At 54.9% G+C, this 43,354-nt stretch carries 45 protein-coding genes and 1 pseudogene; 11 read left to right on the top strand and 35 right to left on the bottom strand.

Annotated features, from left to right (window positions below; translation table 11 throughout):
- Positions 1 to 93: 93 nt before the first annotated feature.
- A pseudogene (locus GRPL_RS28360) lies at positions 94 to 207 on the top strand (hypothetical protein); the annotation flags it as partial.
- Between the two features lie 216 nt (positions 208 to 423).
- On the opposite strand, the gene GRPL_RS02990 reads toward GRPL_RS28360, so the two are convergent.
- Both GRPL_RS02990 and mtnC read right to left on the bottom strand, forming a co-directional pair.
- Positions 424 to 966 carry a 1,2-dihydroxy-3-keto-5-methylthiopentene dioxygenase gene (locus GRPL_RS02990; protein WP_032688906.1) on the bottom strand — a complete coding sequence of 181 codons (543 nt, stop codon included), beginning with the start codon at positions 964 to 966 and terminating at the stop codon, positions 424 to 426.
- Positions 963 to 1,652 carry an acireductone synthase gene (gene mtnC, locus GRPL_RS02995; protein ID WP_032688905.1) on the bottom strand — a complete coding sequence of 230 codons (690 nt, stop codon included), beginning with the start codon at positions 1,650 to 1,652 and terminating at the stop codon, positions 963 to 965. The genes GRPL_RS02990 and mtnC overlap by 4 nt, the downstream gene beginning before the upstream one ends.
- 168 nt (positions 1,653 to 1,820) lie before the next feature.
- On the opposite strand from mtnC, the gene GRPL_RS03000 reads away from it, so the two are divergent.
- Positions 1,821 to 2,966, top strand: a complete 1,146-nt coding sequence (locus tag GRPL_RS03000; RefSeq protein WP_162180122.1) for a pyridoxal phosphate-dependent aminotransferase — start codon at positions 1,821 to 1,823, stop codon at positions 2,964 to 2,966.
- On the opposite strand, the gene GRPL_RS03005 is transcribed toward GRPL_RS03000, so the two are convergent.
- The 4 genes from GRPL_RS03005 to dsbG form a co-directional block, all read right to left on the bottom strand.
- Positions 2,967 to 3,593, bottom strand: a complete 627-nt coding sequence (locus GRPL_RS03005) for an IbrB-like domain-containing protein (RefSeq protein ID WP_032688901.1) — start codon at positions 3,591 to 3,593, stop codon at positions 2,967 to 2,969.
- Positions 3,578 to 4,801, bottom strand: coding sequence for a phosphoadenosine phosphosulfate reductase (locus GRPL_RS03010; RefSeq protein WP_032700578.1), 1,224 nt, complete (start codon positions 4,799 to 4,801; stop codon positions 3,578 to 3,580). The genes GRPL_RS03005 and GRPL_RS03010 overlap by 16 nt, the downstream gene beginning before the upstream one ends.
- Before the next feature lie 124 nt (positions 4,802 to 4,925).
- On the bottom strand, positions 4,926 to 5,840 hold the full coding sequence (gene citR / locus GRPL_RS03015) for a DNA-binding transcriptional repressor CitR (RefSeq protein ID WP_032700580.1): 915 nt from the start codon (positions 5,838 to 5,840) through the stop codon (positions 4,926 to 4,928).
- 187 nt (positions 5,841 to 6,027) lie between these two features.
- Complete coding sequence (dsbG, locus tag GRPL_RS03020) at positions 6,028 to 6,774, bottom strand: thiol:disulfide interchange protein DsbG (protein WP_032688896.1); 747 nt, start codon at positions 6,772 to 6,774, stop codon at positions 6,028 to 6,030.
- Positions 6,775 to 7,181: 407 nt separating this feature from the next.
- On the opposite strand from dsbG, the gene ahpC reads away from it, so the two are divergent.
- A complete protein-coding gene (gene ahpC / locus GRPL_RS03025; RefSeq protein ID WP_004859485.1) occupies positions 7,182 to 7,745 on the top strand; it encodes an alkyl hydroperoxide reductase subunit C in 564 nt (187 codons plus the stop codon).
- Positions 7,746 to 7,986: 241 nt separating this feature from the next.
- A complete protein-coding gene (ahpF, locus tag GRPL_RS03030; protein ID WP_032688894.1) occupies positions 7,987 to 9,552 on the top strand; it encodes an alkyl hydroperoxide reductase subunit F in 1,566 nt (521 codons plus the stop codon).
- Positions 9,553 to 9,620: 68 nt separating this feature from the next.
- Here the strand turns inward: ahpF and uspG are convergent, their stop codons facing one another.
- Together uspG and rnk are read right to left on the bottom strand one after the other, a co-directional pair.
- Positions 9,621 to 10,049, bottom strand: coding sequence for a universal stress protein UspG (gene uspG / locus GRPL_RS03035; protein WP_004859493.1), 429 nt, complete (start codon positions 10,047 to 10,049; stop codon positions 9,621 to 9,623).
- Between the two features lie 197 nt (positions 10,050 to 10,246).
- Positions 10,247 to 10,657, bottom strand: coding sequence for a nucleoside diphosphate kinase regulator (gene rnk / locus GRPL_RS03040; protein ID WP_032688893.1), 411 nt, complete (start codon positions 10,655 to 10,657; stop codon positions 10,247 to 10,249).
- A 240-nt stretch (positions 10,658 to 10,897) separates the two neighbouring features.
- Between rnk and GRPL_RS03045 the strand changes: the two genes are divergently transcribed.
- Entirely contained in the window at positions 10,898 to 11,728 is an 831-nt protein-coding gene (locus GRPL_RS03045) for an alpha/beta fold hydrolase (RefSeq protein ID WP_032688892.1), read from the top strand.
- A gap of 28 nt (positions 11,729 to 11,756) precedes the next feature.
- Here GRPL_RS03045 and rna read toward each other — a convergent pair whose 3' ends face one another.
- Both rna and dcuC read right to left on the bottom strand, forming a co-directional pair.
- Positions 11,757 to 12,554 carry a ribonuclease I gene (gene rna / locus GRPL_RS03050; RefSeq protein WP_032700577.1) on the bottom strand — a complete coding sequence of 266 codons (798 nt, stop codon included), beginning with the start codon at positions 12,552 to 12,554 and terminating at the stop codon, positions 11,757 to 11,759.
- 85 nt (positions 12,555 to 12,639) lie between these two features.
- A complete protein-coding gene (dcuC, locus tag GRPL_RS03055) occupies positions 12,640 to 14,010 on the bottom strand; it encodes an anaerobic C4-dicarboxylate transporter DcuC (RefSeq protein WP_032688890.1) in 1,371 nt (456 codons plus the stop codon).
- Between the two features lie 291 nt (positions 14,011 to 14,301).
- Here dcuC and pagP point away from each other — a divergent pair, with 291 nt between their 5' ends.
- Positions 14,302 to 14,877 carry a lipid IV(A) palmitoyltransferase PagP gene (pagP, locus tag GRPL_RS03060; protein WP_032688888.1) on the top strand — a complete coding sequence of 192 codons (576 nt, stop codon included), beginning with the start codon at positions 14,302 to 14,304 and terminating at the stop codon, positions 14,875 to 14,877.
- 195 nt (positions 14,878 to 15,072) lie between these two features.
- Entirely contained in the window at positions 15,073 to 15,282 is a 210-nt protein-coding gene (cspE, locus tag GRPL_RS03065; RefSeq protein WP_004859511.1) for a transcription antiterminator/RNA stability regulator CspE, read from the top strand.
- 57 nt (positions 15,283 to 15,339) lie between these two features.
- On the opposite strand, the gene crcB is transcribed toward cspE, so the two are convergent.
- Positions 15,340 to 15,723 (bottom strand): fluoride efflux transporter CrcB, encoded by a 384-nt coding sequence (gene crcB / locus GRPL_RS03070; protein WP_004859513.1) that lies wholly within the window; start codon positions 15,721 to 15,723, stop codon positions 15,340 to 15,342.
- 90 nt (positions 15,724 to 15,813) lie between these two features.
- On the opposite strand from crcB, the gene GRPL_RS03075 reads away from it, so the two are divergent.
- Entirely contained in the window at positions 15,814 to 16,602 is a 789-nt protein-coding gene (locus tag GRPL_RS03075) for a deaminated glutathione amidase (RefSeq protein ID WP_032688887.1), read from the top strand.
- A gap of 127 nt (positions 16,603 to 16,729) precedes the next feature.
- On the top strand, positions 16,730 to 16,936 hold the full coding sequence (gene tatE / locus GRPL_RS03080; protein WP_004859519.1) for a twin-arginine translocase subunit TatE: 207 nt from the start codon (positions 16,730 to 16,732) through the stop codon (positions 16,934 to 16,936).
- Between the two features lie 227 nt (positions 16,937 to 17,163).
- Here the strand turns inward: tatE and lipA are convergent, their stop codons facing one another.
- The 15 genes from lipA to leuS all read right to left on the bottom strand — a co-directional run bounded on the left by lipA (position 17,164) and on the right by leuS (position 31,833).
- Positions 17,164 to 18,129, bottom strand: a complete 966-nt coding sequence (gene lipA, locus GRPL_RS03085) for a lipoyl synthase (protein ID WP_004859521.1) — start codon at positions 18,127 to 18,129, stop codon at positions 17,164 to 17,166.
- Between the two features lie 179 nt (positions 18,130 to 18,308).
- Entirely contained in the window at positions 18,309 to 18,497 is a 189-nt protein-coding gene (locus tag GRPL_RS03090) for a hypothetical protein (protein WP_174977722.1), read from the bottom strand.
- A gap of 99 nt (positions 18,498 to 18,596) precedes the next feature.
- On the bottom strand, positions 18,597 to 19,241 hold the full coding sequence (lipB, locus tag GRPL_RS03095) for a lipoyl(octanoyl) transferase LipB (RefSeq protein WP_032696401.1): 645 nt from the start codon (positions 19,239 to 19,241) through the stop codon (positions 18,597 to 18,599).
- Between the two features lie 98 nt (positions 19,242 to 19,339).
- Positions 19,340 to 19,603, bottom strand: a complete 264-nt coding sequence (ybeD, locus tag GRPL_RS03100; protein ID WP_004859527.1) for a DUF493 family protein YbeD — start codon at positions 19,601 to 19,603, stop codon at positions 19,340 to 19,342.
- 114 nt (positions 19,604 to 19,717) lie between these two features.
- Positions 19,718 to 20,917, bottom strand: coding sequence for a D-alanyl-D-alanine carboxypeptidase DacA (dacA, locus tag GRPL_RS03105; RefSeq protein WP_015584896.1), 1,200 nt, complete (start codon positions 20,915 to 20,917; stop codon positions 19,718 to 19,720).
- Between the two features lie 143 nt (positions 20,918 to 21,060).
- Positions 21,061 to 22,179, bottom strand: a complete 1,119-nt coding sequence (gene rlpA, locus GRPL_RS03110) for an endolytic peptidoglycan transglycosylase RlpA (protein ID WP_032700576.1) — start codon at positions 22,177 to 22,179, stop codon at positions 21,061 to 21,063.
- Positions 22,180 to 22,189: 10 nt separating this feature from the next.
- Positions 22,190 to 23,302, bottom strand: a complete 1,113-nt coding sequence (gene mrdB, locus GRPL_RS03115) for a peptidoglycan glycosyltransferase MrdB (RefSeq protein ID WP_004859537.1) — start codon at positions 23,300 to 23,302, stop codon at positions 22,190 to 22,192.
- The gene (gene mrdA, locus GRPL_RS03120) at positions 23,302 to 25,203 is read right to left on the bottom strand and encodes a peptidoglycan DD-transpeptidase MrdA (RefSeq protein ID WP_004859539.1); all 1,902 of its coding nucleotides are present in this window, start codon (positions 25,201 to 25,203) and stop codon (positions 23,302 to 23,304) included. The genes mrdB and mrdA overlap by 1 nt, the downstream gene beginning before the upstream one ends.
- 27 nt (positions 25,204 to 25,230) lie before the next feature.
- The gene (gene rlmH / locus GRPL_RS03125) at positions 25,231 to 25,698 is read right to left on the bottom strand and encodes a 23S rRNA (pseudouridine(1915)-N(3))-methyltransferase RlmH (protein ID WP_015584895.1); all 468 of its coding nucleotides are present in this window, start codon (positions 25,696 to 25,698) and stop codon (positions 25,231 to 25,233) included.
- 3 nt (positions 25,699 to 25,701) lie between these two features.
- Positions 25,702 to 26,019 carry a ribosome silencing factor gene (rsfS, locus tag GRPL_RS03130; protein ID WP_004859547.1) on the bottom strand — a complete coding sequence of 106 codons (318 nt, stop codon included), beginning with the start codon at positions 26,017 to 26,019 and terminating at the stop codon, positions 25,702 to 25,704.
- Between the two features lie 221 nt (positions 26,020 to 26,240).
- Positions 26,241 to 26,870: an adenosylcobalamin/alpha-ribazole phosphatase gene (locus tag GRPL_RS03135; RefSeq protein ID WP_032700575.1), complete on the bottom strand. Its 630-nt coding sequence runs from the start codon at positions 26,868 to 26,870 to the stop codon at positions 26,241 to 26,243.
- Between the two features lie 101 nt (positions 26,871 to 26,971).
- The gene (gene nadD, locus GRPL_RS03140; RefSeq protein WP_032688877.1) at positions 26,972 to 27,622 is read right to left on the bottom strand and encodes a nicotinate-nucleotide adenylyltransferase; all 651 of its coding nucleotides are present in this window, start codon (positions 27,620 to 27,622) and stop codon (positions 26,972 to 26,974) included.
- Positions 27,615 to 28,646, bottom strand: coding sequence for a DNA polymerase III subunit delta (gene holA, locus GRPL_RS03145; protein WP_032688875.1), 1,032 nt, complete (start codon positions 28,644 to 28,646; stop codon positions 27,615 to 27,617). Before holA ends, nadD begins: the two co-directional genes overlap by 8 nt.
- Positions 28,646 to 29,236: an LPS assembly lipoprotein LptE gene (gene lptE, locus GRPL_RS03150; RefSeq protein WP_032700574.1), complete on the bottom strand. Its 591-nt coding sequence runs from the start codon at positions 29,234 to 29,236 to the stop codon at positions 28,646 to 28,648. The genes holA and lptE overlap by 1 nt, the downstream gene beginning before the upstream one ends.
- Positions 29,237 to 29,250: 14 nt before the next feature.
- On the bottom strand, positions 29,251 to 31,833 hold the full coding sequence (gene leuS, locus GRPL_RS03155) for a leucine--tRNA ligase (protein WP_099001234.1): 2,583 nt from the start codon (positions 31,831 to 31,833) through the stop codon (positions 29,251 to 29,253).
- A 221-nt stretch (positions 31,834 to 32,054) separates the two neighbouring features.
- Between leuS and GRPL_RS03160 the strand changes: the two genes are divergently transcribed.
- Positions 32,055 to 32,540, top strand: coding sequence for a zinc ribbon-containing protein (locus tag GRPL_RS03160; RefSeq protein ID WP_172958370.1), 486 nt, complete (start codon positions 32,055 to 32,057; stop codon positions 32,538 to 32,540).
- 68 nt (positions 32,541 to 32,608) lie between these two features.
- Here the strand turns inward: GRPL_RS03160 and GRPL_RS03165 are convergent, their stop codons facing one another.
- The 9 genes from GRPL_RS03165 to miaB all read right to left on the bottom strand — a co-directional run bounded on the left by GRPL_RS03165 (position 32,609) and on the right by miaB (position 41,859).
- On the bottom strand, positions 32,609 to 33,334 hold the full coding sequence (locus GRPL_RS03165; protein WP_032688870.1) for an amino acid ABC transporter ATP-binding protein: 726 nt from the start codon (positions 33,332 to 33,334) through the stop codon (positions 32,609 to 32,611).
- Entirely contained in the window at positions 33,334 to 34,008 is a 675-nt protein-coding gene (gene gltK / locus GRPL_RS03170) for a glutamate/aspartate ABC transporter permease GltK (RefSeq protein WP_004859564.1), read from the bottom strand. The genes GRPL_RS03165 and gltK overlap by 1 nt, the downstream gene beginning before the upstream one ends.
- 2 nt (positions 34,009 to 34,010) lie before the next feature.
- A complete protein-coding gene (locus GRPL_RS03175; RefSeq protein ID WP_004859566.1) occupies positions 34,011 to 34,751 on the bottom strand; it encodes an amino acid ABC transporter permease in 741 nt (246 codons plus the stop codon).
- A gap of 163 nt (positions 34,752 to 34,914) precedes the next feature.
- Entirely contained in the window at positions 34,915 to 35,823 is a 909-nt protein-coding gene (locus tag GRPL_RS03180; protein ID WP_032688868.1) for an amino acid ABC transporter substrate-binding protein, read from the bottom strand.
- 406 nt (positions 35,824 to 36,229) lie between these two features.
- Complete coding sequence (gene lnt, locus GRPL_RS03185) at positions 36,230 to 37,768, bottom strand: apolipoprotein N-acyltransferase (protein ID WP_032688865.1); 1,539 nt, start codon at positions 37,766 to 37,768, stop codon at positions 36,230 to 36,232.
- Between the two features lie 22 nt (positions 37,769 to 37,790).
- Complete coding sequence (corC, locus tag GRPL_RS03190) at positions 37,791 to 38,669, bottom strand: CNNM family magnesium/cobalt transport protein CorC (RefSeq protein ID WP_004859572.1); 879 nt, start codon at positions 38,667 to 38,669, stop codon at positions 37,791 to 37,793.
- A gap of 101 nt (positions 38,670 to 38,770) precedes the next feature.
- On the bottom strand, positions 38,771 to 39,238 hold the full coding sequence (gene ybeY, locus GRPL_RS03195) for an rRNA maturation RNase YbeY (protein ID WP_032688862.1): 468 nt from the start codon (positions 39,236 to 39,238) through the stop codon (positions 38,771 to 38,773).
- Positions 39,235 to 40,281: a PhoH family protein gene (locus GRPL_RS03200; RefSeq protein WP_004859576.1), complete on the bottom strand. Its 1,047-nt coding sequence runs from the start codon at positions 40,279 to 40,281 to the stop codon at positions 39,235 to 39,237. Before GRPL_RS03200 ends, ybeY begins: the two co-directional genes overlap by 4 nt.
- Positions 40,282 to 40,434: 153 nt before the next feature.
- Positions 40,435 to 41,859 (bottom strand): tRNA (N6-isopentenyl adenosine(37)-C2)-methylthiotransferase MiaB, encoded by a 1,425-nt coding sequence (gene miaB / locus GRPL_RS03205; RefSeq protein WP_032696397.1) that lies wholly within the window; start codon positions 41,857 to 41,859, stop codon positions 40,435 to 40,437.
- Between the two features lie 208 nt (positions 41,860 to 42,067).
- On the opposite strand from miaB, the gene ubiF reads away from it, so the two are divergent.
- On the top strand, positions 42,068 to 43,243 hold the full coding sequence (ubiF, locus tag GRPL_RS03210) for a 3-demethoxyubiquinol 3-hydroxylase (protein ID WP_032700573.1): 1,176 nt from the start codon (positions 42,068 to 42,070) through the stop codon (positions 43,241 to 43,243).
- Positions 43,244 to 43,354 lie beyond the last annotated feature (111 nt).

Raw genomic sequence — 43,354 nt, 5'->3', positions numbered from 1 at the left:
ATTAGGGGTTAGGGAGTGGGTGTTGCCCGGCGGCGCTTCGCTTGCACGGGCCTACGGGAAGCTGCGGACGTTGTCGGTCAGGTCAGGCGTAACCGCCAGCTGGGACAGGGCTGTAGCGCCCAGACCTGCCGGGTGGAGATCGAACCATGGCGCGAACCGTTACCGCCGATTACTGCCTTCGATCCGCCGAGGTTTATTAGGAGTTAGAGAGTGGGTGTTGCCCGGCGGCGCTTCGCTTGCACGGGCCTACGGGAAGCTGTGGCTGTTGTCGGTCGGGTCAGGCGTAGCCGCCAGCTGGGACAGGGTCGGTTTATCGCCCGCCCAGGCTGCGGAGCAAACCCGGCTGCACGGGCCTACGGAAAGCTGGGGACGTTGTAGGCCGGGTCAGGCGTAGCCGCCACCCGGCATTATTGCATTGCGGCGTTATGCCAGCCGTGGGTAGGCGTCGGCGATATCGTCGCCGGTAAATTTCGCTACCCAGCCTTCCGGGTTGTCGAAAATGCGGATAGCGGTGAAGTTGGGTTCCGAGCCCATATCAAACCAGTGTGGCGTGTCAGCCGGTACCGAAATCAAATCGTTCTTCTCGCACAGTACCTGAAACACCTCGTTGCCGATATGCAGGCAGAACAGCCCGGCGCCTTCAACAAAAAAGCGGACCTCGTCTTCACCGTGGGTGTGTTCGTTGAGAAACTTCGCGCGTAGCGCCTCTTTTTGCGGATTATCGGCGCGCAGGCTGATCACGTCCCAGCTCTGGTAGCCTTTTTCAGCGACCAGTTTGTCAATGGCGTGCTGATAGGCCTCAATCACCGTTTCCGGCGTCGGGGAGACACCCAGATCGCGGTCGGCCTGCCAGCGTTCGAAGCGCACGCCTTTGGCGTTGAGCTGCTGCTGGATTTCATCGCCGTCGGTGCTTTGCCAGAGAGGGGTACCGGCGTCTTTTTCTGAATAAATCGTTAATGCGCTCATGCTGGGATCTGCTCCGGATGAATGTCGTCAAAACGCTGAACTTGCGGGTGATGGCTGGCAGGATCGCGGTCGCCGCGCACCAGCTGGATCGTACGAAAACCGGCGGCTTCTGCCGCATCCAGCTCCTGATGAATATCGGAGAGGAACAGAATCGTTGCCGGATGATGCCCCAGCTGTTCGGCAATATTGCGATAGGACTGCGTTTCTCGCTTGGCTCCCGTCAAGGTATCGAAATAGCCACTGAACAGATGAGTAATATCACCTTCGTCGCTGTAGCCAAATAACAATTTCTGCGCCGCGATGGAGCCAGAGGAATATATATATAAATCAATTCCCTGGGACTTCCATTTTTCCAGCGCGGGCAGAACGTCCGGATAGAGATGGCCGGTAAAGTCGCCATTAACATAGCCTTCGCGCCAGATAATACCCTGCAGCGCCTTGAGCGCCGTTGACTTGCGGTCTTCGTCCATAAAGGCCAGTAGGGTATCAATCAGTTCGGCGGTGCTGGCGGCGGGGTTACCGATTTCCGCTCGCAGATTATCAAGGATCGTCTTCACCGGATCGGCGTACTGTTGCGCGGTGACAAAGGCCGCTAGCCGCTCGCGGGCGTACGGAAACAGAACGTTGTGGACAAAAGAAATGTCGCTGGTGGTGCCTTCAATATCGGTCACGATAGCGCGGATCATGGTTTCTCCAGAGTGGGCGGTGCGCCGTGATGGGCTGCTTCAGGCGAGAACCGGCATAACATTATCATTTAGACGTCTAAGCGTCTTGATTGCCAAATATTAACATCGTGTTATAGTGGCTTCAACAACAGCATTACAATCGGTAATTATAAAATGAGTAATAAGCCACTGATTCCTGAAAGTAAACTTCCTTCTCTTGGCACCACCATATTTACACAAATGAGCGCGCTGGCGCAGGAACACCGGGCGATCAATCTGTCGCAGGGGTTCCCGGATTTTGACGGGCCGCGCTACCTGCAGGAGCGCCTGGCGTATCATGTCGCTCAGGGGGCTAACCAGTACGCGCCGATGACCGGTGTCCCGGCATTACGTGAAGCGATCGCCGATAAAACCGCCGAACTGTACGGCCATCGCCCGGATGCAAACAGCGATATTACCGTCACGGCGGGGGCGACCGAAGCGCTCTACGCGGCGATCACCGCGCTGGTACGCGCCGGCGACGAGGTCATCTGTTTTGACCCCAGCTACGACAGCTACGCGCCGGCCGTAGAGTTATCCGGCGGCGTATTGAGACGTATCGCTCTGCAGCCGCCGCATTTTCGCGTTGACTGGCAAGAATTTGCCGCAGCGCTTAGCGAGCGCACCCGGCTGGTGATTCTCAATACGCCACATAACCCGTCGGCGACGGTCTGGCAGCGCGAGGATTTTGCCGCGCTGTGGCAGGCGATTACCGATCGCGAAATTTATGTGATCAGCGATGAGGTCTATGAGCATATCTGCTTTGCGCCCCACGGGCATGCCAGCGTACTGGCACACCCTCAGCTGCGCGAGCGGGCGGTGGCAGTCTCTTCATTTGGCAAAACCTTCCACATGACCGGCTGGAAAGTGGGGTACTGCGTGGCGCCGGCGGCAATAAGCGCCGAGCTGCGCAAGGTTCATCAGTATCTGACCTTCGCGGTGAATACGCCCGCCCAGCTGGCTATCGCCGACATGCTGCGCCATGAGCCGGAGCACTATCGCCAGCTGCCGGAATTCTACCGCGAGCGGCGAGATCTGTTTGTCGATGCCCTGCGCAGTAGCCGTCTGGAGATTCTGCCCTGCGAGGGCACCTACTTCCTGCTGGCTGACTACAGCGCGATTTCCGATCTCGACGATGTGAGCTTCTGCCGTTGGCTGACGACCGAGGTGGGCGTCGCGGCGATCCCGCTGTCGGTGTTCTGCGCCGATCCGTTCCCGCACAAACTCATACGCCTGTGCTTTGCAAAACAGCCGGCAACTTTGCTGGCCGCAGCGGAACGTCTCTGCCAGCTGTAGCTATTTTACGGTCCACGCCTGAGAAAATTGCCGGTCGCCAAACAGTTCGGCAAGACCATTAATTTGTTTCAGGCGTAACACTTCGTCAGCATCCATACCCAGCTCTTGACTGATTTTAGCGTCAGACCAGCCAAGATTCGCCAGTTCATGGACGATACTCGACATGGCCGGGATCTGGTGGCGGCCCCGCGCGCGGTTATGGCGGATAGTGGCGGCCATCAGCGTATCGCGAGTGGCTGAATGGTTTTCCAGGCAGGTGACCGGGAGATAGCCGTTCAACTGCTGTTTTAACGGCGCTTTGTTGCTGGCCAGCTCGTGACGATGGAATCCGTCAACGATGGTGTAGCGCGCCTCATCTTGTCTGAGCACCACGATGGGTTGCGTAAAACCGTCCGTTTCCAGCGAAGTGAGCAGCAGACGTTTTTCCGGCGGGGCGAGGTTGTTGGGGTTGTAATCATTTGGCGCAACGCTTTCCTGTTTTACCCATAGCACACAGTCAACGGGATGCGATTTGAACGGACTGTAATCGTGCAAAAGCTGGCGAAAAGCGTTCAGCGCCTCAATGCGTTCTGCCTGCGAAAGCGTGTTCAGATAGCGCTCAAGATCCTGCATTATTTGTTGTTGCATAGGATTCCCCACTGCTGGCGTTTTTGACTCATTCGTTCGCGGTAGCGCCGGTAATGGCTGGATTTGGTTGGACTGAAAGAGAGCATGCGGCACCAGTAATCGTTATTCAGTAGCACCTTGCAGATACGTCGCCAGGACGGAATATCCTTCGCGCCGGTATCGGCCTTCTGGAGGTCAGGTATCTCCTCCATCCCCTGCTTTTGATACCAGCGCAGATAGACGGCAATTTTATTCCGGTAATGCTCGGCCGTTTTTTCCGGCATGCTGTCGAGTAAAAACAGGGCGTAGCTCTTCCAGCTATGATGTCCGGGCTTCTCCAGCTTGCGATGCCCGTAGAACTGGTTATCCTGGCCGGCGTAGATGCCGCCGCCGCACGCGCCGCTCACCCGCTGACACATGGCGGCCCAGCGTTCAGGTTCCAGTACGTGATAAAGCCAAAGCCCCTGGCGTTGTTCCGGACCGAAAGGTTCACAGATACGCATGTAGCGCAGCGGTACGCCGGCCTGATACATCAGATTATAGAGTGGGTTACAGGCGAGTCCGCTTTTGGCAAACCAGGTCCAGATATCAGCGGTTTTCCAGTCATAAATAGGGTAGGCGTACCACGCGTGGCCCCCCGGCGCTGCGGTGGTCCAGGGCTTGTCATCGGCAAAGCGCTGTTTGCGGCGCGACGAGATGGTGATGAATCGGTTAAGGGATTCATCCGCGCGGATGCCGACTAAGACCGCCGCGGGACGGTTAGCGGAAAACCAGTCGGCGAATTCGCGAACAAAGTTTTCGAAGCTCATCCCCGGGGTGTAAAAAGAAAAATAGCCGGGGTCGGTAATGGCATGTGGAGGAGGCTGGCGTACCCATGGGGTGCCTGGTTCCCAGCATTGCCATTCCGGAGCGAACTGGCTGAGTGAGTTCTGCGTGGTTAGCGGCAGAGCAACCCAAAAAAATCGTTCGATGACATCCTGATACGTTTCCCGCAGCGCTTCACAATGGGTAATGGTGCAGGAAAACTGCGCTTCCCAGTCGATAAACAGCACGCTAATTTTGCGGCCCGTACGTCGCGCGTGAAGCGCGGTCAGATGTAACATCAGGGTGGAATCCTTGCCCCCGGAAAAAGAGACACAGATACGTGGGAAATTATCCATCACCCATTCAATGCGTTTCTGCGCGGCCTGCAGAACGGAATCGGGTAACGGAAGTTTTATTAATGTCACGGTCTCTGTTCCTTAACTGCAGTTGACGATCTGATTGCATATCATGCTACGACAGAAAGCCATCATCGTCATTCTTTATGCTGTGCATTTGTGTGGTGTATTGGTTTTTATTAAACCATTCAAGTTATGAATTATTTATCTGAGGTTGCGGCTGGATTATCTTGTCGATCAGCGAGGAGAATATGGGCGTATTTATCTGCGTCTGGTGATAAATCATGTAGATCATAATAGATGGCGCCGGAACGGGCAGCGGTATTAATTTCAGATTGAAAAGCGGGTGGTTAAATAGAGCTTTAGGGACAAAGCCGATAAGGTCGGTCTGGTTAATCATATTGACAATCGCTATCAGAGAATCGCTGCGAAAGGCAATCATTCGCTCCGGCAAACTTTTTTTCATGTGCGCATGAAAGTTCTTTATGCCGACCTCACTGGAAAGATAGGCGGCGAAACTTTCCCGCATGATGGCCTGCCGATCGTTGAGTTCGTCGGCCCGCGGATGGTGTTGGCCACAGACCAGTACCATCTCAGCCTCCCGGAAGGGCTGACAGAGTGTCTCCGCGCTTTTACAGGGGGACAAACTGAGTATCAGGTCCGCCTTGCGCTGTGAGAGTAGACTCTCCACCGACCCGCTGGTGAGCTGCAGGTCATGGTGTTCCACCTGCATATTGCCGCTCTGGTAGAGGGCGTGGATGAATTGTGACGCATCGGGGGTAATAAATAACTGTGGGCTATAAATGACAAAACGTTTTTTAAAGTTGGCCGGGTTGGCCATAGAAATCGTTTTCTCAAGCTGGCTTAAGTTTTTTTCGAGGAGATAATGCAAGTTGACGCTCGTTTTGGTGGGCGTAATTCCTTTCCCCGAACGAATAAACAGAGGATCGTTAAGCTGAGTGCGCAGGCGTTGCAGTGACTGGCTGACGGCGGAGGGGGTAATAAACAATGTTTCCGCCGCCCGACTGATGCTCAGATGTTGATAGATGCATTCAAAAATAACCAGCAAGTTAAGATCGAATTTTTTCAGGCCGTAAAGATTCGCCATGGCTAATGTCCGGATTAAGTCGTGGTGATAAAAATGATTAATATTTTGTATTTTATTTTTTGTAATTATTGATTTGGTGAATTCATGCTGGCGTTTATTCTTCGCCATTACTGAATGTATATGACTGGAGAGGCGTAAGCCAGGTTCTTTTTGCTCAGGAACCTGGCCAGAAAGCAGAGCTGAGGGGTTACTTTTCTCCCATCATGACCTGCAGCTTGTCGGCTTCAGGCAGCCCGACCACCTGCTGCAGCATATTATCTTTGTTCATGTAGTAAATGGCCGGCGTTGCGTTCGCGCCGAGTTCATCCATTAGCTGCTGATTCTCGCTGACGATCTTCATTTTTTCCGGGGAGAGATGAGCCGGGAGCTTAATAGGCATTTTACCGGCGGATTGTTCGTAATCACGCCAGGTTTTCGCCGGATCCTGAGTGGCGAGAATTGCGGCGGCCGTTGCCGGGCTTTCGGGTTTGATGACGCCAACCAACAGCGTGCGAATCTGTACTTTGCCTGACTCTACCCACGGACGCGCCTGTTGCCAGAATTGCAGGCAGTACGGGCAGAAGGGATCGGCAAAGACATACAGAATGATCGGCGCCTCCTTTTTCCCTTCCTGTAGCCAGCTGGCGGCCTCCATTTTCTTCCACATCGCCTGGCCTGCCGGCGTATAGAGCTCTTTCTGGAACAGCTGTTCGCTCAGGTTATTGCCATTTTCATCGTACATATAGCCGGAAATGGCGTGCTTGCCGTCGGGGGTCAGATAGATAGCGACCCCCATATCCTGATACTTCCCCAGCCATCCCTTCACTCCACCCGGCGCTTCAAAGGGCTTAATAATGGTAATTCCCTGTTTTTCTATCGCTTTTACGGGAGCCGGGAGATCTTCAGCCTGGCAGAAAAAGGGTAAAAAACTCAGAAAAAACAGACGCTTTAACATGATTATTCCTTTTAAATCAATGTATAAGGTGAAAAGATGATGAAGCCTATCACAGCTATAGGTAAGACCTGCTCGCGGGCGGATTGCCCTTTAATACTGCGGATGGTGTAATCGGCCTTGCTGTTACATTAAGGTAATGTAGAGCGCAACACATAGCCAGCTTGTCTGGCACTGAACCTACCTGCGGGTATTTCAGGTAACGGGGCCGCCTGAACAGGGCGGCCTTTTTACTTTCAGCGCCACGGGATGCAAAAGTAACGAAACGCGGCGATTGTCGCGACGGGTTCACAAAGCTGTCTTGTTCCGGTTGTTAGATATCGCTTATTGATTTGATAATGCAAACGCATTGGTCGAATCAGGAAAAGTTCGTTAACTTAGACCTCAACGAAAACACGGAGGAAGTATAGATGTCCTTGATTAACACTAAAATCAAACCTTTTAAAAACCAGGCATTCAAAAACGGTGAATTCATCGAAGTTACCGAAAAAGACACCGAAGGCCGTTGGAGCGTATTCTTCTTCTATCCGGCAGACTTCACCTTCGTATGCCCGACTGAACTGGGCGACGTTGCAGACCATTACGAAGAACTGCAGAAACTGGGCGTAGACGTGTACTCCGTTTCTACCGATACCCACTTCACCCACAAAGCATGGCACAGCAGCTCTGACACTATCGCGAAAATCAAATATGCGATGATCGGCGACCCGACTGGCGCCCTGACCCGTAACTTCGACAACATGCGTGAAGACGAAGGTCTGGCAGACCGCGCAACCTTCGTTGTTGACCCGCAGGGTATCATCCAGGCTATCGAAGTTACCGCTGAAGGTATCGGCCGCGACGCATCTGACCTGCTGCGTAAAATCAAAGCTGCTCAGTACGTTGCTTCTCACCCAGGTGAAGTTTGCCCGGCGAAATGGAAAGAAGGTGAAGCGACTCTGGCTCCGTCTCTGGACCTGGTCGGTAAAATCTAAAAATTCCGGCGTCTTTCATGCCACAGGTGTGTTGGCAACGCTTAATTACCCCGGTCACTTACTTATGTAAGCTCCCGGGGCTTCATAAGCTTGCCGCCTTCCTGTAACACGAAATGCTTGCGAATTTATCCTCAAGCGGGTGCATCTGCGCCCGTTTTATTCCAACACCATGATGCAAGCCGCATTCAGGCCGCCCGCAAGGCAGCTTGCATGATGATGTTTTTTAAGCAGGAGATTAAAAATGCTCGACACCAACATGAAAACCCAGCTCAAGGCCTACCTTGAGAAACTGACCAAACCTGTTGAGCTGGTTGCCACGCTGGATGACAGCGCAAAATCGGCAGAAATCAAGGAACTGCTGGCTGAAATCGCCGAACTGTCGGAAAAAGTGACCTTCAGAGAAGATAACAGCTTGCCTGTCCGCAAGCCCTCGTTCCTGATTGCCAATCCTGGATCCCTCCAGGGGCCGCGCTTTGCCGGTTCTCCGCTGGGACATGAATTTACCTCTTTGGTGCTGGCGCTGCTGTGGACCGGCGGTCATCCCTCTAAAGAGACCCAGTCACTGCTCGAACAGATCCGCGATCTGGACGGTGATTTTGAGTTTGAAACCTATTACTCGCTCTCTTGTCATAACTGCCCGGATGTCGTGCAGGCGCTGAACCTGATGGCGGTACTGAATCCGCGTATCAAACATACGGCGATTGACGGCGGGACTTTCCAGAATGAGATTACCGACCGCAACGTGATGGGCGTTCCGGCTGTCTTTATGAATGGCCAGGAGTTCGGTCAGGGTCGTATGACGCTGGCGGAAATCGTCGCTAAAGTCGATACCGGCGCCGAAAAACGGGCGGCGGAAGAGCTGAATAAACGCGATGCTTACGATGTGCTGATCGTCGGTTCCGGCCCGTCAGGCGCCGCAGCGGCGGTCTATTCTGCGCGTAAAGGCATTCGTACCGGCCTGATGGGTGAACGTTTCGGTGGCCAGGTGCTGGATACCGTGGATATCGAAAACTACATCTCTGTACCGAAAACGGAAGGGCAGAAGCTGGCCGGGGCGTTAAAAGCGCACGTCAGCGACTATGCTGTGGATGTGATTGACTCTCAGAGCGCATCGAAACTGATTCCGGCTTCGGTAGAAGGCGGCCTGCACCAAATTGAAACGGCCTCCGGCGCGGTGCTGAAAGCACGCAGCGTGATCATCGCCACCGGGGCAAAATGGCGCAACATGAACGTGCCGGGTGAGGATCAGTACCGCACCAAAGGGGTGACCTATTGCCCACACTGCGACGGCCCGCTGTTTAAAGGTAAACGCGTGGCGGTTATCGGCGGCGGTAACTCCGGCGTTGAAGCGGCCATCGATCTGGCTGGTCTGGTAGAACATGTGACCCTGCTGGAGTTCGCGCCGGAAATGAAAGCCGACCAGGTCCTGCAGGATAAAGTCCGCAGCCTGAAAAATGTCGATATCATTCTCAATGCGCAGACCACTGAAGTGACGGGCGATGGTAGCAAAGTGACCGGCCTGCAGTATCGTGACCGGGTTAGCGGTGATGAACACCATATCGAGCTGGCGGGGATTTTCGTGCAGATTGGACTGCTGCCGAACACCAACTGGCTGGAAGGCACCATCGAGCGTAACCGGATGGGTGAAATTATCATCGACGCGAAATGTGAAACCAACGTCAAGGGCGTGTTTGCCGCCGGCGACTGCACAACCGTACCGTACAAACAGATCATTATCGCCGCGGGCGAGGGGGCGAAAGCTTCCCTGAGTTCGTTCGATTATCTGATTCGTACCAAAACCGCATAATAAAGTAAGACTACACCTGCATATAAAAGAGGCTACCCCAGGGTAGCCTCTTCTTTTATCGTTCGGTGTTACCGAACGACCATCACCGGAATATGGGCGTGGCGGATGACGCTTGAGGCATTAGAGCCAAGTAAGTGCGTGCTGATAGATGGGTTGCGCGAACCAATCACCACCACATCGGCTTTAATTTCGTTCGCCAGTTCATTCACCATGTCCCGCACGTTACCAAAGCGGACGTGCATTTTAATCCGCGAAGGGTCGATGCTGAAATGACCGGCCATTGTTTTCAGACGCGTTTCCGCCTCGTGCTGTAGATGCTCTTCAAAACGGCGCAGATCGGCGGTAAAGCGGCTCATTGTGAAGCTGGACGATCCGGGTAATACGTGGAGCAGGTGAATAATCCCATCCTGCTGGGCCAAAAATTCCGCGTGGCGGACGGCCTTGTCGCTCAACTCCATCTCAAAAACATCAACGGGCATAATGATAGTTTTATACATATGCATTCCTCCTTGTTCGACTGTTTCTATATCAACACATTATAGGAAGATATAGTGTCATTCAGCTCGCAAAACTGTCAGCTCAGACGAAGAGAGGGGTAAAATTTTGTCAGCGCCAGGAGAGAGGGTGGGGGGCAGAAAGAGGATGCGAAGACATCCTCTGAATAAAGCGTGAAACGCCTCAGGCAGCGGGATAATTAACGATGAAACTCACCTGCGGCTTCCGGCTGGTAAAGCAGCTCCAGTACTTCGAGATGGGCCGATGCCCCGCCCGGTAATTCCCAGTGGATCGCACTGCCGACTTTCAGGCCGAGCAGCGCGGCACCAACGGGGGCGAGCACGGAAAGTTGGGTTGCGCTGTCGGTCACCTGCGAGGGAAACACCAGTGTCCGCACGCGTTCTTCACCGCTGGTCAAATCGCGAAATCTGACTTTACTGTTCATGCTGACAACATCATGCGGCATCGCTTCGGGCGCCAGCATTTGTGCACGATCCAGTTCGTCGTTCAGCGCATCTGCCACCGGGGAATTCGCGAAAGCCGGCTGTTCGAGCAGCCTGTCGATGCGTTCTGCATCGAGCTCATTAATGATGATTGCGGGTCTGGTCATCGCATACTCCGTGTTATCCAGGAACCTGTCCGTAAAAGAAAACCCTCACCGAAAAGGCAAGGGTTAATGTCGTCCCATCATACTGAGACTTGTCGGCGGTTTGAAGTGATTAAACGCACATTAAGTGATGATCGCCGAAAGGGACATATGAAATTTATGATACTGCCGTCGCAAGTGAAAAATCTGTCTTATCCTTTTTAAGCGGTATCAGGTAGTACCCTTCCAGTACAGGAGACTGAAATGAGCGGTTTTGACAAACTTACTCTTAACGACGGTAGTTATCTGTATTTTAAAGACTGGGGCAGCGGGCAACCGGTGGTGTTCAGCCACGGCTGGCCGTTAACGGCTGATGCTTTTGAAGATCAAATGTTGTTTCTTGGATCGCATGGATTCCGTGTGATTGCTCACGATCGTCGGGGGCATGGTCGTTCGGCGCAGCCCTGGGATGGCCACAACATGGATCGCTATGCCGACGATCTGGCTCAGCTCACCGCCCATCTGAACTTACGTGATGCCATTCATGTCGGACACTCAACCGGCGGCGGAGAAGTCGCGCGTTATATCGGCCGGCACGGGACTGACCGAGTGGCGAAAGCGGTGCTGATTGGCGCCGTGACGCCGATTATGATTCAGACGGATTTTAACCCGAACGGCGTACCCAAAGCGGTCTTCGACAGTATCAGAGAGGGCGTTATCGAGGATCGCGGGGCGTTCTTCTATGAGCTGAGCGCAGCTTTCTACGGCTACAATCGGGACGGCGCCAAAGAGTCAAAAGCGGTACGCGAAGGGTTTGTCGAGCAGGGGTTGCAGGGGTCAATCAAAGCGCTTTATGACTGTATTAAAGCGTTTTCTGAAACCGATCTCCGTGAGGACCTGCGTAAGATGACAATCCCGACGCTGGTGATTCATGGTGATGATGACCAGATTGTCCCGTTTGAAACCTGCGGTAAAGTGGCGGCGCAGCTACTGCCTGACGGCGAATTAAAGGTCTATCAGGGTGGGTCTCACGGGATCTGTACAACCCATAAACACCAGATTAACCAGGATTTGCTCGATTTTATTCGCGCATAATCTACCGGCGGCTTACGCCGCCGAATCATCAGTTGCCGGCTTTATCAATGATAAATTGTTTGCCGCAATTCCCCGGATGAGGCTGGGGCAAGAGGCTATTGGCTGAAAGCGGCTGATTGATGGCCTCCGCTTTGATGGCGATTTGCATTTCGGTTAAATAAGCCGGATTGCCGTTACAGGTCAGCTTAAATGCTTTCACGCTCTGCTGACCATATGCCTGCGCGACCGCGGTATCGAACTCATCGCGGCTGACGCTCTGCCCGTAGTGTTTCGCCAGAAAGAGGCCCAGCGGGCTCTGCTTCACTTCACTATCAAGACGCACCATCGTGCCAAAGTAGCTATCGGGATCGAAGCCAAAGCAGACGCCGTGTTTCGCATACTCATAACGCTCGAGACACGAATTGCCGCCGGCTCCTGGCATTACGCTATTGAGTTTATTCGCCATCTCGAGCGACAGCCCGGTTTCAGCGGCCTGGCATTTACGCCCGGCTTTAACTTCAGGCATGTTGGGGACAGGGCGGGTGGCACAGCCAAAACGTATCCAGCGCCGATCGTCGACGCCCCGGGCAGCAATGGATTTTGGCAAGCCAGGCCAGAGGCCATGTACCGTCAGGAAATCCGCTTTATTCGGTAATTCCTGCTGCAAGCGACACTCTTCCGGCTCGCTACGGTTTCTGTCATGCATGCTCTGGCAGAATCCCGTTTGCCATGACAAAGCCAGTACATAACGGTCGAAATCGCCATACTGCGTTGCGGTGAGTGGTTCAGCGCCGGCCTGGGTTGCCGTCAGTAAAAGGGCAATGGCGACGAAATCCTTCCTGAACATTTTTAATCCTGATAGTGGGTGACAATGATTTACAGGAAATGATTAAAGCATAAAAAAGGCGCCTGCTGGCGCCTTTTCGCGTTTATTAAAGTGCGCTACCGGGCACCAGAACTTCGGTGGCGATAATCACCACCAGCAGACCGACGATAACCGGAACAGAGGTCCGTTTCACTACTTCAAAGGGGGAGATTTTGGCCATCCCGGCAACGGCTACCACCACGCCCGAGACCGGCGAAATAGTCCGACCCAGGTTTGAAGCCTGTAGCATAGGAATGGACAGATAGGCCGGGTTGATGCCTGAAGAGTGGGCTAATTTCGGGATCATCTCGACGAAGGCGTAAAACGGCGCGTTACCGGAACCGGTGGTCATTGCCGCCAGCATGGTCAGAATCACCAGCACCAGCATTAAAATGATGCTCGCCGAGCCAAATGATGTGGCGATTGAGATCAGGCTATTGATAAAGCCAATGGTGCTCAGGCCCTGAGCAAAGACGCCTGCGGCCACTAACAGCATGACGACGCCGGCGAAGGCATCGGCCATGCCGCGGTAGGCGACTTCCAGCCCGGCGAAAACATTTTTGGTATTAAAGCCGCGAACAAACTCCAGCACGGCCGCCAGCAGCATACAGAGGACGAGGATGGCAATAATATGCAGCTCCGGGCCCCATTTCCCGTCGAAAATCAGTACGCCGATAATCGGCGTAAAGGGCAGAAGGGCGTAGAAGGAGGGGGCGGTAGTGGTGATCTCATTCACATCAAGCATTTCGTGAACGACATTCTCTTTTTTATCCAGATAGCGCTGCCAGAAGTAGTGGGCAATGGCCATGCTGATAATCGCGACGATGGAGATCGGCAGCGTGGTTTTAAACGCGAAGTCGATGAGCGGCATTTCTGCGGCTTTGGCGGCCAGCACCACGTCGCCGGAGGTCGGAGAGAGGATAATCGCGGCCGGCGAGGCACAAATTGCCGCCGCGGCGCCGCGGCTGATACCGACGTTCACCATCACCGGGAACAGCGTGGCCATCAGCAGAACGCCCAGACCGGTTGCCGAGGAGACGGCCAGCGACATCAGACAGGCCACGAAATAGGCGGCGATCATCAGCAGATAGGGGGAGTTAATATAGCGCAGCGGCTTTGAGGCCAGCTTTACCACCATATCGTTAGCGCCAATATGGGTCATATAGGTGGCGAAGCCGCAGAGCATCATAATCATCATGCCCAAATCGCCGCCGCGGCTCATCAGGAGGATTTTGACGTATTCGATGATATCGGTCGCGGAATACCCCGTGCTTTTCGTATCGCCGGGTAAAATCTTGTGCCCCATCAACGCGCTGACGATGAGTAACGCCAAACCGCCGACGAACAGCACGCCGGTGGCGGAATACCCTTTTATGATATAGCGGGCAACACCCACAATGACCACAACCCCGATCAGGATCTCAACTAGCGTAAGCATTTTTTACCCCTAAGCCTTTTACCCAAAGAATCTGCTAATAAATAAAGTGAAGAGAAAATTAAGTGAGCGAATGTGCCTAATTAATGGGCGAAACATGCTGACGCAAATCAATAAACCGATGAGAACCCTGCAATCATCAGCGGAGGGGCGGCCGCTATCACAAAACGACAAGGTGAAAAGGTTGCTGTTTTTCCGATCATAAATCAGAAACTTACCTAATTTCGTTAAGGTAATATTAAGATTATACTTGTTAACTTATTGCGCTTTAAAATCGATATTGGTAAGAGATAAGTGTTGAGACAACGTCATTTCGTATTGTTTTTTCTTGGTTTTTTGGGGTTAATGCTCTCTTGTGGCGCGGCTAACGCGTCGTTTACGTCGACGATTCGCGATGGGTATAACACCTTAAGTGATAACGTCGTGCAAACCTGGCAGGAACCTGAACACTACGATCTGTATGTTCCCGCGATTACCTGGCATGCCCGCTTTGCCTATGACAAAGAAAAGACCGATGGGTATAACGAGCGTCCGTGGGGGGCTGGATTCGGGGTTTCGCGCTGGGATGATAAAGGCAACTGGCATGGCCTGTACCTGATGGCTTTTAAGGACTCTTTTAACAAATGGGAGCCGATTGGCGGCTACGGCTGGGAGAAAACCTGGCGTCCGTTAGCAGACGACAATTTTCATCTTGGTCTGGGGTACACGCTGGGCGTGACGGCGCGAGATAACTGGAATTACATTCCCATTCCGGTCATTTTGCCACTGGCATCCATTGGTTATGGGCCTGCAACCTTCCAGATGACCTATATCCCCGGGACCTACAACAACGGTAACGTCTACTTTGCCTGGGCCCGTTTTCAGTTTTAGAACCGGCATAACTTAGCAACAAATGAGCTAAGTCGTTTGTCCCGTGAAAAAACAACAACTAAGGCGCGACCTCCTAAAAAAGATAGCGATATTTGTCACTTTTTAATAAAGTTGCACTGGACAAAAGGCATCACAATTGATGTACTGGTGTCCGACACAGTATCAGTGTCGTTTTTTCATATAAAGGTAATTTTGATGTCTAAGATTAAAGGTAACGTTAAGTGGTTTAATGAATCCAAAGGATTCGGTTTCATTACTCCGGAAGATGGCAGCAAAGATGTATTCGTACATTTCTCTGCAATCCAGTCCAACGGTTTCAAAACTCTGGCTGAAGGTCAGCGCGTAGAGTTCGAAATCACTAACGGTGCCAAAGGCCCTTCTGCTGCAAACGTAAACGCTATCTAAGCATTGCGTCAGTAGAATATAAAAACCCGCTAAACGCGGGTTTTTTTTTGCCTGCCGTTAGCGACTGGCTGCGTGGGAAAAGAGCCAGAATGCCGTTGCCGTCATGGCGAATGAGCCTAACAGATTGACCAGAATATTCAGCAGCGCCCAGCTGAAACGGCCCTGTTGCAGCAGGAAAACGACCTCCGATGAGAAGGTTGAAAACGTCGTCAGCCCGCCGCAAAATCCGGTCGTGATCAGCAGTTTCCACATTGGGTCAATGTTTGTCAGGCGGTTAAACCATGCCAGCCCGGCGCCAATGATGAATGCGCCCAGCAGGTTTGCCGCGAGTGTGCCGATGGGAATAGCGTGATGCATTGGATTGAACTTCATTCCAAGCCACCAGCGCAATACGCTGCCGGTACCGCCACCAACAAAAACGGCTAAAAGTAGTTGTGACACTCTCATTCCCTGCTATTTGGTTAATACAGGGGTTTGAGTGTAGCGCGTCAAACACGTCGCTGGCTACGAAATACCTGACGGGAGAAGAGAATGCGGGTTGCTGCGGGACAATTTGCCGTTACGGCGGACTGGCGAGTCAATGCGCGTACCTGCGTGGCGTTGATGAACCAGGCGGCCGGGCAGGGAGTATCATTGCTGGTATTACCGGAAGCGTTGCTGGCGCGCGACGACAGCGATCCGGATCTCTCGGTAAAGTCGGCGCAGGAGATTGATGGCGGTTTTCTGCAGCTGTTGCGTGATGAAAGCCGGAATTATAGTTTAACCACGGTGCTGACGCTGCATGTGCCTTCGGGTGAGGGGAGAGCGACGAATACGCTGGTGGCAATACGCCAGGGCGAGGTTATTGCCCAATATCAGAAGCTCCATTTGTATGACGCGTTTGCGATGCAGGAGTCGCGACTTGTTGATGCCGGGCAACAGATCCCGCCGCTGATTGATGTCGACGGGGTGCGCGTGGGCCTGATGACCTGTTACGATTTACGCTTTCCTGAATTGGCGTTAACGCTGGCACTTAACGGTGCTGAAGTGCTGGTTTTACCCACCGCGTGGGTAAAAGGGCCGATGAAGGAGTATCATTGGGCCACGCTACTGGCGGCCAGGGCTCTGGATACGACCTGCTATATTGTGGCGGCAGGTGAATGCGGAACCCGCAATATTGGCCAGAGCCGCATTATCGACCCGATGGGAACGATAATGGCGGGGGCAGGGGACGGGCCGCAGATGATTACTGCCGACATTTCGACAGCGTCGCTGCGCCAGGTTCGCGAGCGTTTGCCGGTGCTGAAGAACCGCCGCTTTGCGCCACCGCAATTATTGTGATGTTTTTTTAAACAAGGCTTGATTCACCTTGTTACAGATTGCTATTGTGTCCGCGCGTCAAATAGCCGTTAATTGTTCGCGTGTATGATGGCGTATTCGCAGCTTGTTTTAGAGAAGAAGGTTAGCTATGGGTGAGATTAGTATTACCAAACTGCTGGTTGTCGCAGCACTGATTATTTTAGTGTTTGGTACCAAAAAATTACGTACGCTGGGTGGAGACCTGGGTTCCGCTATCAAAGGCTTCAAGAAAGCCATGAACGACGATGACGATAGCGCAAAGAAAACCAGTGCGGAAGAAGACGCTCCGGCACAAAAGCTCTCTCATAAAGAGTAATTAAAGGCGCGTTCCCCGACAGCGGGAGGGCGTAACCGACAGGCGAAAGTCTGGACGTTGAAGAGGCTGCAGCGATAAGCGTTGCGGCCTCTTTTTATTGCTTGTTCGCGAAGATGCGGAAAAAATGCAACCAGTTGTTACCAGTGGTCAGGGAAACGTCAGACGGGCGGGGTAAAAACAGATCGCCGCGCGAAAGCGTTCACGCGGCGATTGCCGGGCAGTGAGTTTTACTTCACTTCCATCCCTTTGGCTTGCAGGTCGGCATGATAAGACGAACGAACGAACGGACCGCAGGCGGCGTGGGTGAAGCCCATCGCCATCGCTTCGGCTTTCATCTCTTCAAACTCGTCCGGGCTAACGTAGCGCTGAACCGGCAGGTGATGGCGGCTTGGCTGCAGATACTGGCCCAGGGTGAGCATGGTCACGCCATGGCGACGCAGGTCGCGCATGACTTCGATGATCTCTTCGTTGGTCTCGCCGAGACCGACCATCAAACCTGATTTAGTCGGGATCTCCGGATGCGCTTCTTTAAAGCGCTCCAGCAGTTTCAGCGACCAGTTGTAGTCGGCGCCCGGGCGAACCTGACGATACAGACGCGGCACGTTTTCCAGGTTGTGGTTAAACACATCCGGCGGAGTCACCGTGAGGATATCCAGCGCGCGATCCATACGGCCACGGAAGTCAGGGACCAGGGTCTCAATCTTTATTGTCGGGTTTTTCTCACGAATAGCGCTGATGCAATCGGCAAAGTGCTGAGCGCCGCCGTCGCGAAGATCGTCGCGGTCAACGGAGGTCACGACGACGTAACGCAGGCCCATATCGGCGATAGTTTGCGCGAGTTTCTGCGGTTCGTTGGCATCCGGGGTCACCGGACGACCGTGCGCAACGTCACAGAACGGGCAGCGGCGGGTACAAATCGCGCCGAGGATCATAAAGGTGGCCGTTCCGTGGTTGAAGCATTCCGCAAGGTTTGGGCAAGAAGCTTCTTCGCACACGGAGTGCAAACCGTTCTTACGCATCGCTGCTTTGATTCCCTGGATACGGGACGAGTCAGCCGGAAGTTTGATTTTCATCCATTCCGGTTTTCTGAGCAGAGCTTCACGCTCAGTTGCCACGTTTTTCACCGGGATAAGGGCCATTTTATCGGCGTCGCGGTACTTAACACCGCGTTCCATCACAATGGGTTTACTCATAGCGTGCGTGTTCCAGTTGCGAGTCACGAAGGAAAGCGAATCAATTCAAGGAAATGTTGTAATTATCAACTATTTTTGAATTAAGGACAGGCAGTATACCATTGATATGGGACAGAAAGCAGCCTACCTGTTCGGCAAATTGTAAAATAGTTGTTGTTTTATGCTTATCCTCACGTGCTTTATTGTTTAAACGACTGGCAAACCACCGCGATGACCTGATTCAGCAACGGTTCCTGCGCATTAAGCCGGTAACATCTCAATGCGCTCTTCGGGTCATTCAGCGTCTCGAGCCTTGCCAGCGACCCCGTTCGCGCCAGTAAAGAAAACATCCGCTCCGGCATCAGCCCGAACATATCGCTTTGGCTCACCAGCGGCGCCGCGCATGACATTTAATTGCAGAGATAAGGGCTTAACTCGCGATAATGCGGATGTCGCGCCCCTGTGACAGGGGCGCGAGCCGGCGGGAGTTAAGCGGCGGCAATCATCTCGTGAGGCGGGTTGCCGAGTAGGGTCAGCAGGTTGGCTACCAGATGAGGCGCCACCATCTGCGGTTGAATATCCGGCTGCCACTGGCGCATTTGGGCCATCTCCATTCCGGCATAGCCGCAGGGGTTGATCCGCAGGAACGGCGACAGGTCCATCGCAATATTCAGCGCCAGCCCGTGAAACGAACAACCTTTCCGGATACGCAAACCCAGAGAGCAGATTTTTTGCTCGCCGACATAGACACCGGGCGCATCGGCGCGTGGATGTGATTCAATCGCGTATTCCGCCAGCGTATTAACCACGGTCTGTTCCAGCAGTGTCACCAGTTCGCGCACGCCCAGTTTCCGGCGCTTGAGGTTCAGCAGAACATACATCACCTGTTGCCCTGGCCCGTGGTAGGTCACCTGGCCGCCGCGATCGCTTTGAATGACCGGAATATCTCCCGGAACCAGCACGTGTTCGGCTTTTCCCGCCTGGCCTTGAGTAAAGACCGGAGGGTGTTCTACCAGCCAGATTTCGTCCAGCGTGCTGTCGTCGCGGGTATCGGTAAATTCATGCATCGCCTGCGAGACCGGTTCGTAAGGTTGCAGGCCAAGTTGACGGATAAGGATTTTGTTATGCTGCAAAACAACGTCTCCGCAGAGAGAGAAGTGACTTGAGGGGGGAGTATATCACAGCACAGCGGGGAGAGATGACCCGGCGCAGGACCGGGTCTGGGAATGGGTTACAGCACCATCCGGACGATATCGATATTGCCCAGCTCTTCGTACAGGGTTTCGACCTGCTCGATATGGGTTGCGTTGATGGTGATAGAAACTGAGTGGTAGTTCCCTTTGCTGCTCGGTTTTACCTGTGGAGAGTAATCACCCGGCGCATGGCGCTGTACCACTTCCACCACCTGATCAACCAGCTCAGGCAACGCCTGCCCCATTACTTTGTAAGTAAATGGAGTAGGGAATTCAAGCAGTTCGTTAAGTTTGGTTTTCATGTCAGCTCCGGTGTTACGACAAAAAATAATAACTCCCACGAAGGGTGGGAGTTATCAGGTTACTTTGATGATTAGTATATGGGGATGTAAATCACACTTTCAAGCGTTCGATTTTTAACCAAACCAGTGGTGGAACATTAACTTGATGTAATCAATCATTTTTCCGAAGAAATTGCCTTCAGGAATTTCTTGCAGGACCACCAGAGGGCGCTGATCGATGGTTTTACCATCCAGCTGGAAGTTAATGGTGCCGACAACCTGGTTTTTCTGCAGCGGGGCGTGCAGTTCGGTATTGTTCAGCACATAGCTGGCTTTCAGATCTTTCATGCGGCCACGAGGGATAGTCAGATAAACGTCTTTATCGACACCCAGCGAAGCGCGATCGCTGTCGCCAAACCAGGCCGGTTCGGAAGAGAACTCTTTCCCGGCTTTTAGCGGATTGACGGTTTCGAAGAAGCGGAAGCCCCAGGTCAGCAGCTTTTTGCTTTCGGATTCGCGACCTTTATAGGTGCGGCCGCCCATGACGGCGGAGATCAGACGCATCTGGCCTTCGGTCGCCGAGGCCACGAGGTTATAGCCCGCTTTGTCGGTATGCCCGGTTTTAATCCCGTCGACGTTCAGGCTGTTATCCCACAGCAGACCATTACGGTTCAACTGACGAATGCCGTTAAAGGTGAACTCTTTTTCTTTATAGATGGTGTATTCGTTCGGTACATCGCGGATCAGCGCCTGGCCAATCAGCGCCATATCGCGCGCAGAGCTGTACTGGCCGTCGGCATCGAGACCGTGAACGGTCTGGAAGTGGCTGTTTTTCAGGCCCAGCGCATTGACGTAGCTGTTCATCAGGCTGACGAAGGCATCCTGGCTGCCAGCAACATAGTCGGCCATGGCGACGCAGGCATCGTTACCTGACTGCAGGTTGATGCCGCGGATCAGCTGAGAAACCGGAACCTGCATACCCGGCTTGAGGAACATCAGTGAAGAGCCTTTAAACACCGGGTTACCGGTTGCCCACGCATCGTTACCCACCGTCACCAGGTCGGTTTCTTTAAATTTTCCCGCTTTCATGGCCTGACCGATGACGTAGCTGGTCATCATTTTGGTCAGACTCGCCGGGTCGCGGCGAGAATCAGCGTTATTCTCCGCCAGCACTTTGCCCGAATTGTAATCAATAAGAATCCAGGATTCGGCATCAATCTGCGGCGCGCCTGGGATCATGGTTTTGAGATTCAGGTCATCGGCGTGGGCAGCGGAGGAGAGCGCTGCAACGGAGAGGGCCGTAACGAGTAAACGTGCGGTGAAAGAGGTCTTCATGGTCAGAACAACGGCATCCGTGATGGAGTTAAAAAAAGTGCCTTACTATAACAAATGCTCTGTGGACCGGCATCCGACATTGCGCATGACTTTGTTAATGACTTTTTCATGCGCATCACAGTACGGACCACGACCCTGGCTGTTTAGTTGGCGTGAGTAATAAATGATTGCAGCTGAGCTTCGCTTTGCAGGCGCTGTTGTACCGTGCTGGCCTGCGATTTACTGGCGAACGGCCCGAGCTGAATGCGCCACACTGCGCCGTTCTGCACGACGCGGCCAGGCACGGAAAACTGCTGGCTCAGACGCTGCTGATATTGCTGCGCGCGGGCCCGATCGCTGACGGCACCGACCTGGACGACAAAATCGCCGCTGGCGCTTGCCGAAGAGGCGGCGACAGCCGCGGTCGCAGCAGCCGCCGGCGCTGCCGGCGTGACGCTGCCTTGTACAGAACCAGGCGCGGTAACCGGCGCGCTTTGGGTAGCAGTCTGCACCGCAGGCTCGCTGCTTTCCAGCACGCCGCTATTCAGGGGCGTCGGCGCGCCGAGGAAGCCGCTGCTGTTCACCGGGGCGCCAACGTTGTCTTCCGGTTTCAGCGTGGCATTGCTGATCGGGCGAACGTCGGTTTGTGCCGTCGGTTCGCTGGAAACACCCGCGCCGCCGTCAAGATCCGGACGGGCAGGTAGCGCATAGGTTTGTTTGGCGACGGTAGTACAGGCCATACCCGGGCCGGAAAGCGACCCGTCCGCTGCGACGATGATCGGATCGATACGCACTTTGGTGTTATTGGAGGTGTTAAGGCGATCGGCAGAGGCGCGAGAAAGCGAAATCACGCGATCGGTGCCGTACGGGCCGCGATCGTTAATACGCACGACGATCATGCGGCCATTCGCCACGTTCGTCACGCGCACGTAGCTCGGAATCGGCAGCGTCGGGTGCGCTGCGGTAAGCTGCGTCGGGTCGAAGGCTTCGCCGGATGCCGTCAGGTTGCTGTTGGGTTCCGCATCATAAATGGCGGCCAGACCGGTCTGAGTAAAGTTAGACGGATCCTGGACGATTTTATAACTTTTACCATCGCGCTCGTAATCCTGATTCGCCGTGGCATTTGGCGTCTCATAATGCGGATCGGCGCCGCTGATTTCCACGCTTGGGCCATTACAGACGCCCGGCTGTGGAGTGCTGACCGTCTTCTGTTGCACGTCTTCACCCGAACATGCCGCCAGCAGCCCCGCTGCTATGCAGATCCCCAGCCATTGCTTACGCATCGCGAACCCCTTAAACGCTTTTCGACAACATTTTTCTGTGGGTGTGGATCGACATCACGATACCAAACCCGGCCATCAATACGATCAGGGCTGAGCCCCCGTAGCTGACCAGCGGCAACGGTACCCCCACCACTGGTAAAATACCACTCACCATACCAATATTTACGAAGACATAAACGAATAAAATCAACATTAAACCACCGGCCATCACGCGACCGAAGGTGGTCTGCGCCTGGGCGGCGATCCACAGCCCGCGCATGATGAGCAAAATATAGAGCGCCAGCAGAATCAGCACGCCAATCAGGCCGAGCTCTTCTGCCAGGACCGCAAAGATAAAGTCGGTATGGCGTTCCGGCAGGAATTCCAGCTGCGACTGGGTGCCGTGCAGCCAGCCTTTACCGCGTAATCCGCCGGAGCCAATGGCGATTTTCGACTGGATAATATGATAGCCGGCGCCCAGCGGATCGGTCTCCGGATCGAGCAACATCATGACGCGCTGACGCTGATAATCATGCATCAGGAAGAACCATAAAATCGGAATAAACGCCGCAACCAGCACCACCGCCACGCCGATAAGACGCCAGCTCAGCCCGGAAAGGAACAGCACGAACAGGCCAGACAACGCAATCAGAATCGATGTCCCGAGGTCGGGCTGGGCGGCAACCAGCAGGGTTGGCAGGAAAATCAGCACCAGCGCAATGGCGGTATTCTTCAGCGAGGGTGGGCAAACGTCGCGGTTGATAAAGCGCGCGACCATCAGCGGGACGGCGATTTTGGCAATTTCCGACGGCTGAAAGCGCACGACGCCAAGATCCAGCCAGCGCTGGGCGCCTTTGGAAATCGCGCCGAAAGCGTCAACCGCCACCAGCAAAATGATACAGAAGATATAGAGATAGGGCGCCCAGCCTTCATACACCCGCGGCGGGATTTGCGCCATCACGATCATGATCACCACGCCCATGGCGATCTGGCCTATTTTGCGCTCCATCATCCCGATGTCCTGGCCGCTGGCGCTCCAGATAACCAGCGCGCTGTAGGTCAGCAGCGCCAGCAGAATCAGCACCATGGTCGGATCGAGATGGATTTTATCCCATAGTGATTTTTTATTCGGATTATCGGTCATTATTGATCCTCACCCGCCGTGACCGCCGGGTTCTCACTCGGCAGGTTTGTGTTGTTATCACCCAGCATAATGTGGTCGAGAATCTGGCGCATAATCGTGCCGACCGCCGGGCCAGCTCCGCCGTTCTCAAGAATGATGGCAACAGCAACCTGGGGATTGTTATAAGGGGCAAACGCCGTCATGAGTTTATGGTCACGCAGACGTTCTGCGATTCGGTGCGCGTTATAGGTTTCATTGGCTTTCAGACCAAACACCTGGGCCGTACCGGATTTCGCCGCAATTTTATACGGCGCGCTGGCGAAGTATTTATGCGCGGTCCCGTTGCCACGGTTGGCGACGCCGAACATCCCGTCCTTGGCGATTTCCCAGAAGCCGGAGTGAATATCGCCGACCGGCGGCTCGTGCGGTTGAACCCAGGGAACCTGCTTACCATCTTCGACGGTGCTTTGCAGCAGATGCGGCACTTTTACCAGACCGTCGTTTATCAGGATCATCAGCGCTTTGTTCATCTGAATCGGCGTTGCGGTCCAGTAGCCCTGTCCGATGCCGACCGGGATGGTGTCACCCTGGTACCAGGGCTTCTTAAAGCGTTTCAGCTTCCATTCGCGGGTCGGCATATTCCCGGAACGCTCTTCCGACAGATCGATACCGGTATAGTGGCCGTAACCGAATTTGCTCATCCACTCAGAGAGGCGGTCGATCCCCATATCATAGGCGACCTGATAGAAGTAGGTATCCGCAGACTCTTCGAGCGCTTTGGTCACATTCAGGTGCCCGTGGCCCCATTTTTTCCAGTCGCGGTAGCGTTTGTCAGAGCCCGGCAGCTGCCACCAACCCGGGTCGAACAGGCTGGTATTGCGGGTGATGACGTTCGCGCTGAGGGCCGATACGGCGACATAAGGCTTGACCGTCGACGCCGGCGGGTAGACCCCCTGGGTCGCGCGATTGACCAGCGGAGTATTCGGGTCGTTCAGCAGGGCGGAGTAGTCTTTACTGGAGATGCCGTCCACAAACAGGTTCGGGTCGTAGCTCGGCGTGGAGACCAGCGCGAGTATGCTGCCGGTACGCGGGTCGGTGACGACCACGGCAGCGCGGCTGCCGGCGAGCAGGGTCTCAATGTACTGCTGAAGCTTGAGATCGAGGGTCAAATAGATATCGCGCCCGGCCTGCGGCGGCACCTCTTTGAGCTGGCGAATGACGCGGCCGCGGTTATTGACCTCGACCTCTTCATAGCCGGTCTGACCGTGCAGTACGTCTTCGTAATAGCGCTCGATTCCCAGCTTGCCAATGTCATGCGTGGAGGCATAGTTGGCCAGCTTGCCCTCTTTATCGAGGCGATCGACGTCTTTATCGTTAATTTTCGAGACGTAGCCGATAACGTGGGTCAGCGCGGAATTATAGGGGTAGTAGCGGCGTTTATAGCCTTTCACTTCGACACCGGGGAAGCGGTACTGGTTAACCGCAAAACGAGCCACCTGGACTTCGCTCAGGTTGACCTTGACGGGAATCGAGGTGAAGCGATGGGAACGCGAGCGTTCTTTCTTGAAGTTTGCAATGTCATCATCGGTCAGATCGATGACGTCGCGTAACGCATCCAGCGTTTGCTGCACGTTATCGACTTTCTCCGGCATCATCTCCAGCTGGTAGATGGTGCGGTTCAGCGCCAGCGGCGTACCGTTGCGGTCATAGATAATGCCGCGACTGGGCGGAATGGGAACCAGCTTGATACGGTTTTCGTTGGAACGCGTTTGATAGTCGGTGTAGCGAACGATCTGCACGTTATAAAGATTGGCAACCAGTATGCCGGTAAGCAGCAAAATCCCCAAAAAAGCGACCAGCGCCCGGCGCACGAACAGCGAGGATTCAGCCGTATAGTCGCGGAAAGAATTCTGTAATTTCATTCGCTGCTTAGTCTACCCTGGTCATCATTATTCACGGTGGTAAGGGTGGTTGGTGGTAATACTCCACGCACGATACAGGCTCTCAGCGACCAGTACGCGTACCAGCGGGTGAGGCAACGTGAGGGTGGAGAGCGACCAACTCTGTTCCGCTGCTGCTTTACAAGCCGGAGAGAGCCCCTCGGGACCGCCGATGAGCAGGCTGACGTCGCGGCCATCCTGTTTCCAGCGCTCCAGCTCTCGTGCCAGCTGCGGCGTATCCCACGGTTTTCCCGGAATATCCAGGGTCACGATGCGATTTTTGCCTGCGGCTGCCAGCATCATTTCCCCTTCTTTGTCGAGGATTCGTTTGATGTCGGCATTTTTACCGCGTTTACCGGCAGGGATTTCCAGCAGCTCGAACGGCATATCTTTTGGAAAACGGCGCAAATATTCACTAAAGCCGGTCTGAACCCAGTCCGGCATTTTGGTGCCAACGGCCACCAGCTGCAGCTTCACGCATTAACTCCAGAGTTTTTCCAGCTCGTACAGACGACGGCTCTCTTCCTGCATCACGTGAACCATGACGTCGCCAAGATCGACAACAATCCAGTCGGCGGCGCTTTCACCTTCAACGCCAAGCGGCAGCATGCCTGCGGCGCGAGACTCTTGTACTACGTGGTCGGCGATGGACATTACATGGCGCGTAGAGGTGCCGGTGCAAATAATCATGCAATCTGTAATGCTGGATTTGCCATGAACGTCAATGGCAACGATGTCCTGACCTTTCAGGTCATCAATTTTGTCGATAACAAAATCCTGGAGTGCTTTACCCTGCAAGAGTTCCCCCTGGGTGAGTGAAGATTGATAATAATAAACAGCCTGACAGTATACCTGAACTCGTCGAAAAGTCGGGATAAATGTCGGTCAGCAAGCGATGGCGGCGGCTATCATCCCATCCATCGCCCGTGATTGCATCGCCATTTTTGTAAAACAATTTCTGGAAACATCGTTTAGCCGATACGTCCAGGCTGCGGAGAATAACAGCCTGCTCTGACCTGTCAATGGTCTGCACGGAATTCTTGTTCCTTCTGCCAGCGCGCCTGGCTATTTAATACCCGCAGCGTGGCAAAATCAGCGTGCAGTTCGAGTTCACTCCATGTGCCATGGGCGACGGGAAAATGCCACATGGCTTCCGCCGGCAGCTTCAGCAACAGCGCGATGAGCAGACTCAGTCCACCTTTATGGCCCACGATCAGCAGATGGTCTGGCTGCGGATGGTGCGTCAGCTTCTCCGCAAACATACGGACGCGGTGGGTGAAGTGCTGAAAATTTTCGCCGTTGGTGGGCGCCGCATGCTGCCAGTCCGCGCACCAGGCGGCATAGTTTTCGGCGTCTTCGAGCCGTAAGTCCCGATGATGGCGCATTTCCCAGTCGCCAAAAAACATCTCGTTGAGTTCGGGGACAATCTGCCGGGGGATATTCCGTGTGCCGAGCAGCAGGTCGGCGGTGATGTGGGTACGTTCCAGCTCACTGCAAAGCACGCGATCGAACGCTACCGCCTGCAGCAGCTGGCCGAGCGTTTGCGCCTGCATCATGCCGCGCTCGGTTAGCGGGGTCGGAGCGTGTCCGCTGTAAAGGCCGGCAACATTGGCCTCAGTTTCACCATGTCGAACTAACCATAATTTCACTGAATATACGCCTTCTGACATCGTCAAGGGATGGGGGGAGTATAAGCGAATCGGCGCTCTGCTATCGCATCCGGCGTCACGAACGTTGGGGCAACGGCCGGTTAACAGTAGAGTTTTTGCTGATGGATATACGTCAGTACCGCGGCCGGCAGCATGTCAGCGCAGGATTCCCCGCGTTCAAGGCGCTGGCGGATAAGCGTTGCCGAAATATCAAACCACGGAGTTTCCGCCAGATAGATGACCCCGGCGGGACGGCTGTGCAGCTGTTCGGCGTCGTGCGTTAAATGTTTGTCCAGCCACCGCTGATCCTCTTCCCGTTTCATCACCAGCGGATATCCCGGGCGTCGGCAGACGATCAGATGCGCATTATCGAGAATCGTGGCGTAATTGTGCCAGGTCGGGAAGGTGAGCAGCGAGTCCTGACCAATAATGAACGCCAGCGGCTGGTCAGGCCCTTGTTCCTGTCGCCACTCTTCAAGGGTTTGCGCGGTCCAGGAGGGCGTCTGCCGCTGCAGCTCGCGCTCATCAAGCACGAACAGGGGTTTATCGGCGATGGCCAGTTCCAGCATCTGTTTGCGCTGGGCGCTGGTGGCCTCAGGCTGCGGGCGGTGTGGCGGAACATTGTTTGGGACGATAATGACTTTGCCAAGGCCTATCTGATTCGCCAGAACCTCAACCGGTTTGAGGTGACCATAGTGCACCGGATCGAAGGTGCCACCGTACATTGCCTGCAACTGAGTCATATCAACCATCAATAAACACGTCTGCCAGCGCTTTATGGCAGAGCAACAAAGAAAGGCTCTCTAATTCCGGCCAGATGGCGCTGCCGTAATCCTGCTTAAAGGTGAGCTCCGCTCGGGTCAGCAGAGTGACGGCCTGGCGTAACTGATCCGTGCTGAGGCGCGCGAGCGCATCGCTTAACAGCTGTCGACGGTTCTGCCATACCCGATGCTTATCGAAGAGCGTACGCAGCGGCGTATGGACCGACTGGCGTTTCAGGTTAACCAGCAGCAGCAACTCCCGCTGGAGCGTACGCAGCAGAATCGCCGGTTCGCTTCCTTCCAGACGTAACTGCTGCAGGATATGCAGCACCCGTTTGCTTTTACCAGCCAGCAGCGCATCCACCCAGTGATAGGGAGTGAAGTGGGCGGCATCGTTTACCGCCTGCTCGACGCGTGGCAGCGTGAGCTTGCCGTCCGGCCACAGCAGAGAGAGACGCTCCAGTGCCTGCGCCAGCGCCAGCAGGTTGCCTTCGTAGCAGTAGCACAGCAGCTGACTGGCGGCGTCATCAAGCTGCAAATGGTGCTGTTTTGCTCGCGCCGCCAGCCAGCGCGGCAGCTGCGCATATTCCGGCGTCTGACAGCTCACCTGAACCGCGCGGCTGGCCAGGGCGGTTACCCAGGCGGCATTTTCCTGCGCTTTGGTGAGCTTATTACCGCGAACGATTAACAGCAGGTCGTCATGGAGCATGCTGACCAGGGTGGCAAGCTGTTCGTTAATCGCCGCGTTAGGGCCGTTTTCCGGCAGGACCAGAAGCAGCGTCTGACGGCTGGCGAACAGGCTCATGGCCTGGCTGAGTGAGAAGAGGGCGGGCCAGTCGGTGCTGGCGTCGAGGGTCGCGGTATGGTGTTCGGTAAAGCCCTGGGTAGCAGCGGCTTCGCGAATCGCGTCCTGACTTTCCTGCAACAGCAACGGATCGCTGCCGAGTAATAAATAGGCCGCGCGCAGCCCTTCGGTGAGCTGCGCGCGGAGTTGTTCTGGGTACAGCCGAATCATCAGTTACCCAGCGTGGTGGAGACGCGATTGCCAGAGGTTGCGGAAGCGGGGGTCGGCGTGACCGTCTGCTCTTCCCCTTTCGTGGCTTCGACATCAGCAACGTGGACGCTTGGCAGCTTACGAATCAGCTGTTCAGCGGCTTTGTCATACATCTCCTGGACGATCATATCCTGCTCGGCGTCTTTCGCTAACGCTGCCTGCGGGTTATCGAAGAACGAGCGGTAGACTTTCGTCGAGATCGGATAGATATCATGACCCGGGATTAGCACGCTTGCCTGCACCGTCAGCACCATCTGATATTCAGCCGTACGACCATCCTGGAAAATAGAGGCCGTATCTTTCTGAATGGATGACGCATCCAGACGCAGGGACGGAATATCCTTGCGCAGCGTGCTGCCGTCGACGATCTCGACGCCATTCAGACGCAGCTGATTACGCACCGAACGACTTAACGGACCATTCGGATCGCTCGACTGAAAGATCATGGTTTTCATCGCGGTGGGAACTTGAGTGGTACTCCGCAGATGCCAACCGCATCCGGCGGTGATGAGCACCGCCAGAGATAACAACAATGTTGCCAGATATCGCACGCTTCCTCCTGCGCTTAGCCAACGACCAGGTTGAGCAGTTTACCCGGGACGTAAATCACTTTACGTACGGTGACACCGTCGAGATACTTCGCGACCAGATGTTCCTGACCCGCACGTGCACGAACCTGTTCTTCGGTTGCATCGACCGGAACGGTAATTTTACCACGGACTTTACCATTAACCTGAACAACAACCAGGGTGGTATTTTCAACCATGGCGCTTTCATCGGCGACCGGCCACGGCGCGTTGTCGATATCGCCTTCGCCGCCCAGCTCCTGCCACAGCGTGAAGCAGGCGTGCGGGGTGAACGGATTGAGCATACGCACAACCGCCAGCAGAGCCTCACGCATCAGCGCGCGATCCTGTTCGTTTTCCTGCGGCGCTTTCGCCAGTTTGTTCATCAGCTCCATGATCGCGGCGATCGCGGTGTTGAAGGTCTGACGACGACCGATATCATCGGTCACTTTGGCGATCGTTTTGTGCACATCGCGACGCAGCGCCTGCTGATCTTCGCTCAGGCTGGCAACGTCCAGTGCGGCAACCGGGCCCTGAGTCGTGTGCTCATAAACCAGTTTCCAGACACGTTTCAGGAAGCGGTTTGCCCCTTCAACGCCGGACTCCTGCCATTCCAGAGTCATATCTGCCGGAGAGGCGAACATCATGAACAGACGAACGGTATCCGCGCCGTAGCGTTCAACCATCACCTGCGGGTCGATGCCGTTGTTCTTCGACTTGGACATTTTGCTCATGCCGGTATACACCAGCTCGCGACCCTGCGGATCGTAGGCTTTGACGATACGGCCTTTTTCATCGCGCTCCACGGTGGCATCAACCGGAGAAACCCAGTTGCGCTCGCCGTTTTCACCAACGTAATAGAAGGCGTCAGCCAGTACCATCCCCTGGCACAGCAGCTGTTTCGCCGGCTCGTCGGAGTTAACCATACCCGCGTCGCGCATCAGCTTATGGAAGAAGCGGAAGTACAGCAGGTGCATAATCGCATGTTCGATCCCGCCGATGTAAATATCGACCGGCAGCCAGTAGTTGGCGGCGTCTGGATCCAGCATTCCGTCATTGTACTGCGGGCAGGTATAGCGCGCGTAGTACCAGGAGGATTCCATAAAGGTATCGAAAGTGTCGGTTTCGCGCAGCGCAGGCTGACCGTTAACGGTGGTTTTTGCCCACTCCGGATCGGCCTTGATTGGGCTGGTGATGCCGTCCATGACCACATCTTCCGGCAGAATGACCGGCAGCTGATCTTCCGGTGTCGGCATGACGGTACCGTCTTCGAGGGTGACCATTGGAATCGGTGCGCCCCAGTAACGCTGACGGGAAACGCCCCAGTCGCGAAGGCGATAGTTAATTTTGCGTTCGCCAACGCCCATGGCCGCCAGTTTGTCGGCAATAGCGTTGAAGCCCGCTTCGTGGCTCAGGCCGTCGAACTCGCCGGAGTTGAACAGGGTGCCTTTTTCAGTCAGCGCCTGCTCGGACAGATCCGGTGCTGAGCCGTCTGCCGCCAGAATAACCGGCTTAATGTTCAGACCATATTTGCTGGCAAATTCGTAGTCGCGTTGATCGTGACCCGGAACGGCCATGACGGCGCCGGTGCCGTATTCCATCAGCACGAAGTTTGCCGCCCAGACCGGAATCTCTTCGCCGGTCAGCGGGTGAATCGCTTTGTAGCCGGTATCGACGCCTTTTTTCTCCATCGTCGCCATTTCTGCTTCGGCGACTTTGGTGTTACGGCATTCGTCGATAAACGCAGCCAGCTCCGGGTTGTTCGCTGCCGCCTGCTGCGCCAGCGGATGACCCGCGGCTACGGCCAGGTAGGTACAGCCCATGAAGGTGTCCGGACGGGTGGTGTAGACGGTCAGCTTGTCGGCATACTCGTTAACGTTGAAGGAGATTTCTACCCCTTCAGAACGGCCGATCCAGTTGCGCTGCATGGTCTTAACGGTATCAGGCCAGTGATCCAGCTTATCCAGATCGTTGAGCAGCTCGTCGGCGTAGGCGGTGATTTTGATAAACCACTGCGGGATTTCTTTACGCTCAACTTTGGTATCGCAGCGCCAGCAGCAACCGTCAATAACCTGTTCGTTGGCGAGAACGGTCTGGTCGTTAGGGCACCAGTTCACCGCAGACGTTTTTTTGTACACCAGGCCTTTTTTATACAGCTCGGTGAAGAACTTTTGCTCCCAGCGGTAGTATTCCGGGGTGCAGGTCGCCACTTCACGGCTCCAGTCATAGCCAAAGCCCAGCTTTTTCAGCTGGTTTTTCATGTAGGCAATATTGTCGTAGGTCCACGGGGCCGGCGCGGTGTTATTTTTTACCGCGGCGCCTTCCGCCGGCAGACCAAACGCATCCCAGCCGATCGGCTGCAGAACGTTTTTGCCGAGCATACGCTGGTAGCGGGCAATGACGTCGCCGATGGTGTAGTTACGCACGTGACCCATGTGTAGTCGACCAGAAGGATAAGGAAGCATCGACAGGCAGTAATACTTCTCTTTGCTCTCGTCTTCAGTTACTTCAAATGTACGATGATCGTCCCAGTGAAGCTGGACTTTCGATTCTATCTCTTCCGGGCGGTATTGCTCTTGCATGGCAGCCAGTGGTCCTGTTTTCAATACAGCTACAAAATGTAGCCAATGGATGTGTTATCAGATCGGCATAGCATAGCCCAAACGCCCACGTCAAAACAGCCTTTCGCACATTAACATCGGCAAAAGCGGCGGAGATTATTTCGCGACTCTGTGGGCTAACTGGCAAAGCAGATGGCAAATAAGGTCTATTATTAGAAGAAGTTAACCACACCGGAGGCGAAATGATGAACAAGGTTGCTCAATTCTACCGTGAACTGGTGTCGACGCTCAGTGAACGGCTGCGCAATGGAGAACGCGATATTGACGCGCTGGTGGAACAGGCGCGGGTGAAAATTAGCCAGTCTGGTGAGTTAACGCAGCGCGAAGTGGAGTCGCTGACCACCGCGGTCAGACGCGATCTCGAAGAGTTCGCGCGCAGTTATGAAGAGAGTCAGGACGAACTGACGGACAGCGTGTTTATGCGGGTGATAAAAGAGAGCCTGTGGCAGGAGCTGGCGGATATTACCGATAAAACCCAGCTGGAATGGCGCGAAGTGTTCCAGGATCTCAACCACCACGGGGTTTACCATAGTGGCGAAGTGGTGGGGCTGGGAAACCTGGTGTGCGAACACTGCCATTATCACCTGGCGGTCTATACCCCGGATATTCTGCCGCGTTGCCCGAAATGCGGCCACGACCAGTTCCAGCGTCGTCCCTTTGAGCCTTGATACGCCGCGCTGAGGTGGCTGAATGAAACCCGACGCGCACCTGCTGATGCGCGTCGGCAAGGCGACCGTTAATGCAGAATTTTGGCGAGGAAGTCTTTTGCGCGATCGGATTGCGGATTGGCGAAAAAGGCTTCTTTGTCAGAGTCTTCGACAATTTTCCCTTCATCCATAAAGATCACCCGGTTGGCGACCTTCCGGGCAAAGCCCATTTCGTGCGTCACCACCATCATCGTCATGCCTTCGTTGGCCAGTTCGACCATGACATCCAGCACTTCGTTGATCATTTCCGGATCCAGCGCGGAAGTCGGTTCGTCAAACAGCATAGCAATCGGATCCATACAGAGCGCACGGGCGATAGCCACGCGCTGCTGCTGACCGCCGGAGAGCTGGGCCGGGTATTTATCGGCATGGGCGGAGAGCCCCACGCGTTCCAGCAGCTTCAGGCCTTTTGCCCGGGAAGCGGCTTTGTCGCGGTTAAGCACTTTGACCTGCGCCAGCGTCAGGTTATCGATAATCGACAGATGCGGAAACAGTTCAAAGTGCTGGAACACCATCCCGACGCGGGAGCGCAGTTTGGCAAGGTTGGTTTTTTTATCGTTGACCCGGGTACCATCTACGGTGATCTCACCCTGTTGAATAGGCTCCAGGCCGTTGACGGTTTTAATCAACGTTGATTTGCCTGAGCCGGAAGGCCCGCACACCACCACCACTTCACCTTTTTTCACTTCCGTGGAGCAATCGGTCAGCACCTGAAAGTGACCATACCATTTTGAAACGTTTTTCAGGGTAATCATTACACAGTCCTTTTCTTCAACCAGCTGACCAACAGCGATGCGCTGAGACTAATGACAAAATAAACGGCGCCTGCGAACAGGATCATCTCGACCTGGGTTCCGTCGCGCTCGCCGATGGTGGAGGCGGTACGGAAGAAGTCGGCCAGGCTCAGAACGTAAACCAGAGAGGTGTCCTGGAACAGAACGATCCCCTGGGTGAGCAGCAGCGGCACCATGGCGCGAAACGCCTGCGGCAGAATAATCAGCTTCATGGATTGCCACTGGGTCATCCCCAGCGCCAGCGCGGCGCTCGACTGGCCGCGAGAGATACTCTGGATACCCGCGCGGATAATTTCCGAATAGTACGCCGCTTCAAACATCGAAAAGGCCACCATCGCGGAGATCAAGCGGATATCGCTCTTCGGCGACAGGCCAAGGACGTTCTGCAGGAAGCCGGGAACAATCAGATAAAACCACAGCAGGACCATCACCAGCGGGATCGAGCGGAACACGTTGACGTAGGTCTTCGCAAACCACGCCAGCGGCAGGAAGCTGGACAGACGCATAACCGCCAGCAGGGTGCCCCAGACGATACCAAAAATGATGGCGGTCACGGTGATTTTCAGGGTGATAACCAGCCCGGCCAGCAGGTAGGGCATCGATGGAACGATAGAACTCCAGTCAAAATCGTACATGATTATTTGCCTCCCATATTGCCCGGCAGGCGGACCTTGCGTTCAACCACATACATCACCAGCATAATCACCGCATTAATAAACACATAGGCGAGGGTAATCGCGGTAAAGGATTCCCAGGCGTGGGCCGAGTAATCCAGCAGCTTGCCTGCCTGTGCCGCCATATCCGCCAGCCCGATGGTTGAGGCGATGGCCGAGTTTTTCACCAGGTTCATCATCTCAGAGGTCATCGGCGGCACAATCACCCGATAGGCGTTAGGCAGCAGGACGTAACGATAGGTCTGCGGCAGCGTCAGGCCCATCGCCAGCCCGGCGTTTTTCTGTCCGCGCGGCAGTGACTGAATGGCGGCGCGCACCTGTTCGCATACGCGAGCGGCGGTAAACAGCCCCAGACACATCATCGAAGAGAGGAAGAACTGAATATTCGGATCGAGCTCGGATTTAAACCACATGCCGATGTTTTCCGGCAGCAGCTCCGGCACCACCAGGTACCAGGTGAAGAACTGAACGATCAGCGGGACATTACGGAACAGTTCGACGTAGCAGGTCCCGATGCTGGATAACCAGCGGTTGGGGGCGGTGCGTAAGATGCCGAACAGCGAGCCGACGAAAAAAGCGATAATCCAGGCGCTAATCGACAGGGCGATGGTGACCTGAAAGCCGCTCCAGAGCCAACCCAGATAGGTGGTATTGCCGAACGGGGCCTGTTGCAGGAAGATTCCCCAGTTCCAGTCTATTGACATAAATGACTCCTGGAAAAAAAAGGGTAGCATCGCTACCCTCGAAGATCATTGTGCAGCCTGTTTCGGTATTCGCGGCGGCTGGGGAACGACCAGCCACCGTATAGTCTGTCCGTGCTGTCACAACAATCGGGAGGGCAGGGTGTCCTGCCCCTTGTTTTTTTAATTAGTTCAGAGCTTTGTCGTTAGGGGTCTTGAACAGCGTCTTCATGTCGTCGGAGAGTTCGAAGTTCATATTCAGATTTTTTGGCGGAATTGGGTTTTTGAACCATTTATCAAACCATTTTTCCGCTTCGCCGGAGGTCTGGGCCGTGGCGACGGTGTCATCAATCAGCTTTTTAAACTGCGGATCATCTTTACGCAGCATACAGCCGTAGGCTTCTTTCGACTGTGCCGTACCGACGATCTCCCAGTTATCCGGTTTCTTCGCTTTCGCGCGTTCGCCGGCCAGCAGCGCATCGTCCATCATAAAGGCCACCGCGCGACCGCTTTCCAGAGTACGGAAGGAGTCGCCGTGGTCTTTGGCGCTGATAATGCGCATGTTCATTTTCTTCTCGTCATTCAACTTATGCAGCAGAACTTCGGAAGTGGTACCGGAAGTGACGACAACCGCTTTGTCTTTCAGATCCGGGAAATCTTTAATCGCCCCGCCTTTTTTCACCAGCAGGCGGGTACCCACGACGAAAATGGTATCGGAGAAGGCGGCTTGCTTCTGACGTTCAAGGTTATTGGTCGTGGAGCCGCACTCGAAGTCATAAGTCCCGTTCTGCAGCAGCGGAATACGGTTTTGCGAGGTCACCGGAACCAGTTTTACCTGCAGGTCAGGCTTATTCAGCTGTTTCTTGATAGCGTCAACGATAGCGTTGGAGTAGTCCTGAGAGTAACCGACCACTTTTTGTTGATTGTCGTAGTAAGAGAACGGTACGGAGGATTCACGGTGGCCGACGACGATAACGCCGTTTTTAGCGATTTTGTCCAGTGTGCTGCCTGCTGCCGGGGCGGCATCTTCCGCATGCGCCAGACCGGCGGTCATGCCCATGACCAGCATCGCTGTGGCCAGTTTACGTAATTGCATATCCAACTCCTTATCCTCAGCGTCACTGACGCTTTTGATACCCATTGTGAATGTGTGTGTGCGTTATTATGGCTGCGACGCTGACGCGCAGCATTTGTATGTGTTTGTTAGCATTTAGTTTGGCTTAATGTAAAGATTTTGCTGCTTTATTGTTTATTTTTGCGAAGTGCTCCGCACCATTTAAAGGCAAAAATCGTCCATTGCACCAGGTTAGTGCTTGAGGCGAGCGATGCTGGTGCAACCGGGTTATACCAGCAATAAATGTCGCCGCGACCTGAGAATATTAAGCAATGGGCGTGCCAGGTTGGCGAGTGGCGAGAAGGAAGCATGGAGAGAAAGGCGGCCCCGGCGACGGCTGCCGGCCGGGGCTATGCGGATCGACACTTAGATCCGCAGGCTGTAACGATTAGCGACGACGCTGGCGCAGACTCATGATCAGCGCGCCAAAACCCAACAGCGCGGTCAGCGCCCACAGCGGCCAGTTACCGGTACGGGCGTACGGGGTCAGGCCGGACGTCGGAGTGACTTTGGTGGTCAGCACTGCGCGGGTAAACTGCGGGATCATATCCTGAATTTCCCCACGCGGACCGATGACGGCGGTAATACCGTTATTGGTGCTGCGCAGCAGCGGACGCGCCAGCTCCAGGGCACGCATCCGCGCCATCTGGAAGTGCTGCCACGGACCGATGGACTTGCCAAACCAGGCATCGTTGGAGATGGTCAGCAGGTAGTCGGTATCCGGGCGGAAGTTATCCCGCACCTGCTCGCCGAGAATAATCTCGTAGCAGATAGCCGCCGTCAGCTTCATGTTATGTGCCACCAGCTGCGGCTGGACGTACGGACCGCGGCTGAATGAGGACATCGGTAAATCGAAGAACGGAGCCAGCGGGCGCAGAATGGACTCCAGCGGCACGAATTCACCAAACGGCACCAGATGATTCTTGTTGTAGCGATCTTTGGAATCGTAGCTGTAGGGATTATCTTTGCCCAGCGTAATGATGGTGTTGTAGGTATTGTAACGGTTTTGCTTGTTAAGCCGGGCGTCGACAATACCGGTAATCAACGAGCTGTCTTTCGCGCGCAGCAGGTCGTCCATCATACTCAGGAAATTCTGCTGGTTGATTTCCAGATCCGGGATCGCCGATTCTGGCCAGACGATCAGCTGGGAGGAACCCATATGCGGCTGCGTCAAATCCAGATAGGTTTTCAGCGTATTCACCAGCTGGTTTTCATCCCATTTCAGCGCCTGGGGAATATCGCCCTGCACCAAAGATACCTGGGTTGCCCGCTCCGGCAGCAGCTGATACCACTGGATGTAGCGCAGCGGGAAGGGCAGCGCAAACAGCACGATGGCGGCAACCAACGGTTTCCAGCTGCGTTGAATGAGCGCAAGAACCAGCAGGCCGCTAACCACCATCAACAGGAAGTTAATGGCTTCAACGCCCATCACGGGCGCCAGCCCTTTCAACGGGCCGTCAATCTGGCTGTAGCCAAACTGCAGCCACGGGAAGCCGGTCAGCACCCAGCCGCGCAGGAATTCGCTGATTTGCCAGACGACCGGGGCGGCGACGGCGACACGTATCCAGTTTGTTCTGGGCCACAGGCGCGACAGCAGACCGGCGAACAGTCCGGTATACAGCGACATATATGCCGCCAGCAGTACCACAAGGAATACGTTGACCGGGCCGGGCATGCCGCCGAACTGGGCAATGCTGACATAGACCCAGTTGATGCCGGAACCGAACAGCCCCATCCCCCAGAAAAAGCCGATCCAGGCGCTTTGCAGCGGACGTCGGTTAAGGGTCAACCCCTGCAGGCCGATTAACGAAACAATCGCCGCCGGCCAGATGTCATAAGGAGAAAAAGCCAGCGTTCCGCTGGCTCCGAATAATAGCGCCAGCAGCAGACGTACGCGCTGGCGTTCGATTAGAGAGGCAAATACCATTTAGGTTAATCGTCCCGTGTAATTAATCTTCCAGCTTCGGCTGCGGTGCGTCATCAGGAAGTTTGACATGTACCTGGATGATACGTCGGCTATCGGCCATGGCGACTTTGAATTGGTAACCATCGATGTCAATAGACTCACCGCGCGCCGGCAGATGGCCAAAGGCCTGCATCACCAGCCCGCCAATGGTATCCACCTCCTCATCGCTGAAGTGAGTGCCATAGGCTTCGTTGAAGTCTTCAATGGAGGCCAGGGCGCGCACCGTCCAGGTGTGGCGGCTCAGTTGACGAAAATCGATATCTTCTTCTTCATCGTATTCGTCTTCTATCTCGCCGACGATAAGCTCGAGAATGTCTTCAATGGTCACCAGACCGGAGACGCCGCCGAACTCATCGATCACGATAGCCATATGGTAACGCTGGGAGCGGAACTCTTTCAGCATGCGGTCAACCCGCTTACTTTCAGGCACGACAACCGCCGGGCGTAACACTTTTTCCATGCTGAATGCCTCGGAATCGCTGCGCATAAACGGCAGCAGGTCCTTGGCCATCAGAATCCCTTCAATGTGATCTTTATCTTCGCTGATGACCGGGAAACGCGAGTGGGCGGACTCGATGATCACATCGAGGCATTCGTCCAGGGTCTGATTGCGTTTCAGGGTAATCATCTGCGAGCGGGGGATCATGATATCGCGGACGCGCTGGTCGGCGATGTCCATTACCCCTTCGAGCATATCGCGCGTATCTTCGTCGATAAGGTCGTTTTGCCCGGAATCACGGATCAGCTCCAGCAGTTCATCACGGTTTTTCGGTTCTCCGTGAAAAAGCTGGCTGAGTAACAGGGAGAAGAATCCCTTTTTGCTGTTTACTGTGTCACTACTGTGTGAATTGTCGTCGCTCATGGCGTCGTGTGGGTTCTCATGTCAGTTAATTTGTCGCTCGTCGCGCGTGTGTTCAGCGCCGGACGGCATGGGGGCCGCTCGCCGGTTAAACCGGCGGCAGGCTATTCCTTCTCGGCAATGTACGGATCCTCATAGCCCAGAGCAAGCATTATCTCTGTTTCGAGGCCTTCCATCTCTTCCGCTTCTTCATCAATGATATGGTCATAGCCCAGCAGGTGCAGGCTGCCGTGAATCACCATATGCGCCCAGTGCGCTTCCAGCGGTTTGTCTTGCTCTTTGGCTTCCTGTTCAACGACCTGACGGCAGATGATCAGGTCGCCAAGCAGCGGCAGTTCGATACCCGGCGGCGCTTCAAACGGGAACGACAGCACGTTTGTCGGCTTATCCTTGCCGCGATAGGTCAGATTCAGCTCATGGCTTTCGGCTTCGTCTACCAGGCGTACGGTCACTTCTGACTCCTCCTGGAACTGAGGAATGACGGCATCGACCCAGCGTTGAAACTGGGCTTCATCCGGCAACCCCGCGTTATCTTCGCAAGCCAGCTGTAAATCGAGAATAACCTGACTCATTTCTGCTCCTGTTCCTGGGCTTCGCGTTTGCGCTCGGCGGCCAGTTCTGCTTTACGTTTTTGGTCAGCTTCTTCCCACGCTTCATACGCATTCACGATGCGAGCTACCACCGGGTGGCGTACCACATCTTCGCTATGGAAGAAATTGAAGCTGATTTCATCAACTTCCGCCAGCACCTCAATGGCGTGGCGCAGGCCGGATTTGGTGCTGCGCGGCAGGTCTATCTGAGTGACGTCGCCGGTGATCACCGCTTTTGAGTTAAAACCGATACGGGTCAGGAACATCTTCATCTGTTCGATGGTGGTGTTCTGGCTTTCATCGAGAATAATAAACGCATCGTTCAGCGTACGGCCGCGCATATAGGCCAGCGGTGCGACTTCGATAACGTTGCGCTCAATCAGCTTCTCGACCTTCTCAAAGCCGAGCATTTCGAACAGCGCATCGTACAGCGGGCGCAGGTACGGATCGACTTTCTGACTCAGGTCGCCGGGCAGGAAACCGAGCTTTTCCCCGGCTTCGACGGCAGGGCGGGTCAGCAGAATACGGCGTACGTCCTGGCGTTCGAGCGCGTCGACCGCCGCGGCAACCGCCAGATAGGTTTTCCCGGTCCCGGCAGGGCCGACGCCGAAGGTAATATCATGATCGAGAATGTTGGCGATGTACTGCGCCTGGTTTGGCGTACGCGGCTTAATCACGCCACGCCTGGTCTTAATATTGACGGCCTTACCGTACTCCGGCACGCTCTCGGCGCTTTGTTCCAGCACCCGCGCCTCTTTAATGGCCAGATGAATCTGTTCCGGTTCAATATCCTGAATCTGTCCGCGCATCGGCGCAGTATCGACGTACAGGCTGCGCAGGATATCGGCTGCCGCGTTCACGCATATCATGCGCCCGGTCAGTTTAAAGTGATTGTCACGGCGATTAATTTCGATGCCTAATCGGCGTTCCAGCTGTTTGATGTTGTCGTCAAACGGGCCACACAGCCCCAGCAGGCGTGCGTTATCCGCTGGCTCCAGGGTAATTTCACGGGTTTCTATGTTCAAGCTGTTCCTCTTTACACGTTTTGCCGGACAGCGAACGTCTCCGGCCAGTAAGGAAATTATTCACGTCATGGGAATATGGCGCAAGCATTGCGATGAATATTGGGCCGGGGAGAGGAAATACAAGGCCTGCCGGGGGCGGCAGGCCTGAACGGATCACGGCTGATAGGTTCCGACGCCGAGGTCGTTTTCTTTGCGGGTGCGGGCGATAACGGATTCCGGAGATTCCGCGATACGCAGTCCCATTTCCTCTTCGGTACGCACAATTTTACCGCGCAGCGAGTTGGTGTAGACGTCAACGATTTCGACATCGACAAACTTACCGACCATATCCGGGGTGCCTTCGAAGTTGACTACCCGATTGTTCTCGGTGCGCCCTGAGAGCTCCATGATGCTTTTGCGGGAGGTGCCTTCAACCAGAATGCGTTGGGTAGTGCCAAGCATGCGGCGGCTCCAGGCCATAGCCTGCTGGTTGATGCGCTCCTGCAGAATATACAGGCGCTGCTTCTTGTCCTTTTCCGGGACGTCGTCGACCATATCCGCCGCCGGCGTTCCCGGACGGGCAGAGAAGATAAAGCTGTAGCTCATATCGAGATTCACATCGGCAATCAGCTTCATGGTCTTCTCGAAATCTTCGTTGGTTTCGCCAGGGAAGCCGACGATAAAGTCGGAGCTAATCTGGATATTCGGGCGCGCTTCGTACAGCTTGCGGATAATCGCTTTGTATTCCAGCGCCGTGTGGGTACGTCCCATCAGGTTCAGCACCCGGTCGGAACCGCTCTGCACCGGTAAATGCAGGAAGCTCACCAGCTCCGGCGTATCGCGATAGACATCAATGATGTCATCGGTAAACTCGATCGGGTGGCTGGTGGTAAAGCGAATGCGGTCGATACCGTCGATCGCCGCGACCAGACGCAGCAGATCGGCAAAACTGCCGGTCGTTCCGTCGTAGTTCTCGCCGCGCCAGGCATTGACGTTTTGACCCAGCAGGTTAACTTCACGGACCCCCTGAGCGGCCAGCTGAGCGATTTCAAACAGAATATCGTCGCAGGGGCGGCTGACTTCTTCACCGCGGGTGTAAGGCACCACGCAGTAAGTACAGTATTTATTGCAGCCTTCCATAATCGAGACGAATGCCGTTGGGCCTTCGGCGCGCGGTTCCGGCAGACGATCGAATTTTTCGATTTCGGGGAAACTGACGTCCACTACCGGACTGCGGTTGCCGCGAACGGAGTTGATCATCTCCGGCAGACGATGCAGCGTCTGCGGCCCGAAAATAATATCGACGTAGTGGGCGCGTTGGCGAATATGGTGGCCTTCCTGAGAGGCGACACAACCGCCGACGCCAATAATCAGGTCGGGGTTCTTCTCTTTCAGTAGCTTCCAGCGGCCTAACTGATGGAAGACTTTTTCCTGAGCCTTCTCACGGATTGAGCAGGTATTGAGCAGCAGCACATCCGCTTCTTCCGCCACTTCGGTCAGTTGATACCCGTGCGTGGCATCCAGCAGATCGGCCATCTTTGATGAATCATATTCGTTCATCTGACAGCCCCAGGTTTTAATATGGAGTTTTTTTGTCATCGACTTGCTCATGCTTAAGTATATATACCCAAAGCTATTTTCTTCACCGGGAATGACTCTGCAATGTGAAGGATAGCGGGTATAAAGCCAGGATTGCAGGGCGCGTATTGTAATGCTTTGGTCGCGCCCTGACCAGTGCGAGCGTTATCACCCCGAGGTGGGGAAAAATCCGGTAAACTTAACGGATTCAGGTTTAAGGATAATTGCCATGACAATTCATGCAACAGATGTCGCCATTGTGGGTGGCGGAATGGTTGGCGGAGCCCTGGCGCTGGGGCTGGCGCAGCACGGTTTTACGGTAACGGTCATCGAGCCATCGGCACCGCCGGCATTTGCGCCTTCAGCGCCGCCGGATGTCCGTATTTCGGCGATTAGCGCCGCTTCCGTCGGGTTACTGAAAAGCCTTGGCGTCTGGGATGCGGTGCGCGCCATGCGTGCGCATCCCTATCGCCGGCTGGAGACCTGGGAATGGGAGGACGCGCATGTGACCTTTGATGCCGTCGAGCTGAAGCTGCCTGAGCTGGGTTATATGGTGGAGAACAATGTTCTGCAGCTCGCCCTATGGCAGGCGCTGACGGCGCATGAGGCCGTCACGCTGCAGGTTGGCGCCTCGTTACAGGAGATGCAGCGGGGGGAGACCTGCACGACGTTGCGTCTGACCAATGGCGGCGAGTGTGCGGCCAGCCTGGTTATCGGCGCGGATGGCGCCAACTCGCAGGTGCGCCAGTTGGCAGGCATTGGCGTTCACGCGTGGCAGTATCAGCAATCCTGCATGTTGATTAGCGTGCAGTGCGTGCAGGAGCCTGGCAACAGCACCTGGCAGCAGTTTACGCCATCGGGCCCGCGCGCGTTTCTGCCGCTGTTCGACAAGTGGGCATCGCTGGTGTGGTATGACACGCCCGCGCGTATTCGCCAGCTGCAGGGCATGAGTATGCCGCAGCTACAGCAGGAGATTGCGCGCCACTTCCCGTCCCGACTGGGTCAGGTCACGCCGCTGAGTGCCGGGGCGTTTCCACTGACCCGTCGCCATGCGCTGCAGTATGTACAGCCGGGACTGGCGCTGGTGGGGGATGCCGCGCATACCATTCATCCGCTGGCGGGGCAGGGGGTGAATCTGGGTTATCGCGATGTTGACGCGCTGCTGGATATTTTGAGCGAGGCGAAAAGCCAGGGGGAAGCATGGGCAAGCCTGCCGGTGCTGAAACGCTACCAGGCGCGACGCAGAGCGGATAATTTTATTATGCAGTCGGGTATGGATCTGTTTTATGCCGGTTTCAGCAACGATCTGGCGCCGGTGCGCGTGCTGCGCAATATCGGCTTAATGGCTGCGGCACATGCGGGCGTTTTAAAGCGCCAGGCGCTGAAATACGCCTTGGGATTGTAAACCCGGTTCCCGGCTGGCGCGCCGCTTAGCCGGGATATCACCGCAGCGCCTTGTACATCGCCTGAATATGACGTTAACACCGTGATGCGAATTGAAGCGAATGCAGAAAAC

This window comes from Klebsiella planticola ATCC 33531 (assembly GCF_000735435.1).
Lineage (GTDB): Bacteria > Pseudomonadota > Gammaproteobacteria > Enterobacterales > Enterobacteriaceae > Klebsiella > Klebsiella planticola.
The sequence above is the reverse complement of the archived record's forward strand: the minus strand, read 5'-3'. Positions and strand labels throughout refer to the sequence as shown.

Bases quoted from the DNA above. Each gene is read 5' to 3' on its own strand.
- ubiF (WP_032700573.1), top strand. From the start codon at position 42,068: ATGACAATTCATGCAACAGATGTCGCCATTGTGGGTGGCGGAATGGTT.
- mtnC (WP_032688905.1), bottom strand. From the start codon at position 1,652: ATGATCCGCGCTATCGTGACCGATATTGAAGGCACCACCAGCGACATT.
- ahpC (WP_004859485.1), top strand. From the start codon at position 7,182: ATGTCCTTGATTAACACTAAAATCAAACCTTTTAAAAACCAGGCATTC.
- ybeD (WP_004859527.1), bottom strand. From the start codon at position 19,603: ATGAAAACCAAACTTAACGAACTGCTTGAATTCCCTACTCCATTTACT.
- tatE (WP_004859519.1), top strand. From the start codon at position 16,730: ATGGGTGAGATTAGTATTACCAAACTGCTGGTTGTCGCAGCACTGATT.
- uspG (WP_004859493.1), bottom strand. From the start codon at position 10,049: ATGTATAAAACTATCATTATGCCCGTTGATGTTTTTGAGATGGAGTTG.
- lipA (WP_004859521.1), bottom strand. From the start codon at position 18,129: ATGAGTAAACCCATTGTGATGGAACGCGGTGTTAAGTACCGCGACGCC.
- corC (WP_004859572.1), bottom strand. From the start codon at position 38,669: ATGAGCGACGACAATTCACACAGTAGTGACACAGTAAACAGCAAAAAG.
- GRPL_RS02990 (WP_032688906.1), bottom strand. From the start codon at position 966: ATGAGCGCATTAACGATTTATTCAGAAAAAGACGCCGGTACCCCTCTC.
- dacA (WP_015584896.1), bottom strand. From the start codon at position 20,917: ATGAAGACCTCTTTCACCGCACGTTTACTCGTTACGGCCCTCTCCGTT.
- mrdA (WP_004859539.1), bottom strand. From the start codon at position 25,203: ATGAAATTACAGAATTCTTTCCGCGACTATACGGCTGAATCCTCGCTG.
- ybeY (WP_032688862.1), bottom strand. From the start codon at position 39,238: ATGAGTCAGGTTATTCTCGATTTACAGCTGGCTTGCGAAGATAACGCG.
- GRPL_RS03165 (WP_032688870.1), bottom strand. From the start codon at position 33,334: ATGATTACCCTGAAAAACGTTTCAAAATGGTATGGTCACTTTCAGGTG.
- GRPL_RS03005 (WP_032688901.1), bottom strand. From the start codon at position 3,593: ATGCAACAACAAATAATGCAGGATCTTGAGCGCTATCTGAACACGCTT.
- cspE (WP_004859511.1), top strand. From the start codon at position 15,073: ATGTCTAAGATTAAAGGTAACGTTAAGTGGTTTAATGAATCCAAAGGA.
- GRPL_RS03160 (WP_172958370.1), top strand. From the start codon at position 32,055: ATGATGAACAAGGTTGCTCAATTCTACCGTGAACTGGTGTCGACGCTC.
- dcuC (WP_032688890.1), bottom strand. From the start codon at position 14,010: ATGCTTACGCTAGTTGAGATCCTGATCGGGGTTGTGGTCATTGTGGGT.
- GRPL_RS03175 (WP_004859566.1), bottom strand. From the start codon at position 34,751: ATGTCAATAGACTGGAACTGGGGAATCTTCCTGCAACAGGCCCCGTTC.
- GRPL_RS03075 (WP_032688887.1), top strand. From the start codon at position 15,814: ATGCGGGTTGCTGCGGGACAATTTGCCGTTACGGCGGACTGGCGAGTC.
- mrdB (WP_004859537.1), bottom strand. From the start codon at position 23,302: ATGACCGATAATCCGAATAAAAAATCACTATGGGATAAAATCCATCTC.
- ahpF (WP_032688894.1), top strand. From the start codon at position 7,987: ATGCTCGACACCAACATGAAAACCCAGCTCAAGGCCTACCTTGAGAAA.
- miaB (WP_032696397.1), bottom strand. From the start codon at position 41,859: ATGACAAAAAAACTCCATATTAAAACCTGGGGCTGTCAGATGAACGAA.
- citR (WP_032700580.1), bottom strand. From the start codon at position 5,840: ATGGCGAATCTTTACGGCCTGAAAAAATTCGATCTTAACTTGCTGGTT.
- lnt (WP_032688865.1), bottom strand. From the start codon at position 37,768: ATGGTATTTGCCTCTCTAATCGAACGCCAGCGCGTACGTCTGCTGCTG.
- GRPL_RS03045 (WP_032688892.1), top strand. From the start codon at position 10,898: ATGAGCGGTTTTGACAAACTTACTCTTAACGACGGTAGTTATCTGTAT.
- nadD (WP_032688877.1), bottom strand. From the start codon at position 27,622: ATGGTTGATATGACTCAGTTGCAGGCAATGTACGGTGGCACCTTCGAT.
- holA (WP_032688875.1), bottom strand. From the start codon at position 28,646: ATGATTCGGCTGTACCCAGAACAACTCCGCGCGCAGCTCACCGAAGGG.
- leuS (WP_099001234.1), bottom strand. From the start codon at position 31,833: ATGCAAGAGCAATACCGCCCGGAAGAGATAGAATCGAAAGTCCAGCTT.
- rna (WP_032700577.1), bottom strand. From the start codon at position 12,554: ATGTTCAGGAAGGATTTCGTCGCCATTGCCCTTTTACTGACGGCAACC.
- GRPL_RS03180 (WP_032688868.1), bottom strand. From the start codon at position 35,823: ATGCAATTACGTAAACTGGCCACAGCGATGCTGGTCATGGGCATGACC.
- dsbG (WP_032688896.1), bottom strand. From the start codon at position 6,774: ATGTTAAAGCGTCTGTTTTTTCTGAGTTTTTTACCCTTTTTCTGCCAG.
- gltK (WP_004859564.1), bottom strand. From the start codon at position 34,008: ATGTACGATTTTGACTGGAGTTCTATCGTTCCATCGATGCCCTACCTG.
- rnk (WP_032688893.1), bottom strand. From the start codon at position 10,657: ATGACCAGACCCGCAATCATCATTAATGAGCTCGATGCAGAACGCATC.
- rlpA (WP_032700576.1), bottom strand. From the start codon at position 22,179: ATGCGTAAGCAATGGCTGGGGATCTGCATAGCAGCGGGGCTGCTGGCG.